We start from the raw sequence: 55149 nt of genomic DNA, 5'->3' as shown, positions 1-55149 counted from the left end.
CGGAGGGTGAGATGAGCGGACACGGGGGCGGCGGGGCGGGCGGGCTCCGCTGGAACGACGAGGCGCAGCGCTGGGAAACGGGGCACGGCCCCGGCGCCCCGGCGGCCGGAGGCGGCGGGGGGAGCGGTCCGGTCGTCCCTCCGCAGCCGCCACCGCCGGAGTACCCGGCCGTGCACGGGCCGGCGTACGGGCCCGAACACGTCCCCGCGCACGGGCCGGAGCACGTTCCGGCGCACGGGCCGGAGCACGGCCCCGGTGCGGGCGGCCCGCCGTACCCCGCCGCCCCCCTGGTCCCGCCCGCGCCGCCGGTCCCGCCCCCGGTCGCGGCCGGGCCCTCCCGGCCCCGCCCGGGGGCCGCGGTCGCGGCCGGGGTGGCCGTGGCCGTCCTGGCGGCGGGCTCCGCCGGCGTCTGGTTCGTCCGGGGCGGGGACGGGGGGAAGCCCCCGGTGGCGGGCCCGGAGGTCTCCGTCTCCGTCACCCCGGAGACGGAGGACGTCCCGTCCGGGCCGGCGCCGTCGGCCTCCGCCCCCGCCACGGCCACGGCCGGGGACGACGTGCCCCCGCCCGGCTACCGGGCCGTGAAGGACCTCAAGAGCTTCACGATCGGCGTGCCCGAGGGCTGGAACCGCACCGAGTCCGACCAGGGCGTCTTCTACAACGCGCCGGACGGCCGGAGCCTGCTCCAGGTCTTCGTCGTCACCGAGCGGGGCCTGACGCCGTACGACGCCCTGCGCGCGGTCTCCGAGAACAGCAGGACGGCCAAGCCCGGCTACGAGGAGATCAGCCTCGAACGGGTCACCGGCGACCCGGACGCCCCGGCCGACGCCGCCGAACTGGTGTACGCGTACTCCCGCGAGGGAGGGCGCCGCAAGGTGGTCGACCGGGCGTTCACGGCGGAGGACGGCAACCACTACGCGATCCTGGCCGCCGGCCCGGAGGGGGACTGGCCGAAGCAGCGCGAAGTGCTCCGCGTGGCCCTGGACTTCTTCCGGCCCGGCCCGTACTGATCCCGGCCCCCTCCGGAGTCCCCGCGCGGGCCGCCGGCCCGCGCGGGGGGCTCACGAGGAGCGCGGGGCGTAGTGGCCGGGCGTCATCCGGGTGGTGACGCCGATCCGGTTCCAGGCGTTGATGGTGACGACGGCGGCGATGACCCGGGCCAGTTCGGTCTCGTCGAAATGGGCGGCGGCCCGCGCGTACACCTCGTCGGGGACGAAGCCGTCGGTGAGGACGGTGACGGCCTCGGTCAGGGCGAGCGCCGCCAGCTCCCGGTCGGTGTAGAAGTGCCGCGACTCCTCCCAGGCGGAGAGCTGCACGATCCTCTCCACGCTCTCGCCCTCCGCCAGCGCGTCCTTGCTGTGCATGTCGACGCAGAACGCGCAGTGGTTGATCTGCGAGGCCCGGATCTTGATCAGGTGGTACAGGACGGGGTCGATGTCCTTCGCGGCCGCCGCCTCCAGCCGGGTCATCGCCCGGTAGAAGTCGGGGACCCGCTCGGCGAGGAGGAGCCGGGGCGCGTGGGCGTGGGCGTACCCGGCCCGCCCGTCCGGCGCGGCGGACTGTCTCGTGGTCGTCATGACGTCACGGTAGGAGCCGTTTGGCGCAGGAGTATGGTCCATTTCCATGGCGAACGACTGGTCCACTTTCGGGGCCGACCTCCATCTGGAGCCGCGCGGGCCGCGCCTGCGCGCGGGCCTCACGGAAGCCCTGCGGGAAGCGGTGCGCGGCGGGCGCCTGGAGGCGGGCACCCGGCTGCCGTCCTCCCGTTCGCTCGCCGCCGACCTCGGCATCGCCCGCAACACCGTCGCCGACGCGTACGCGGAGCTGGTCGCCGAGGGCTGGCTGACCGCCCGGCAGGGCTCCGGCACCCGGGTCGCCCGCCGCGCCGCCCCGCGCGCCCCGGCGCCCCGGTCCCGGGCGCACGCCCCCCGGCCCGCCGCCCCCGCCCACAACCTCAAGGCCGGCACCCCCGACCTCGCCTCCTTCCCCCGCGCCGACTGGCTCAAGGCGTACCGGCGCGCCCTCGCCGCCGCCCCCCACGAGGCCTTCGGGTACGGGGACCCGCGCGGCCGGACCGAACTGCGCACCGCGCTCGCCGAGTACCTCGCCCGCGCGCGCGGCGTGCACGCCCGGCCCGAACGGATCGTGGTCTGCGCCGGGTTCACGCACGGCCTGTCGCTGCTCGGGCAGGTGCTGCGGGCCCGGGGCGCACGGGCCGCGGCGGTGGAGTCGTACGGGCTCGGGCTCCACGCCGACGCCCTCGGCCGGGCGGGGCTCGACACCCCCGTCCTGCCCTTCGACGCGGAGGGCACGAGCGTCCGGGAGGCGGACCTCGACGGCTGCGGGGCGGTCCTCATGACGGCGGCCCACCAGTTCCCGCTCGGCGGCGCCCTGCCGCCGGACCGGCGGGCGGCCGTGGTCGACTGGGCGCGGGGATCGGGCGGCTTCGTCCTGGAGGACGACTACGACGGGGAGTTCCGCTACGACCGGCAGCCGGTGGGCGCCCTCCAGGGCCTCGATCCCGGACGGGTCGTGTACCTCGGCACCGCCAGCAAGTCCCTCGCGCCCGCCCTCCGCCTCGCCTGGATGGTCCTGCCGGAGGACCTGGTGGACGAGGTGGTGGAGGTGAAGAGGGCCGCGGACCAGGTGTCCGGGACGCCGGACCAGCTGGCGCTCGCGGAGTTCCTGGGCTCGGGGGCGTACGACCGGCACGTGCGGGCGATGCGGCTGCGCTACCGGCGGCGCCGCGACCAGCTCGTGGCGGCGGTGGCCGCCCGCTCCCCGGAGACCCGGGTCGGCGGGATCGCGGCCGGGCTCCACGCCGTCCTCACCCTCCCGCCGGGCACCGAACGGGAGGCCCTGCGCTCCGCCGCCTGGCACGGCCTCGCCGTGCAGGGCCTCGGCGACTACCGCCGTCCCGGCGCGGCCCGGGCCCCGGACGGCCTCGTCGTCGGTTACGCCACCCCGTCGGACAGCGCCTGGCCGGGAGCCCTGGAGGCCCTCCTGCGCACGCTTCCCCTCCGCACCGGGTAGCGGGCGGACCCGCGCCCGCCTCCCGGCACGGGCGGACCCCGGGGACGCGGCGGCCGCGCCGGAACGGACGGCCGGGCGGGGGCGCGCCGCCTTCCGGGAGCGCGGAACGGCTCCGGACGGCGGGGCCGGGAGGCGCCCGCCTACACTGTGCGGTCGCGAGCGGCGTGAGCGCGCCGGTCGCGATCGCGAAGGGGAGGGCGTCGGAACATGCGGAGGCTGAGGTCGAGCACGGTCGTGCTCGGAGGGATGGGCGTGCTGGCGGCGGCGATCACCTCGTGCGGCAGCGAACCGGACAAGCGGTGCGTGGACCCGCTGTCCCGGGAGGAGCTGCCCACCTACCGGTGCGACGGCGGCGGGAGGGACGACGACGACGGCGGCACCCGCGGCTCGTACTACTACGGCGGCTCCGTCCGCGACAAGAAGGTCAGCGGCGGCAGCTTCGACAAGACCGCCGTCGACAGGGGCGGCTTCGGCTGCTCCGGTTCGAGCGGCGGCTGAGGCGGCCCGGACCATGCGACGCCACACCATCGAGCCCCGCCCCGGCTGGCAGCGGACCGTCGAGGAGCAGGGGCTCGTCTATCCCCTGACCCGCTACCCGGACGGTTCGCTGCGCCCGTACTGGGACGAGAGCGCGTACTACTCCTTCAGCCTGCCCGAGGTCGAGGCCCTGGAGGAGACCGTCGAGGAGCTGCACGGGATGTGCCTCGCGGCCGCCGCGCACATCGTCGAGCGGGAACGTTTCTCCGATCTGGGCATCACCGACCCCGCACTGGCCGCGCTGGTCGCCGAGTCCTGGCACCGCCGCGCCGAACTTCCCACGATCTACGGCCGGTTCGACCTGCACTACGACGGCACGGGCCCGGCCAGGATGCTGGAGTACAACGCGGACACCCCCACCTCGCTCGTCGAGGCCGCCAGCCCGCAGTGGTTCTGGATGGAGGAGCGGTTCCCCGGCGCCGACCAGTGGAACTCCCTCCACGAACGGCTGGTGGACGCCTGGAAGCAGCAGGCCCACCTCCTGCCGCCCGGCCCCGTCCACTTCGTCCACTCGGACGGCGACGAGCTGGGCGAGGACCTGATGACGGTCGCCTACCTGCGCGAGACCGCCCAGCAGGCCGGCCTGGAGACCGAGGCGCTCTCCGTCGAGCGGATCGGCTGGGACCGGCTCTCGCGCCGCTTCGTGGACGACCGGCTCCGCTTCCTCCGCAGCTGCTTCAAGCTCTACCCGTGGGAGTGGCTGACCACCGACCGCTTCGGCCGGCACGTCCTGGACACCCTCGACAACGGCGGCGGCACCGGCACCACCTGCTGGATCGAGCCCGCCTGGAAGATGCTGCTCTCCAACAAGGCGCTCCTCGCGATCCTGTGGGAGCTGTACCCGGGCCACCCCAACCTGCTGCCCTCCTACCTCGACGGCCCGCGCGAACTCGCCGCCACCACGGGCTGGGCCGCCAAACCGCTGCTCGGCCGCGAGGGCGCGGGCGTCACCCTCCACGAGGCCGGCACGGAACCCTTCGTGCGGGACGGGGAGGCCTGCTGCTACCAGGCCCTGGCCCCGCTCCCCGACTTCGACGGCAACCGGGTGGTGCTCGGCGCCTGGGTCGTCCGGGACGAGGCGGCGGGCCTCGGCATCCGCGAGTCGGCGGGCCCCGTCACCGACGAGTACGCCCGCTTCCTGCCGCACGTGATCCTGTGACGGGGCCGGCCGGCCCCGCCACGGGTCCGGTCAGGCCGACAGCACCGCCCGGAGCTGTTCGAGCCCCCAGTCCAGGTCCTCCTTCGAGACGACCAGCGGCGGGGCGATCCGGATCGTGGAACCGTGGGTGTCCTTCACCAGGACCCCGCGCTCCATCAGCCGCTCCGAGATCTCCCGGCCCGTCCCCTTCGACGGATCGACGTCCACCCCGGCCCACAGGCCCCGCCCGCGCACCGCCCGCACCGCGCCGCCGCCCACGAGCAGTCCCAGCTCGGCGTGGAGGTGCTCGCCGAGCTCCGCCGCCCGCTCCTGGTACTCGCCCGTCCGCAGCATCGCGATCACCTCCAGGGCCACCGCGCAGGCCAGCGGGTTCCCGCCGAAGGTCGAACCGTGCTCGCCCGGCCGGAAGACCCCGAGCACGTCGCGGTCCGCGACCACCGCCGACACCGGCACCACCCCGCCCCCCAGCGCCTTCCCGAGCAGGTACACGTCCGGGACCACGCCCTCGTGCTCGCACGCGAACGTCCTCCCCGTGCGGCCGAGGCCCGACTGGATCTCGTCCGCCACGAACAGCACGTTCCTCCGGCGCGTCAGCTCCCGCACCCCCGGCAGATAACCGGCCGGCGGGACCAGGACCCCCGCCTCGCCCTGGATCGGCTCGAGGAGCACCGCCACCGTGTTCTCGGTGACCGCCGCCTCCAGGGCCGTCAGGTCCCCGTACGGCACGATCTCGAACCCCGGCGTGTACGGCCCGTAGTGGTCCCGCGCCTCGTGGTCCGTCGAGAAGCTCACGATCGTCGTCGTCCGGCCGTGGAAGTTGTTCGCCGCCACCACGATCTTCGCGTGCCCGTCCGGCACGCCCTTCACCTCGTACCCCCACTTCCGGGCCGTCTTCACCGCCGTCTCCACCGCCTCCGCGCCGGTGTTCATCGGCAGCACCGCCTCCTTGCCGCACAGCTCCGCGAGCCGCGCGCAGAAGTCGGCGAACCGGTCGTGGTGGAAGGCGCGCGAGGTCAGCGTCACCCGCTCCAGCTGGGCCTTCGCCGCGTCGATCAGACGCCGGTTGGCGTGCCCGAAGTTGAGCGCCGAGTACCCGGCGAGCAGGTCGAGGTACCGGCGGCCCTCGACATCGGTCATCCAGGCGCCGTCCGCCGAGGCGACGACGACCGGGAGGGGGTGGTAGTTGTGGGCGCTGTGCGCCTCCGCCGAAGCGATCGCGTCTGCTGTCCTCGACACGGGGTCTCCGTTCGTCCTGCGGCCCGGGGCGGGCGCGGTCCCTTTTTCTATCGTCGCTCGGATGCCGGACGGGGAAACCTCGCCCGCGGCGCGCCCGTTACCCTGTCGGCACGCGCGGCGACTGGCGTACGGGGAAACGACCCCGGGGGAGCCGCGCGCGGCAGACCGCACGAGACGCCGCCCGCCTGGGCGTCCCGGGACCGACGTCCCGGACGGCGCCGCGCCCCGCGTGGTGTCCCGGGACCCCGAACACGCCCGGAGAACACCACCGTGACCGTCACCACCACAGCCGTCCCCACCGGGACCACCGCCGCCGAGGGCGCCGCGGCCCACCCCGCCCTCACCGCCGCCGACCCCGAACTCGCCGCCCTCGTCGGCGCCGAGGAGCGGCTCCAGGCCGAGACCCTGCGCCTCATCCCCAGCGAGAACTACGTCTCCGCCGCCGTCCTCGAAGCCTCCGGCACCGTCCTCCAGAACAAGTACAGCGAGGGCTACCCCGGCCGCCGCTACTACGAGGGCCAGCAGAACGTCGACAAGGTCGAGACCCTCGCCGTCGAACGCGCCAAGGCCCTCTTCGGCACCGACCACGCCAACGTCCAGCCCTACTCCGGCTCCCCGGCCAACCTCGCCGTGTACCTGGCCTTCGCCGAGCCCGGCGACACCGTCATGGGCATGGCCCTGCCCATGGGCGGCCACCTCACCCACGGCTGGGGCGTCTCCGCGACCGGCTCGTGGTTCCGGGGCGTCCAGTACGGCGTGCGCCGCGACAACGGGCTCGTCGACCTCGACGAGGTCCGCGAGACCGCCCTCAGGGAGCGCCCGAAGGTGATCTTCTGCGGCGGCACCGCGCTGCCCCGGACCATCGACTTCGCCGCCTTCGGCGAGATCGCCCGCGAGGCCGGCGCCGTCCTCGTCGCCGACGTCGCCCACATCGCCGGCCTGATCGCGGGCGGCGCCCACCCGTCCCCGGCCGGGCACGCGGACGTGATCTCCACGACCACCCACAAGACCCTGCGCGGCCCGCGCGGCGCCATGCTCCTGTCCCGCGAGGAACACGCCAGGGCCCTCGACCGGGCCGTCTTCCCCGGCCTCCAGGGCGGCCCGCACAACCAGACCACCGCCGCCATCGCCGTGGCCCTGCGCGAGGCCTCCCTGCCCTCCTTCCGCACCTACGCCCACGCCGTCGTCGCCAACGCGCGGGCCCTCGCCGACGCCCTCCTCGCCCACGGCTTCGACCTGGTCTCCGGCGGCACCGACAACCACCTGATCCTGATGGACCTCACCTCCAGGGGCGTCCCGGGCAAGACCGCCGCCAAGGCCCTCGACCGGGCCGGCATCGTCGTCAACCACAACACCGTCCCCTACGACCCCCGGAAGCCCTTCGACCCCTCCGGCATCCGCGTCGGCACCCCCGCCCTCACCTCCCGGGGCCTCGGCACGGAGCACATGCCGCTGGTCGCGGACTGGATCGACCGGGGCGTCACGGCCGCCGGCCGGGGCGACGAGGAGGCCCTCGCCGTGATCCGCGACGAGGTCGCCGGCCTGATGGCCGGCTTCCCGGCGCCGGGCCTCCCGGTCTGACCCCCGGCGCGGGGCGCGCGGTCCGCCGCGCGCCCCGCGGTCCCGGTCCCGCGGGCCGGGGGCGTCCGCGGGGGGCCCGGGCGTCGAGCCGAACGGGGCCCGCCCGGTCCCGCGGGCCGGGGGCGTCCGCGCCTCCCGGCGGTCGGGACCGGGACGGCCGGGGCCGGAGCACCGCGCCCCGGAGCCCGGGGACGGGCCGCGCCCCCGCCCCGCCCGGGGCACCGGCAGTCCGGGACGCCCCGCGCACCTGAGAGAATGATGTGCATGGCCTTTGACAGCCCGCCCGTCGCCCACCACCACCCCCAGGGGGATGGCTCCGCCATGCAGCAGCGTCCGCGCGTCCTCTCCGGAATCCAGCCCACCGCGGGCTCGTTCCACCTCGGCAACTACCTCGGCGCCGTACGCCAGTGGGTCGCCCTGCAGGAGACGCACGACGCCTTCTACATGGTCGTCGACCTGCACGCGATCACGGTCCCGCAGGACCCCGCCGAGCTGCGCGCCAACACCCGGCTCGCCGCCGCCCAGCTCCTCGCCGCCGGCCTCGACCCGGAGCGCTGCACCCTCTTCGTCCAGAGCCACGTGCCCGAGCACGCCCAGCTCGGCTGGGTCATGAACTGCCTCACCGGCTTCGGCGAGGCCTCCCGCATGACCCAGTTCAAGGACAAGTCCGCCAAGCAGGGCGCCGACCGCGCCACCGTCGGCCTCTTCACGTACCCGGTCCTCCAGGTCGCGGACATCCTGCTCTACCAGGCGAACGAGGTCCCGGTCGGCGAGGACCAGCGCCAGCACATCGAGCTGACCCGCGACCTCGCGGAGCGGTTCAACGGGCGCTTCGGCGACACCTTCACGATCCCCTCGCCGTACATCCTCAAGGAGACGGCGAAGATCTACGACCTCCAGGACCCCTCGGTCAAGATGAGCAAGTCGGCCTCCACGCCGAAGGGCCTCATCAACCTCCTGGACGACCCGAAGGCCACCGCCAAGAAGGTGAAGAGCGCCGTCACCGACACCGACACGGTGATCCGCTTCGACCCGGAGAACAAGGCCGGCGTCTCCAACCTCCTCACCATCATGTCCACCCTCACCGGGAAGGGCGTCCCGGAGCTGGAGGAGGACTACGAGGGCAAGATGTACGGCGCGCTCAAGACGGACCTCGCCGAGGTGATGGTGGAGTTCGTCACGCCGTTCCGGACCCGCACCCAGGAATACCTGGACGACCCGGAGACGCTGGACTCGGTCCTGGCCAAGGGCGCGGAGAAGGCCCGCGCGGTCGCCGCCGAGACGCTCGCGCAGACGTACGAGCGCATCGGCTTCCTGCCCGCCAAGCACTGAGTCCGAAGACCCTGGCCACGAGGGCGGTGCAGGCCGCACACTGGCGGCTGCACCACCGCACACGAGTCGCACCAAGGCGACGGACGACGGAGGAGAACGACGTGGGGACCGTAACGCTCGGCGTTTCGATCGCGGTCCCGGAGCCCTACGGCAGCCTGCTCCAGGAGCGGCGCGCCGGCTTCGGGGACCGGGCCGCGCACGGCATCCCCACCCACGTCACCCTCGTCCCGCCGACCGGGGTCCCGGGGGAGCGGCTGCCGGAGATCGAGGCGCACCTCGCGCGCGTGGCCGCCGGCTACCAGCCCTTCCCGGTCCGCCTGAAGGGCACCGGGACCTTCCGGCCGCTCTCGCCGGTGGTCTTCGTGAAGCTGGAGGAGGGCGCCGCCCCCTGCGACCGGCTCCAGCGGCGGATCAGGGACGAGTCGGGGCCGCTCGTGCGCGAGCTCCAGTTCCCGTACCACCCGCACGTCACCGTGGCGCACGGCATCTCCGAGGAGGGGATGGACCGGGCGTTCGAGGAGCTGGCCGGGTACGAGGCGGCCTGGACCTGCCGCTCCTTCGCGCTGTACGAACAGGGCGCGGACGGCGTGTGGCGGAAGCTGTACGACTACGAGTTCGGCAGCGGCCACTCCATCCGGGCCGTCCCGGCGCAGGGCGGCAGCCCGGTGGACGCCCCGACGACGACCCCGGCGGGCGGCTGAGCGGTCCCCGCGCCCCGGGGCCGGATCGCGCGCCCCGTACGGGCCGGGCCTGCGCCCCCGAGGGACTCCGCCCGGCTCCGTAGGGGAACCCACTCCCGTACGGGAAGCCACCCCCGTAGGGAATGCCCCTCCCGTAGGGGAAGCCGTCCCCGTACGGGATGCCGCCCCCCCGTAGAGGGAAGCCGTCCCCGCCCCGGCAGTCGTCCCCTCACACCGGCAGCCGCCGGAACAGCGGCCTCGGCACGTGCCGGACCGCCGCCATCACCGGCCGCAGCACGCCCGGCACCCACACCGTCTCCGAGCGCCGCCGCAGCCCCAGCTCGATCGCGGTCGCGACCTCCTCCGGGGTGCTCGCGAACGGCACCTCCGGGCGCCCCTCCGCCGGCCCCGGCCGCACGGGCCCGGGCCGCACCACCATCACGTGCACACCGGTGCCGTGCAGCGCGTCCCCGAGGCCCTGGGCGAAGGCGTCGAGCCCCGCCTTCGAGGAGCCGTAGATGAAGTCGGCGCGGCGGGCCCGCTCGGCCGCCACCGAGGAGAGCACCACGAGCGAGCCGTGCCCCTGCGCCTGGAGCGCGCCCGCGCACACCAGGCCGGCCGAGACGGCGCCGGTGTAGTTGGTTCCGGCGACCCGGGCGGCGGCGACCGGGTCGGTCTCGTCGCGGGCCTGGTCGCCCGGGACGCCGAAGGCGAGGAGCACCATGTCGACGGGGCCCTCGGCGAAGACCGCGCCGAGCCGTTCCCCGTGCGACGCGGGGTCGAGCGCGTCGAAGGGGACCGTGCGCACCTCGGCGCCGAGCGCCCGCAGCGAGTCGGCGGCGGCCGTGAGCGCGGGGGAGGGACGGCCGGCCAGCCGGACCGTACGGGTGCGCCGGGCGATCAGCCGGCGGGCGGTGGCGAGCCCGATCCCGGAGGTGCCGCCGAGGACGAGCAGGGACTGCGGCGCGCGGAAGACGTCCTTCACGGTGAACTCCTCCTGGGGACCGGGACGGCGGGAAGGGCCCGGACGGAGCGGCCCCGGCAGGCGACCGCGACGCGATCGCCGGCCCGGACGCGGGTCCCGACAGCCATGAAGGCGACCGTATATCCGCTTGTGCGGCTTATGCCGGTATTGCCCGGCGGTTCGGCGAAACGGGTGATGAACCGATCGGACGACCGTCGGGAAATAATCACCGCACCCCCGCCATGTCGGTCGCGCATACACGGACCGGGGCGGGGGATTCTCGTACTGCGGTCGACCCGCGGCGCACGGAGCGAGGGGAACACGCACGACATGGACTGGCTGACCAAGCTCCCCGTCATCGGCCCCTGGCTCGCCCGCCTCACGCGCACCCACGCCTGGCGCTCCTACGAGACCCTCGACCGGGCCCACTGGACCCGGCTCGCGGCCGCCCTCACCTTCCTCTCCTTCCTCGCCCTCTTCCCGCTCATCACCGTCGGCGCCGCGGTCGGCGCCGCGCTCCTGAGCGACCGGCAGCTCGACCGGATCGAGGAGAAGCTCGGCGAGCAGGTGCCCGGCATCTCCGACCAGCTCGACATCGGCGGACTGGTCGCCAACGCCGGCACCGTCGGGATCGTCGCCGGCGCCGTCCTCCTCTTCACCGGCATCAGCTGGATCGGCTCCATGCGGGAGTGCCTGCGCGCGGTGTGGGGCCTCGACGACATCGAGGGCAACCCGATCCTGCTCAAGGGCAAGGACGCCGTCGTCCTCGTCGGCCTGGGCGGCGTCGCCCTCGGTTCGCTCGCCGCCTCCTGGCTCGGCTCCACCGCGGTCGGCTGGAGCGCCGAACGGCTCGGCATCTCCGACGGCGGGGCGGGCGGCGTCCTCCTCCAGGTCGCCGCCCTCCTCGTCGCCGTCGTCGCCGACGTCCTGATCCTGCTGTACGTCCTGACGCTGCTGCCCGGCGTGGAACCGCCCCGCAAGGCCCTCGTGGTGGCCGCGCTCATGGGGGCGGTCGGCTTCGAACTGCTCAAACTGCTGCTCGGCGGCTACATGAAGGGGGTCGCGGCGAAGTCGATGTACGGGGCGTTCGGCGTCCCGGTGGCCCTGATGGTGTGGATCAACCTGACCGCCAAGCTGCTGCTGTTCTGCGCCGCCTGGACGGCCACGGGGACGCCCCGGAAGGACGCGGACCCCGACCACCCGGACCGGGACGCCCCGGACGCCCAGGACGGCGGCGGGAGCGCCGCGCCCGCCGAGCCCCCGGCCCCGGAGGGGGCCCCGCGCCCGCCGGCGCCCCCGGGCCGGCCGGACGGCTCCCGCCCGGCGCGGACGGCGGCCCGGGGGTTCTCCGGCGGCGCCCTCCTCGCGACCCTCCTGGGCCGTTCGGGGACCTCCGGCCCCCTGGGGTTCTGACCGGGCCCGGAGGCCCCGGCCTACGGGGTCTTCCGGCCGCCCGGGGCGTCCCCGTCCGCCGGGTTCCCGTCCATCGGGCCCCCGGCCGCTTCCGGGCCGTCCCCGGCGCGGCGGCGCAGCACCCCCGACGCGGCCGACGGCCAGCGCCGGTTGACCAGGAAGACGCCGCCCGCGAGCAGGACGAGGGCCCCGCCCGTCACGGCCAGCGCGACCCCGATCCCGCCGGACCCGCCGGCGACGGTCGCGTGGGCGGGCCGCGCCGCGGTGCCCTTGCCGGAAGCCGGTTCCGGCGCGCCGGAGGGACCGGTCGTCGCCGTGCGGACCGAACGCGGCGGCACCAGCTCGCCCACCGGCTCCACCTTCCCGATCGCCGCGAAGCCCCAGTCGAACAGCCGGGCGGTCTCCCGGTAGACGGCGTGCTGCTCCTTCGAGGACGGGTTCATCACGGTGACCAGCAGGACCTTGCCGTTCCGCTCCGCGACCCCGGTGAAGGTGGCGCCCGCGTGCGTGGTGTTGCCGTTCTTCACCCCGGCCACCCCCTGGTACGGGGGGACGCCGAAGTCGCCCGTGAGCAGCCGGTTGGTGTTCTGGATCTCGAAGGTCTCGCGCTTCTTCTCGCCCGGCTTCTGTATGCCGGGGAAGGCGGCGCGGGGCGTGGCGGCGTACTCGCGGAAGTCCGCCTTCGTCATGCCGTTGCGGGCGATGAGCGTGAGGTCGTAGGCGGAGGAGACCTGGCCCGGGGCGTCGTAGCCGTCCGGGGTGACCACGTGCGTGTCGAGCGCCTGGAGCTCGACCGCGTGGTCGTTCATCTCCTTCACCGTCTGGGCGAGGCCCTTGTTCATGTTCGTCAGGACGTGCACGGCGTCGTTGCCGGAACGGAGGAAGACGCCGAGCCACAGGTCGTGGACGCTGTACGTCTGCTTCTCCTTGACGCCGACCAGACTGGAGCCCGCCCCGAGTCCCGCCAGGTCCCGGTCGGTGACCAGGTGCTGCTCCTTCTTGTCGAACTTCGGCAGCAGGGTGTCGGCGAAGAGCATCTTGAGGGTGGACGCCGGGGCGAGCGGCCAGTGCGCGTTGTGCGCGGCCAGAACCTCCCCCTTCTCCGCGTCCGCGACGATCCAGGAGCGGGCCGACAGCTCCTTCGGGAGCACGGGGACGCCGGGGGCGAGCCGCACCTGCGTACCCGGCAGGCCGAGCAGGGCACCGCCGACCCTGGACATGGAGGCGGGGGGCCTGGGCTGCTTGTCCTGGGAGTCCTTCCCGTCGGCGTGGGCCGCGGGCGCGGCGAGGACGAGCGGGAGGAACACGGCGGCGGCGACCGCCCGGGCGGTCATCTTCGAAGCGGACACCCTCGTGAAATTACAGGTACGGAACAGATATCCGAACCCGGGTAGCCCGTTCGATCCGCTCCGGCCACCCGGACGCGGGTTCCGTGGGACCCGCGGCGATACTGGGGGTATGAAGCTCAGCCGTCGCGTCTCCTGGTTCCTGCTCGCGTTCGGGGTGTGGAGCTGGCTCATTTGGGTCACCTTCGTCAAAAACCTGTGGAAGGACGGGAGCGGTCTCGCCTTCGACGACGCGGGCGATCCGACGGCCTACTTCTGGGTTCATCTGCTGCTCGCCGTCACGTCCTTTGTTCTGGGGACGGTCATCGGTGTCCTCGGGTTGCGCGGAGTGCGCGCCGCCCGTCGCGCGGACGTCTAGAAGAGACGTCTGGAAGAAGGGGTTCCGGGACGTGGTCGTCCTCCTGCTGGTCGTGGTCCTCGCGCTGCTCGGCGCCGTCCACCGGTACGTGTGGCAGCGCCTGGTGCGCGACGTGACGGCCCCCGGCGGCCTGCCGCGCCGGCTGGGCACGGCCGCCTTGGTGGTCCTGCCGCTGTGCTCGCTCGCGGCCCTGGTCTCCTCCCGGGCGGGCGTGCCCTTCCGGCTTCAGCAGGTCCTCGCCTGGCCGGGCTTCCTGTGGCTCGCCGTGCTGCTGTACCTGGTCCTGGCCCTGGTGGCGGGCGAGGCCGTCCGCCCCGTCCTGCGCGCCTGGCTCGCCCGCCGCGCGCCCGCGCCCGCTCCGGCGGCCCCCGCCCCGGCTTCCGCGCCGGTGCCGGTGTCGGCGGGGACGGGGACGGAGATCCCCACCGGACCCGTCGCGGAAGCTCCCGCCCCCGCCGAGGTCCCCGCCGGCTCCGCCGCCGAAGCTCCCGCCGGACCCGCCCCCGCCGGCTCCGCCGCCGAAGCCCCCGCCGAGGTCCCCGCCGGCTCCGCCGCCGAAGCTCCCGCCGGACCCGCCCCCGCCGGCTCCGCCGCCGAAGCCCCCACCGGCCCCCTCGCCACCGAAGCTTCCCCCGGGGCCTCCTCCGACGTCTCCCGCCGTCTCTTCGTCTCCCGTGCCGTCGGCGGCGCCGCAGCCGCCGTCGCCCTCGGGACCGTGGGGTACGGCACGTACGGCGTCCTGCGCGGGCCCCGGGTCAAGCGGGTCACCGTGCCGCTCGCCAAGGTGCCGCGCGCCGCGCACGGTTACCGGATCGCGGTCGTCTCCGACATCCACCTGGGGCCGATCCTGGGCCGCGCCCACACCCGGCGCGTCGTGGACGCGATCAACGCCACCCAGCCCGACCTGATCGCGGTCGTCGGCGACCTGGTGGACGGCAGCGTGGCGGACCTCGGCTCCGCCGCCGAGCCGCTCGCCCGGCTCCGCGCCCGTCACGGTTCCTTCTTCGTGACCGGCAACCACGAGTACTTCTCGGGCGCCGACGCCTGGGTCGACCACGTCCGCGAACTCGGCCTGCGCCCGCTGCGCAACGAGCGCGTGGAGATCGCGGCCGGCTTCGACCTCGCGGGCGTGGACGACGTGGCGGGGGAGCGCGAGGGCGGGGGGCCGGACTTCGGGCGCGCCCTCGGCGACCGCGACCGGGCCCGCGCGGCCGTCCTCCTCGCCCACCAGCCGGTCGTCATCCACGACGCGGTGCGCCACGGCGTGGACCTCCAGCTCTCCGGCCACACCCACGGCGGGCAGCTCTGGCCCGGCGGCCTCCTCGCCGGGCTCGCCAACCCGACCGTCGCCGGCCTCGAACGGTACGGCGACACCCAGTTGTACGTGTCGCGGGGCGCGGGCGCCTGGGGTCCTCCGGTCCGGGTCGGCGCGCCCTCCGACATCACCCTCGTCGAAATCGCCTCGAAACAGGCCTGATCCGGCACCGTGACTCACCGCACCGAGAGCGATACGTGCTGCTCATCGACTTAAAGTCTCATATCCCGGACATATACCTGTGATATGAAATTTTTCTCTTCCGCTTGCGAAAACGGTGTGATGGGATGACGCCATCGCGACGGTTTTCGGGGGATGTCGTCGCAACTGGGGTGGTACCAAAAAAAGGAAGCACGGCAATGCGGTCGACGGTCCGTCTGCGGATCCTCATCACTTGTGGAGTACTGGTGGCGGCCGGAGTGGGGGGCTGGCAACTCCTGCCCTCCAGCGGCGTCAAGGAAGATCCGATCACCGTCGGCACGACCGACGCGGTCACTTCACTCGACCCGGCCGGCGCGTACGACGCCGGTTCCTGGGCCATGTACAGCAACGTCTACCAGTCGTTGCTGACGTTCAAGCCGGGCTTCACCACGCCGGTTCCGGACGCCGCCGAGAGCTGCAGGTTCGTGGGCACCACGCTCACCACGTACGAATGCACGCTCCGCGACGACCTGACCTTCGCCGGCGGGCGCAAGATGACCGCCGAGGACGTCAAGTACTCGTTCGACCGGATGATGCGGATCAAGACGGACGTCGGTCCGCAGCCGCTCTTCCCGATGCTGAAGAGCGTCGACGCGCGGGGCGACACCGTCACCTTCCACCTCAGCGGCAAGGACGTCACCTTCCCGCTGAAGCTGGCCACCGGCGCCGGCTCGATCGTGGACCGCGAGCAGTACCCGGACAAGAAGCTGCGCGAGGGCGGCACGGTCGAGGGGTCGGGACCGTACCTCCTCAAGGAGTACAAGCCGGGCGAGTCCGCGCTCCTGGTGCCCAATCCGAGGTACCGGGGCGCCGTCACCAAGACCGGCCGGCCGATCCTCGTGAAGTACTACGCCAAGTCCGAGGACCTCGCCAACGCCTGGAAGGCGAAGGAGGTCGCGGTGACGCACCGCGAACTCCCGCCGGCCTTCCTCTCCACCCTGGAGAGCACGGACAGCGTCCGGGTCACCGAGGCGGAGAGCGCCGAGATCCGCAACATCAACTTCAACGTCCGGCCCGGCTCGCCCGCGGCGGACAAGGCCGTCCGGCAGGCCGTCGCGGCGGTCATCGACCGTCCGGCGATCACCACCGGGGCCTACAAGGGCACGGTCGAGCCGCTCTACTCCCTCATCCCGCAGGGCTTCGTCGGCCACAGCACCGCGTTCTACGACCTCTACCCGGAGCCGAGCGCGAAGAAGGCGAAGGAGATCCTGAAGGACGCCGGGATCAAGACGCCGGTGAAGCTCACCTTCGGCTTCCGCAAGGGCGACACCTACGCGACCGAGACCACCGAGATCAAGCGGCAGCTCGAGGAGACCGGCCTCTTCAGGATCGAGACCGTCGAGGTCAAGTGGGAGGACTTCCAGAAGCAGTACGCGAAGGGCGCCTTCGACGTCTACACCGTCGGCTGGCTCCCCGACTTCCCCGACTCCGACAGCTTCACCGCGCCGCTGGTCGGCAGTGACAACACCCTGCACAACGGGTACTCGAACAAGAAGATCGACACGCTGATCGCCTCGACGCAGCAGTTCAGCGACCGGGCCCGGGCGACCTCCGACTTCAGGACGATCCAGAGCGAGGTCGCGGCCGAGGTCCCGCTCGTGCCGCTGTGGCAGAAGAAGGACTACGTCCTCGCCACGGACGCGGTCGCCGGTTCCCAGTACCTGACGGACGGCACCGGCATCTGGCGCCTGTGGGAACTCAGCTGGATCTGAGGGGCGTCGCGGCCTTCCGCGGCACGCCGTGCACGGCGCGGGGGCGGGACCCGGAGGGAATCCGGGTCCCGCCCCCGTCCGTGTTCCCGGCTACTTCGCGGAGCTCCGGCCGGGCCTGCCCGAGGCCGCCATGCCGGCCGCCGTCGGCATGAAGTCGGCGAGGAGTTCGTGCGTCTCCTTGACCAGCGGGCGCAGGACGCGGAAGCGGGAGAGCGAGATCGCGCGGGCGGTGACCGGTGCCAGCCGCTCCACGAGCCGCCGGCTGTTGGCGGCCCCCTCCGAACGGTCGTACACCCAGAACAGCACCAGGCCCATCTGCTGGAGCCACAGCAACCGGGGCAGGGCGTCGGACAGTTCGGGGTCGATCTTCACCGAGGCGCCGGAGAGGACGCGCCGGTGCACCTCGATCGCCGCCTCGCGCGGGCCCTCCGACTCGGGCGAGAAGGGGCTGAGCGGGCTGTCCGGGTCGGCGGCGTTCTTGAAGAACTGCGCCGCGAACTCGTGGTACGGCTCGGCGGTGTCGAGCCAGCCCAGGTAGACCCCGCGGATACGGGCCGTCAGGTCCTTCTCGCCACCGGACAGGACGGGTTCGACGGCGGCCCGGTGCTCCTCGGCGAGCCGGTCGTAGAAGCCCTGGACCAGGTGCTCCTTGGACGAGAAGTAGTAGTAGGCGTTGCCGACGGAGACTCCGGCCTCCTGGGCGATGGCCCGCATCGTCGTCTTGTCGTAACCGCGCTCCTTGAACAGCCGGAGCGCGGTCTCGAGGATGAGCGTGCGGGTCTGCTCGCTCTTGGGGGCCTTCTTCTCTTCCTTCGCGTCCTTCACGGAGCCGAGCCTAACCGGGCGGGGCGGGCACGTCGCAGTGCCCGTCCCGGCAGCCGTCCCCTCCGGGCCCCTTGAGGGCCTCGCGCCACTTCGCGGCGGCCGGGACGGTCACCCGGGCGAAGGGCTGTCCGGCGGGGGTGGCCGGCCGGTGTGCCCGGGGCCGGTGTTCGGCCAGGGCCCAGAGGCAGACGATCCAGGCGGAGGCCGCCCGGCCGGCGCGAGGTCGAGCGGGACGAGCCGGCGCTGCCGCAGCAGCCAGTGCCGCAGGGGTGCGCGGAGCGGGCGGCCGGCGTCGTGGAGCACGGTCGGGTGCTTCACGGGCGTCCGTACGGGCGGGGCACGGGGGCCGGTGGCGCGGGGCCGGGAGTGCCGGGCGCCGGCACGGGGTCGTCACGGCGGGTCAGCCCTGGGGCGCGGGCGGACTGTGGGCCCCTTCTTGAACAAGTTCAACCCGTGGGTGCGGAAGACCGTCCGGCGGCCCCCGGGGCGCGCGACGCGCCCCGGGGGCCGTCAGGTGAACTTCCGCACGCCGGGCACGAACGCCGTCGCCAGGCAGCAGCCGCCCACCGCCACCGCGGCGGCGGCCAGCGGCACTCCGGGCCCCCAGGCGGAGGCGGCGAGCGGGGCCAGGGCGTAGCCGAGGGGCATCGCGGCCAGCGAGAGCAGCCAGTCGTACGAGGTGACGCGGGCCAGCGCGTGGGCGGGCACCGCGCGCTGGACGGCGGTCTCCCAGACGGGGGAGAGGAAGCCGAGCCCCGCCTGCGCGAGCCCGTACGCCGCGATCGTCACCGGCGCGGGCGCGGCGGCGGCCAGCAGGGCCAGCGGCAGCGCGTACGTGGCGAGTCCGAGGTTGGCCGCCAGGACCGGGCGCCGGGGGCGGACCCGGTCCGCGAGCAGCGCGCCGAGGAGGAAGCCGACGGCGCCGGTCTGGAGGAGGGCGACCCAGGTGGCCTCCCCGCCCGGCCGCCGCACGGCGATGGCGGGTCCCAGGGTCATCAGGACGGCGGCGGCGCCGTTCCAGGCGCTGTGGCCGATCAGGCTGGTCCAGTACCAGTCCCGGGAGCGGACCTCCCGCCACCCCTCCGCGAGGTCGGCGCGGAGCGAACGGCGGGGGGCCGGCACCCGCTTCACCCGTACGGCGGTCAGGAGCAGGGCGCCGGCGCCGAAGGTGGCCGCGTCCAGGACGAACACCCAGCCCGCGCCCGCGGTCAGCACCAGCGCGCCCGCGAGCGCCGGGCCCGCGAGGCGGGTGGCGCTCTGGGCGATCCCCATGGCGGCGTTGGCCCGGTGCAGCGCCTCCGCCGCCACCGTGCCCTTCACCAGGGGCGCCCCGGTCGGCACGGCGAAGGCCCCGGCGGCCCCGCCGAGGGCCTCCGCGACCGCGAGCACGGCCAGGCTCGGGGTGCCGCCGAGGAGCTGGACGCCGACGAGGAGCTGGGTGGCGCAGCGCACGAGGTCGGTGGTGAGCGCGACCGTCCGCGCGTCGAAGCGGTCGCCGACGACCCCGCCCACCGGCAGCAGGAGCAGCTTGGGGACCATGGCGCAGCCGAGGACCAGGGCGAGCGCCGAGGTGGAGCCGGTGGCCTCCAGGACGGCGAGGGCGAGGGCGGCGGGGACGGCGGCGTCGCCCAGGAGCGAGAGGGTCCGGCCGGTGAGGAGGAGCCGGAAGGGGCGGGTGCGCAGGGGGTGCGGGACGGGGGCCGTGACGGCGGGCGCGGCGGACATGGCCCGAAGAGTATTTCGGCACCGAATGATTCGTCAACGAAATATTCGACACCGAAATACTTGGGGGGAGTGGCGTCCCCCGCTCCGGCGTACGATCTGACCATGGACCCGACCGAAGCGGCCGGCCCCCCGGACGCGCCCCCCGCCCGCTCCGGGCAGAGCGACTGGACCGACGCGCACGTGGCCCGCTGGCAGCCCGTCCTCCCCGGCCTCGACCCCGTGGTCGAGGGCGCCGTCACCCGGATGAAGAAGCTCTCCGTCCACCTGCGCCGGGTCAGGGAGCAGTCGCTCGTCGACTTCGACCTGGAGCGCCACGAGTTCGACACGCTCCACAAACTGGCCGGCCGCGGCGGCAGCGCCGCCCCCTCCGAACTGGCGCAGGACCTCGACCTGGCCCCCGCCTCCGTCTCCGGGCGCCTCGACGCCCTGGAGAAGCGCGGTTTCGTCCGCCGCACCCAGTCGACCGCCGACCGGCGCCGGGTCGTCGTCGAACTCACCGGCCCCGGCCGCGAGACCTGGCTCGGCGCCATGGACGTCCTCGGTCACGAGGAGGAGCGGCTCCTCGGCGTCCTCGACCCCGCGGAACGCTCCCTGCTCAACGACATGCTGCGGCGGATCATGGTCGCGGCCGAGGCGGGGGAGACCCCGGCGGGGAACCCGGCCCTCCGGCACGGCTGACCCCCGCCGCCCGGCCCCCGGCGGCCCCGGTCGGTCCCGCCCCGGAGCGTCACACGCTCAGCGTGCGCGCGAAGTTGATCTGGCCCATCACCCAGTGGAAGGTGTCCGGGGTCGTCGCCGGGACCATCGTCACGTGGTGCCGTCCCCCGCTGGTCACCGTGATCTGGACGAAGCCCGTCGTCTGCTTCTCCTTCATCAGGAGGAACAGCAGGCCCACCAGGCACAGCAGCGCGAAGACGATCGCGAGCACGATGGCGACCGCCGGGATCTTCTCCTCGACCCGCGACATGTCCGTCGCGTTCCACACCGCGCCCTTCAGGGGCATCGTCCCGGCCGGCGTGATGATCCGGTCCCCCACGACGGCGATGTCGCCGAGCGCGAGCAGCGGCACGGCCCCGGGCACCCCCGGCGGGTACTGCGGGAACTGCGGCGGCACGGCCACGCCCCCGGGCAGCGTCGGCTGGTAGGCCGGCCCGGCCTGCGGGTGGCCGTACCCCGGGACCGCGTCCTGCGGGTAGCCGTACCCCGGAGCCCCGGACGGGCTCCCGTGCCCGGGCCCCCACGTGTACTCACCGTCCGCGTAAGGGTTCGGCTCGCTCATCAGTCCCCGCTCTCCACGACGTCACGTGCGAAAGGAAAAACCCGCTCCCGCACGCCGCAGCGTACAGAAGCGGGCCTCCCGCCGTGTCCGGGCTCAGAAACGACGCGTGATCAGCGCGCGCTTCACTTCCTGGATCGCCTTCGTGACCTCGATGCCACGCGGGCAGGCGTCCGTGCAGTTGAACGTCGTGCGGCAGCGCCACACGCCGTCCTTGTCGTTCAGGATCTCCAGGCGCTGCTCGCCCGCCTCGTCGCGCGAGTCGAAGATGAAGCGGTGCGCGTTGACGATCGCGGCCGGGCCGAAGTACTGGCCGTCGTTCCAGAAGACCGGGCAGGACGACGTGCACGCGGCGCACAGGATGCACTTGGTGGTGTCGTCGAAGCGCTCGCGGTCCTCGGCGGACTGCAGGCGCTCGCGGGTCGGCTCGTTCCCCTTGGTCACCAGGAACGGCATGACGTCCCGGTAGGCCTGGAAGAACGGCTCCATGTCCACGACCAGGTCCTTGAGGACCGTCAGGCCCTTGATGGCCTCGACCGTGATCGGCTTCTCGGGGTTGATGTCCTTGATCAGCGTCTTGCAGGCGAGCCTGTTCTTGCCGTTGATCCGCATCGCGTCCGAGCCGCAGATGCCGTGGGCGCACGAGCGGCGGAAGGTCAGCGTGCCGTCGACGTCCCACTTGATCTTGTGGAGGGCGTCGAGCACGCGCTCCTTGGGATCGATCTCGATCTGGAAGTCCTCCCAGACCGCCGCGTCCGAGATCTCGGGGTTGAAGCGGCGGATCCGCATCGTGACCGTGATGTACGGCGAGGCGGCGGAGTCCTTCTCCACCTTGTCCAGTACGGGGGTAGCCATCAGTACTTACGCTCCATCGGCTGGTAGCGGGTCTGGACGACCGGCTTGTAGTCGAGACGCACGGTCTCGGAGCCGTCCTCGCCGACCTCGCGGTACGCCATCGTGTGGCGCATGAAGTTGACGTCGTCGCGGGTGGGGTAGTCCTCGCGGTAGTGACCGCCGCGGGACTCCTTGCGCGCCAGGGCCGAGACGGCCATGACCTCGGCCAGGTCGAGCAGGTTGCCCAGCTCGATGGCCTCCAGGAGGTCCGTGTTGAAGCGCTTGCCCTTGTCCTGGACGGACACGTTCTGGTAGCGCTCGCGCAGCTCGGCGATCTTCTCGACGGCCGTCTTGATGGTCTGCTCCGTACGGAAGACCATCACGTTGGCGTCCATCGTCTCCTGGAGCTCGCGGCGCAGGTCGGCGACCCGCTCGTTGCCCGTGGAGTTGCGGAGCTTCTCGATCTGCCCGACGACGAAGGCCTCGGGGTTCTCCGGGAGCTCGACGAAGTCGGTCGTGGCGGAGTACTCGGCCGCGGCGATGCCGGACCGCTTGCCGAAGACGTTGATGTCGAGCAGCGAGTTGGTGCCGAGGCGGTTGGCGCCGTGGACCGACACGCAGGCGACCTCGCCGGCCGCGTACAGGCCCGGGACGACGGTGGTGTTGTCCGACAGGACCTCGCCCTGGACGTTGGTCGGGATGCCGCCCATGGCGTAGTGCGCGGTGGGCTGGATCGGGATCGGGTCCGTGTACGGCTCGATGCCGAGGTACGTACGGGCGAACTCGGTGATGTCCGGCAGCTTGGCGTCGAGCTGCTCCGGCGGGAGGTGCGTCAGGTCCAGGTAGACGTGGTCGCCCTCGGGACCGCAGCCGCGGCCCTCGCGGATCTCCGTGTAGATGGAGCGGGAGACGACGTCACGGGACGCGAGGTCCTTCATGACCGGCGCGTACTTCTCCATGAAGCGCTCGCCGTCCTTGTTGCGCAGGATGCCGCCCTCGCCGCGGGCGCCCTCCGTGAGCAGGATGCCCATGCGCCAGATGCCCGTCGGGTGGAACTGGAAGAACTCCATGTCCTCCAGCGGGATGCCCCGGCGGTAGCAGGCGGCCTGGCCGTCACCGGTCAGGGTGTGCGCGTTGGAGGTCACCTTGAAGAACTTGCCGGTGCCGCCGGACGCGTAGATCACGGCCTTGGCCTGGAAGACGTGGATCTCGCCGGTGGCCAGCTCGTAGGCGACGACGCCCGCGGAGTGCTTGACCCCGTCGACCTCGGTGATCAGCTGGTCCAGGACGTAGAACTCGTTGAAGAACTCCACGCCCTCCTTGACGCAGTTCTGGTACAGCGTCTGGAGGATCATGTGGCCGGTGCGGTCCGCGGCGTAGCAGGACCGGCGGACCGGGGCCTCGCCGTGGTTGCGGGAGTGGCCGCCGAAGCGGCGCTGGTCGATGGTGCCGTCCGGGGTCCGGTTGAACGGCAGGCCCATCTTCTCCAGGTCGAGGACGGCGTCGATGGCCTCCTTCGCCAGGATCTCGGCGGCGTCCTGGTCGACCAGGTAGTCACCGCCCTTGACCGTGTCGAAGGTGTGCCACTCCCAGTTGTCCTCCTCCACGTTGGCCAGCGCGGCGGCCATGCCGCCCTGCGCGGCGCCCGTGTGGGAGCGGGTGGGGTAGAGCTTCGTGAGCACGGCGGTGCGGCTGCGCTTCGTCGCCTCGATGGCGGCGCGCATGCCGGCGCCGCCGGCGCCGACGATGACGGTGTCGTACTTGTGGATCTTCATGACGTGGATTACCTCAGCCCCGTGCCTAGCGGATGTTCGGGTCGAAGGTGAAGATCACCAGCGTGCCCAGAAGGATGGTGAACACCGTGGCGGTGTACAGCAGGCCCTTGAGCCACAGGCGCGTGTTGGCCCGCTCCGCGTAGTCGTTGATGACCGTGCGGAGGCCGTTGGCGCCGTGCAGCATGGCGAGCCAGAGCATCAGCAGGTCCCAGACCTGCCAGAACGGGGACGCCCAGCGGCCGGCCACGAAGGCGAAGCCGATCTTGGAGACGCCGCCGTCCAGGAAGAGCTGGATCAGCAGGTGGCCGAGGACCAGGACGACGAGGACCACGCCGGAGAGGCGCATGAAGAGCCACGCGGCCATCTCGAAGTTGCCGCGGGTCGCGCGCGGGGTCCTGCCCGTGCGCTTGCGGGGGGCCTCGATGTACGGAGCGGGGTTGTCCACGTCGTAGGGGGCGCCGCCTTCGACGGGCCCGATCGCGGAGGTGGTGTCAGTCGACATGTCTGGCGTCAGCTCCCGAACAGTTCACGTGCGGCGTGCCCGAGCACGGGGTACAGCGAGCCCGCCATCAGGACGACCCAGATGCCCACGACGGTCCAGAGCATCTGCTTCTGGTAGCGCGGGCCCTTGGACCAGAAGTCCACGGCGATGACCCGGAGGCCGTTCAGCGCGTGGAAGAGGATGGCGGCGACGAGGCCGTACTCCAGCAGAGCGACGATCGGCGTCTTGTAGGTCGCGACGACCTCGTCGTACGCCTCGGGGGAGACACGGACGAGAGCGGTGTCAAGGACGTGTACGAACAGGAAGAAGAAGATGAGGACGCCGGTGACTCGGTGAGCCACCCAGGACCACATTCCTTCCCGGCCGCGGTACAGCGTTCCAGCCGGCACGGAAAAACCCTCCGGGAGCGGGGATCAGGGTCGGCCGGCTTCTCTGTCGGTCTGACCCGGCCGGGTACGGTCCACCGGCCCCGGTCATCGTAGCGACGAGTCGTCGGTTCGCTCGCGCGGGGTCCACAGGTGTGATCAAACAGGCACGGACGGGCTATCGCGCGGGCCGGAATCGTCCCGTTCCGGGCGTCGTCACAGCTCGGAGCGGCCGGAGGCGGCCCCGCCGGCCATCCGGAAGGCCAGCCGGGCGCGGGCGAGCCGGCGCAGTTCCTCGGCCGCGACCACCCGTTCCTCCTCCGCTTCGTTGCCGAGACGTGACCGGATGCCGGTCAGGACCCGGTCCAGCCGCTCTCCGGGACGCACCCCGTCGAGGCTGATCACGAACGCGTGCCCGAAGCTGCTCTCGTACGCGGCGTGCGCGGCCCGCAGCGCGGTCCGGGCCGCGGGCGGGGCGCCGGGGTGCGGCGGCGCCGGGCACTCGGCCGCCAGGGCCCCGTCGAGGTCGGCGCGGGACAGGTCGTAACCGGCCTCGTCGGCCGCGGCGAGCAGCGCGTCCACGGTGGGGTACGGGCGGTGCGCCGCCACCCGTTCGGCCCAGCGGAGGCTGTGGCAGCAGGAGAGCAGCAGCTCCACGGCCTCGGCGGGGGCGGCCGCGTTGAATCCGGCGAGGCCGTCCGGGGGCGGCGGGAGGGTGCCCCGGGCGGATATGGCGGGGGTGTCCCGGGGGCCCGGTTTCCGGCAGGGGGCTTCGGTGTCGCTGGTCAGCGTGGGCTCCGGTGCTCCGGGAGGAAGGGGGTGGACGTGACGCAACGTTACCGACGGGACGGGGGACGTGTCCGACGGATGCGCGATTTTCACCCGGAAGGGAGAGTTTCGGAACGGGTGATGGACGCCGGGGTCCCGGCGGGCCCCCTCCCGCGCGGACGGTGGTCCTCCGGTGGGCCGGGCCCTCCCCGGAGGGCGGGCTTCCGGTCGGTCGCGCCATCCTCGGACGAAGGACTTCCGGTCGCTCCCTCCCCCGGCGGAGGATGGGCTTCCGGCAGCTCCTCCGTTCCGCCCCCCGAGGGGCCGGACCGCTCGCCCTACGGAAGGATTCCCATGATGCGGCACTCCATACGGGGGCCCCGGCGGGGCCCCGCGCTCCTGGCGACCGCCGTGGCACTGGCCACCGCGGCGGCCTGCTCCGGCGGCGGTCCGTCGGGCCCGGCCGGTTCCCCCTCCGCCGCCCCGCCGCCCGGCGCGGGCACCGGCGCGACGCCCACGGACGCGCCCCCCTCCCCGACCCCGACGCCCACCCCGACCCGTACGTACCCCCTCTCCGCGGCGCCCCGCACGGTCCCGGCCGTCCGCGCCCACGAGCCCGCCCGGGGCCCCGGCTGGAAGCCCGCGGGCGCGGGCGGGGTCGTCGTCGCCGCGAACAGCGGGGGTCTCGCCGACGAGGGGAAGCTGCTGGCCGGGGAGCTGGGCGTCCCCTACCGGGGCGCCGTCGCCGCCGGCCCCGGGGACGTCGAGCTGGCCCTCGGCGGGAAGGGCGCCCCCGAGTCGTACACCCTCACCGTCCGGGACGGCCGGGTCCGGATCAGCGGCCCGGACGAGGCCGGGGTCTTCTACGGCACCCGCACCCTCAAGCAGTCGGTGCGGGCGACCGGCGCGATGCCCGAGGGGACGGTCACCGACCGGCCCGCCAAGCCGCAGCGCGGCCTCAACCTGGACATCGCCCGCAAGCACTTCACGGCCGCCTGGATCGAGGACCGCATCCGCGAGATGGGCGACCTCAAGCTCAACCAGCTCGGTCTGCACCTCTCCGACGACCAGGGCTTCCGGATCGAGTCCGAGAGCCACCCCGAGGTGGTCTCCGCGCAGCACCTCACCCGGGCCGAGGTGCGCCGCATCCTGGCCCTCGCCGCCGAACGGCACGTCACCGTCGTCCCCGAGATCGACTCCCCGGGGCACCTCGGCGCCGTCATCCGCGCCCATCCCGGCCTCCAGCTCCGCAGCGCGAGCGGCCGGGCGCCGCGCGGCGCCGTCGACATCGCGGACCCGGAGTCGGCGAAGATCGTCGACGACCTGCTGCGCGAGTACTCCCGCCTCTTCCCCGGCGCGTACTGGCACCTCGGCGCCGACGAGTACGTGGCCCTGATGGCGAAGGACCCCGAGGCCACCTACCCGGACCTGGCGCGCGCCGCGAAGGCGAGGTACGGGCCCTCCGCCCGCGTCCAGGACCTGGCCACCGGCTGGCTCAACGACCGCGCCGCCGTCGTCCGCCCCACCGGCAAGACCCTCAAGGCGTGGAACGACGGCTTCTTCACGGGCGGGGTGGTGGACGCGGCCCCGGACCTGGAGGTCGAGTACTGGACGGGCAAGGAGATCGGCGCCCGGCAGCCCGTCTCGTACCTGAGCCGGGGCCGGAAGATGGTCAACCTCAACGACGAGTACCTGTACTACGTCCTCGGGCAGCCGAACGACTTCACGTACCCCACCGGCCGCCGGATCTACGAGCAGTGGACCCCGCTCGTCGTGCGCGGCACGAGCCCCGTGCCGGCGAAGTACGACGCCCAGATCCTGGGCGCGCGGTTCGCCGTCTGGTGCGACCTGTCGAAGGCCCAGACCCCGGCACAGGTGGCGAACGGCATCCGGCTGCCCCTCGCGGCGCTGTCCCAGAAGGTGTGGAACCCGTCGAAACCGACGACGAGCTGGGCCCGGTTCCAGGAGCTGGCGGCGAAGGTACGGGGCTGAGCAGGACTTTTGGCGTGGACGTACCGACTTCGCGTCGCGTACGTTCCCCCGGCGGCGGTCGTCCGGCCGCCCGGCGCCCCGGGGAGGGGCGCCGTCTCGTTCCTGGGGGGAACAGCTTCCGTGCTCCGCAATCCGAACGGCCTCTCGTACGCCGTCGTCATGCTGCTCGGCATGACCGCCTTCGTCGACCTGCTCGGTCTCTACGCCACCTTCGGGCTCCGGACGGCGGTCCCGGACGCCTCCGGGGGCGACGTGGCCCCGCTGGACGACGCGGTCGTCTTCCTGGGCGTGGTGGGAGTGCTCCAGTTCCTCGCGCTCCTCGTGACCGGCATCCTCTTCATCGTCTGGTTCCACCGGCTGCGGCGGAACGCCGAGGTGTGGGCCGGGGACCTGCAGGAACGGAAGCCGGGCTGGGCCATCGGCGGCTGGTTCGTCCCGATCGCCAACCTCTGGATTCCGCGCGGGGTCGCCGCGGACATCTGGCGGGCGAGCCGCGCCGAGCCCTCGGCGGCGGACCGGCCGGGCGAGTTCAGGCTGCTCAACTGCTGGTGGGCGCTCTTCGTGGTCAGCACGTTCGTGACGCAAGCGGCGAGCAGGACGTACGAGCGGGCCGAGACGTTCGAGGCGTACGCGTCCGCCGCGAACTGGCTCCTCGCCAGTGACGCCCTCGACATCGCCGCGGCCGTCTCCGCGATCCTCGTCGTCCGGCGCCTCACCGCCCTGCAGCACGCGAAGGCCACGGGCGCGGTCCCGGTCGCGCAGTAAGGGAGGAACGCCCGGGGCGGGGCCGCCGCCGGGGCCCGGGTCCGGACCGGGGTCCGGACCCGGGCCCCGGGCGCGGACTTCCGGCTAGGACTCCGCTCCGGTCTCCGTCTCCGTCTTCGGTGCCGGGACCGCGAGCGACGCGACCGCCTCCGAGATCTCCCGCTCCGCCCGCTCCTTGTCGAGACCGAGCCCGCTCAGGACGCCCTGCCCGTCCTCGTGCTCCAGGAGCGCGAGCAGGACGTGCTCGGTGCCGACGTAGGGGTGGCCGAGGCGCAGGGACTCGCGGAGCGTCAGCTCCAGGACCTTCTTCGCCGCCGCGTCGTACGGGACGAGGGCGGGCGGCTCCTCCACGGCGGGCGGCAGGGTCGCCGTGACGGCCTCGCGGAGCCGGTCGGGGGACACGCCCCGCGAGGCGATCCAGTGTGCCGCGAGCCCCTCGGGCTCGGCGAGCAGGCCGAGCGCCAGGTGGGCGGGGGTGATCTCGGCGTTGCGGGCGGCCGTGGCCTCGTTCTGGGAGGCCATGACCACGTTCCGCGCCCGGGGGGTGAAGCGGGCGAACCCGGCGTTCGGGTCCGCCTTCTCCGCGTCGGGCTCCTTGGGCACGAACCGCTTCTGGGCCGCCTGGCGGGTCACGCCCATGCTGCGGCCGATGTCGGTCCAGGAGGCGCCGGAGCGCCGGGCCTGGTCCACGAAGTGGCCGATGAGGTGGTCGGCGATGTCGCCGAGGTGGTCCGCCGCGACGACCGCGTCGGAGAGCTGGTCCAGCGCGTCGGAGTGGACCTTCTTGATGGCCTCGATGAGTTCGTCGAGGCGGACGGGGATCTTCGGACGTACGGGCTGCGTCATGAGGCAACCGTAGGTTGACGCTGTGGGGGTGTCAACCGTTGGTTGTCAGTTGCCGGGGCATGCGTCGGCCCCGGAGGCCCGAAGCCCACGGCAAAGGGGAGGGAGAGGGGGAAAAGAGAAGACGACCGGGGCCGCCACCCCCCACAGGAGAGGCCCCGGTCGTCGTCGACGGAGCCGCAGCACGGTTCCGTATTCCTTTCAGCGCCGGGGGAGGGCTTTCTGTCACACCGCCCGTCACACCGTCCGTCGCACGGCACGTCACACCGTCCGTCGCACGGCACGTCACGCCGCCCGTCACACCGTCCGCCGCACGGCCCGTCACACCGTCCGTCGCACGGCCGTCGCACCGCCGGTCCCCTCGCCCGTCGCACCGCGCCCGGTCACCGGAAGGTTGCGAGTTGGCCAGGGGAGCCGGGCCGCGTGGACGCGGCGCCGGGGCACGACGTAGCGTGCAGGTGCGCCGGGACCGCGCGGCCGTGAGGTGCCGGACGGCCCCCGGGCGGCGTGACGGCGACGACCGGCCGTGACGACGCGACCGACGAACAGGGTTTGGGGAGTGCTGGGGGACGACGCGGAGCTGACGGCCGCGGTGCTCGCCGCACAGCAGGGGGACGAGGACGCCTTCCGCGCTGTGTACCGCGCCGTGCACCCCCGGCTGCTCGGCTACATACGGACACTGGTCGGCGAGACCGACGCCGAGGACGTGGCCTCCGAGGCCTGGCTCCAGATCACCCGCGACCTCGACCGCTTCGGCGGCGACGCGGACCGCTTCCGGGGCTGGGCGGCCCGGATCGCCCGCAACCGCGCCCTCGACCACATCAGGATGCGCGGCCGGCGCCCCGCCGTGGGGGGCGACGAGACCGAACTCGCCGACAGGCCCGCCGAGTCCGACACGGCGGACGAAGCGCTCGCGGCCCTCGCCACCGGACACACCATGGACCTGATCGCCAGGCTCCCGCAGGACCAGGCCGAGGCCGTCGTGCTCCGCGTGGTCGTCGGGCTGGACGCCAAGAGCGCCGCCGACACCCTGGGGAAGCGCCCCGGCGCCGTGCGCACCGCCGCGCACCGGGGCCTCAAGAAGCTCGCCGAACTCCTCGGGGCCGACGGCGGGACCGCGACCCCGCTGGACGGCGTGCCTCCGCAACGCGGCCGGAGGCCGGGGCCGATCGCCCCCGACGGTGTGACGCGAACACGGCCGTGTACGCAGAAGGACATGTGATGGCCGACGACCGGTACCAGTGGCTCGACCAGGAGACCGCGGAGCGACTGCTCCGCGGCGACCCGGCCGGACCCGCCGCACCCGCCGGCGACCCCGCGCGCTCCCCGGCGGCCCGCCTCGCCGAAGCGCTCGACGCGGTCCGCGCCCCCGCCGCCGGGGACGGCGCCGAACTGCCGGGAGAGGCGGCGGCGCTCGCCGCCTTCCGCGAGGCCGCGGCCGCCCGCGCCGCCGCCCCCGGGAAGACGGCCCCCGCCGGCCCGGGCCGGGCGCGCCCCGCCCGCGCCGCCTTCCCGCCCCGCCGCTGGGGCCGCTCCGCCCGGTACGGCCTGGCCGCCGCGGTCGCCGCCGTCGCCGTCGGCGGGGTCGCCGTCGCCGCCGGCACCGGCATCCTGCCCCTGACCGACCCCGCGCCCGCCACCTCCGCCACGGCGCGGGACACCGCGCGGCCCCCCGTCCCCCCGGGGCCCGGGACGCTCCGGGACCCCGGCACTCCCGGAGGACGGCCGCGCGGCGGCGACCCCGCGCCCGGCGCGTCCCCCTCCGCGGACGCCGGCGCGGGCGGCGCGGACACGGACGCCGGCGGCACCGCGTCGCCGGGCACCCTGTCCCCGGGCGGAAACGGCACCGGCGGCCCGGGGCGGAACGGCACCCGGGGGCCGGGCGGCGGAGCGGACCCGGACGAGGAGGACGGGCCCGGCCGTACGGGCGGCCAGGAGGGGTCCGGCGGCGCGGACGCCCGGGAGAAGGCCGTCAAGGCCTGCCGGGCCTTCCGCGCGGGGAAGCTCGACGGCAGCGGACGGCGGCAGCTCGCGAACGCCCTGCGCGACGGCGAGACCCTGCGCCGCTACTGCGACCGCGTCCTCGCGGGTCCCGCCGGGAACGTCCCCGGCAGCACGTCCCCGGCCGGCCCCCGGGACGACGCGGGGGACGACGCGCGGGACCACTCCGGGGACGCCCCGGAGGACGGCGGCGGGCGCGGCGGCAAGCAGGAGCCCCCGGCCCCCGGGACCGCGGGCGGGAACAAGGGCGGCAACGGAAGCGGCCGCGCGGGAGCCCGGCTCCCGGCGGGGTCCTCCGCCGGGCGGTCCTCCGCGGCCTCCCCGGCGCCGGTGGACGCCGCGCGGGCCGGAGGAGCGGAACAGAGCGGGAAGGCCGGGAAGCGCCAGGAGACCGGGAAGGCCGGGAAGCGCGAGGACACCGGGAAGGCCGGGAAGAACGCCGTTCCGGCGCGCGTGCCGCTGCCGGTGTAACACTTCCCGGCCCGGCGGCGCAGTAAGGGATGCCGACTGGTCATCGGCCGCGCAACGAGCCGGGGTTCCCCCCGTACCTGCGGCTCGGCGCACACGGCGCGGGTGGGACACGTTCCCCCGGTCCCACCCGCGCCCCTTCCCTCCCCGGTGCCGCTACCAGTGGACGACCACCTTGTCCCCGACCCTCACCCGGTCGAAGAGAGCCGCCAGCTTGGCCCGGTCCCGGACGTTGACGCAGCCGTGCGAGGCGCCGTTGTAGCCGCGGGCCGCGAAGTCCGACGAGTAGTGCACGGCCTGGCCGCCGCTGAAGAACATCGCGTACGGCATGGGCGTGTGGTAGATCGTCGACGTCCACTCGCGGGCCTTCCAGCCCACGCTGAACGTGCCCTCCCGGGTCGGGGTGTTCTCCGAGCCGAAACGGACGTCCATGGAGGAGACGACCTTGCCGTCGATCATCCAGGCGAGGGTCCGGCTCTCCTTGCTGATGCACAGGACCCGTCCGGTCAGGCACGCCGGGGCCGGGGCGTCCAGGGCGTTGGTGGTCGACGGCTTCAGCTCGCCGGCGGTCGGCTTCCGGCTCGCCGCGAGCAGCCGCTGCCAGGTCGTCCCGTCCACCGAGCCGGTGCCGGGCAGCCCCCGCTTCTTCTGGAAGCCCTTGACCGAGGCCGCCGTCATGGTCCCGTAGAAACCGGTGGGGGCGCGGTCGAAGAGGCCGAGCTGCCGCAGCCGGGCCTGGAGCTCGCGCACCCTCTCGTTCTCGTCCCCGTCGTCCATCAGGACCCGGGCCGCCGGCCCGCCGCCGGCCCCCGGGGAAGCGGCGGAACCGGACGGCGCGGGAGACGGAACGCGGGACGGGGCGCGGGAGGGGGCGGCGCCGGGAGCGGCGGGCGCCGACGCCTTCGCCGGGGGCCGCGCGGAGCCTGCCCCCGTGCCCCCGGCGCTCACCGCGCTCCCCGTGCCGGCCGCCTGGGCCGTGCACCCCGCGGCGAGCGCCACCGAGACCCCCACCAGTACCACTCTGCGCACGACGCCTCCGCGTGCGACGGCCCTGGACCACTTCATCATCGTCCCCCCCCGGGAAAAGCTTCTGTACGGAGGGGGATGCTTCCCGCGCGCGTACGGTTGCGCACCCGGGCCGCGAGCCGTCCGCCGCGCGGGAGGGACGGACGCGCCCCCCCCGCCGTCCCCGGCCCTCCGCCCGCAGCCGCCCCCGGCCTTCCGCCGTCCCCGGCCCTCCGCCGTCTCCGGCCCTCCGCCGTCTCCGGCCCTCCGCCGTCCCCGCCCTCGCGGAACACGGCGGCGCGGGACCGCGCGCGCGTGCGACACTCCGCGCATGCTGGGTGTCACCGATCTGCCGACCTATCTCGCCGGCCTCGTCCTCATCATCCTCCTGCCGGGGCCGAACTCCCTGTACGTCCTGTCCGTCGCCGCCCGCAGGGGCGCCCGGACCGGGTACAGGGCCGCCGCCGGGGTCTTCACCGGCGACGCGGTCCTCATGACCCTGGCCGCACTCGGCGCGGCCTCCCTGCTCCGGACCACCCCGCTGCTCTTCATGATCGTGAAGTGGGCGGGCGCCGGGTACCTGGCCTGGATGGCGTACGGGATGCTGCGGACGGCCCGGTCGACGTGGCGCTCGCGCGCGGAGACGGTCACGGAGGAGCCCGCGGGCGCCCCGGCGTCCCCCGCCGAGCGCCCGTACCGGCGCGCGCTGGTCATCAGCCTCCTCAACCCGAAGGCGATCCTCTTCCTGCTCTCCTTCTTCGTGCAGTTCGTGGACCCCTCCTACGCCCACCCGGCGCTCTCCTTCCTGCTCCTCGGCGCCCTGCTCCAGCTCGGCAGCTTCCTCTACCTCACGGCCCTGATCCTCGGCGGCACCCGTCTCGCCGCCGCCTTCCGCCGCCGTCGCCGGCTCTCCGCCGGGGCGACCTCGGCGGCCGGCGTCCTCTTCCTCGGCTTCGCCGCGAAGCTCTCGCTCGGCAGCGCCGTTTGACCCTCACACCGTGTGAGGCCGTTCCGTGGGGGCCGTCATGTTCACCATCGGAGACTTCGCCCGGCACGGGCGGGTGTCGGTCCGGATGCTGCGTCACTACGACGCCGTCGGACTGCTGCGCCCGGCCCGGGTCGACCCGCACACGGGCTACCGCTTCTACACGGCGGACCAGCTCGCCCGGCTCAACCGCGTCATCGCGCTCAAGGACCTCGGCTTCACCCTCGAACAGGTGGGGGCCGTCCTCGACGAGCGGGTCGGCGCGCACGAGCTGCGGGGCATGCTGCGCCTGCGCCAGGCCGAGCTGGAGACGGCCCTGGCGGAGGCGCGCGCCCGGCTCGTCCGGGTCGGCGCGAGGCTCCGGGCCATCGAGAGCGAGGGACGCATGCCCACCCAGGAAGTCGTCGTCAAGAAGATCCCCGCCGTGCGGATCGCCGAACTGAGCGCGGTCGCCGCGAGCTTCGGCCCGCAGGACGTCTCCCCCGTCGTCGGGCCGCTGTACGGGGAGCTGTGCGGCCGGCTCGACGCCGCGGGCGTCACCGGCTTCGGCCCGGCCGTCGCGTACTACGAGGACGCGGGGCGGGGCGACGGCTCGGTCGTCGTCCACGCCGGCACGGCCGTCCCGGAGGGCACGGCCGTGGAGGGCGTCCTCGTGCACGTGCTCCCCGGCATCGAGGAGGCGGCGACCGTCGTCCACCACGGCGCGATGGACGACGTGCTGCCGACCGCGCAGACCCTGGCGACCTGGATCGACGCCAACGGCTACGCCTCCGCCGGGTACGCCCGCGAGCTGTACCTGGAGTGCCCGGAGGACCCGGCGCTGTGGGTGACCGAGTTGCAGGAGCCGGTCGTCCGCGCCTGACCGGCCGTGCGGGCCGCGCGCCCCCGGCCCCCGTACGGGTTTCGGGACCCCGTACGGGCTCCGGGACCCCGTACGGGCTCCGGAACCCCGTACGGGCCCGGGACCCCCGTACGGGACCCGGAGCCGCCCCCGGGTCACCGCTTCAGCGCCCTGCGCAGCCGCAGCGCACGCCGGGCCAGGCGGCGGACCTTCGGGTGCCGGGGGAGGGGGAGGCCGCCCGGGAGGTTCAGGACGGTGAGGCGGCGGAGGCCGAAGTGGTGCCGGGTGCGCTCGGCGAGCGGCCCCGACAGGTGCCGCACCGCCGCCTCCCGCAGCTCCGGCCGGATCTTCGGCTGCATCGCGAAGCCGACCGCCGCGACCAGGTCGTTCAGCTCCTCCGTACCGAGTTCGCCGCCCCGCTCCGTACCGTCGCCGGACAGCGGCGGGACCACCGCGTCCACGACCGTCAGCGGGACGCGGTTGCTGTTCTGGAACGGGGTGAGCCGTTCCAGCAGGGCGCGCGTGCCGACCCGGGCGACCGGGAGCCCGTAGAAGGTGCGGGCCGTGAGCAGCGCCGTCGAGAAGCAGCCGACGACGAGGGCGGGCCGCAGCTCGCGGTAGAGCACCTCCGCGAGGACGGGCCGGTCCTCGACCGTCAGCTCCGCGCCCAGCTCCTCCGCCGCGCGCACCAGCGCCCGCGACCGGGCGTCCGGGGCCGTCGGGTGCGGCTTGAAGACGAGCCGCCGGTGGCCCCGGGCGACCGCGCCCCTGACCATCCGCAGGTGCAGCTCCTCCTCCTCGGCGGCGGTCAGCAGGTTCAGGGCCGCCAGGTACTGGCCGAGGAGCAGCGCCGGGCCCTCCTCCGGGACCGCCCCGGGGGCGGCGGGGCCCGCCAGTTCCCCGACGCACCGGGTGAACGCCTCCGTCGGCACGGTCTCCGGCACCGCCCCGAACTCCCCGAGCAGCAGCGGCGTGAGCCCGGGCACGAGGTCCAGGTGCAGCAGCCGCGTCACGCGCCCGCCGACGAGCGGGTCGATCTTGTTGCGGGTGGGCCCGTAGCTCATCAGGCCGTCCGCGTACACCGTGATCGGCGCCTCGGGGAACAGCTGGGCGACGGCGAGCGCGGGCGTCACCTGGATCGACTCCAGGGCCAGCTCGACCCGGTCGTCGCCGAGGTCCCAGAGCGTGCGCAGATGGCGCTGGAGGAGCGGCAGGTCGCTCGCGCGGGGGGTCCAGCCGCCCGGGTGGAGCGGGGAGATCGTCTCGTTCCAGGAGAGGACCGAGTCGAAGCGGCCGCGCAGCCGCGCGAAGCCCTCGGCCTCGTCCGGGGCGGGCGTCGTCTCCGGCACGGGCGCGTTGTTGGTGACCAGGAGGAGGCGCCGGCCGGCGGGGCCGAAGCGGCCGCTGTCGATGGCGGCGGCGAGCGTCACCACCCCGTAGAGGGTGGAGGCGCAGAAGATCTGGGTGGTGCGGCGGGGGCTCACGCGGCGGCCTCCGACGGCGCGGCGGCCGGCGGGCCGGCCGGTCCCGCCCCGGGTCCGGACGGGTCCGGTCCCGCCGGCGGGGGCGCCGGCCTGCGGCGGCGCAGACGGCGCAGCAGGGCCGCGCGGTCGCCGCCCATCGCCGTCAGGACCTCGTCGAGGACGTCCTGCGGCATCCGCCGCAGCGCCCCCGCGCTCGTCGCCCTCAGCCGGCGCGCCACCTCCGGCTCGAACCGCTCGACCGAGCCGTTGTGGTGGGCGATCACCGCGCAGTAGGTGCGCACGGCCTTCGGCAGGAGCCGGTCCGCCTCCGGGTCCCGCGCCGTCTCCTCGATCACCTGGTCGAAGGCGCGGATGAAGTCCAGCTGCCGGACGTCACCGATCTGGGTGAGGGAGGTCGCCACGCCGCGCCGGTAGAAGACGCCGAGTTCGCCGACGGCCGCGAAGGACTCCGCCTCGCGGTGCAGCCGCCAGATCCACGGCCGGTCCTCGGCCGTCCGCAGACCGGGCGGGAAGTGCAGCAGCCCCCGTTCGAGGAGCCGCCGGTGGTAGATCCCGGCCCAGGCGTACGGGTAGTCGACCGAGGTCGTCCGGTGCGACGGCAGGATCGCGTCCCGGGGGCGCAGCACCTCGCCGCGCCGGGGGACCGGCACCCGGCGGACCGCGCGGGCGCGGCCGGTGACGGAGACGTGGTCGGTGCGCAGGAAGTCGCAGCCCAGTTCCTCGGCCGCCGCCACGAGCCGCCCGTAGTGGCCGGGGGAGAGCCAGTCGTCCCCGTCGAGGAAGGCGACGTATTCGCCCCGGGCCGCGTCGAGGCCGGTGTTCCGGGCCGTGGCGAGGCCCTCGTTGCGCGCGTGCCGGATCAGGACGGCACCCGGGACCTCGCGCGCGGCCCGTTCGAGGAGCTCCGGGGTCCCGTCCGACGAACAGTCGTCGACCAGCAGGAACTCGAAGTCCTCGCGGGCGTTGGCACGCAGGCTCGTGAGGGTGTCGGGAGCGTATGTCTGCACGTTGAAGAACGGCACGACGACGGAGAGCTTGACCACGCGGCCGACGCTAGGGGCCGCCCCGGCACACCCCCCGACCGGCGGAGGGATGTCCGGTGAACACCGGGCGGCGGGCTGATTAACCGCCTTTCCCGGGGGCGCGAACCGGCCCCCGGACGACCGGAACCCGACCCGCTTCAGCTCGCGGCGGCGGCCTGTTCACCGTCTGTTGAAGCCGAGTTGGGCCGCGCAGCGGAATGCCCTTCTAGCGTCCTCGGCGTGCCAGCAAGTACCAGAGAAGCGGTACGGATCGCCGTATTGGCCGACTCCGACACCCGGTGGAAGTGGGGCGCCCTCACCGCGCGCCGCATCACGGCGCCGAGCGCCGAGCCCACCGGTTTCGTCCTGCGCGGACGGGCCACCCCCACCGCCCGCCAGCTCGCCGAGACCGGGGCGTCCACGACCGCACCGCGCGAGGTGACGGGCGCGGAGTTCCTGCGCGAGGTCCGGGACGCGGAGGCGCGCGGCGAGGGGTACGACGTCCTCGTCCTCGCCCTCGTCGGCGGCACCGTCCGGGCGGTCCTCCAGGGGCTGGCCGACCTGCGCCCGAAACGGCGCCCGGTGGTCGTCACCGGCTACGTCGGCGTGGTCTACGAGAAGCTGACCGACGGCCTCCTGCTGCGCCACGGCGCCGACGTCGTCCTGGCCAACTCCCGTCACGACGCGGAACGTTTCCGTGCCGTGTACGAGGGCGTGGGCGCCGGGGCCGACGCGGTGGTGGAGGCCGCGCTGCCCTTCCTCGGCGGCGCCCCGTACGCCCCCCTGGCCGGCCGCGACACCCTGGTCTTCGCCGCCCAGCCCTCCGTCCCCGCCACCCGCGCCGAACGCGCCTACGTCCTGCGGCGGCTGGCCGGACACGCCCGCCTCCACCCGGACCGCGAGGTCCTCCTCAAACTCCGCTCCAAACCGGGCGAACACACCACGCACCTGGAGGAGTTCCCGTTCCAGAAGCTGGTCCGCGAACTCTCCCCGCCCCCCAACTTCCGCCTGGTGTACGGGCACATGGGGGAGGTCCTCGACCGCACCGACCTGCTGGTCACCGTCTCCTCGACGGCCGCCCTCGAAGCCCTCCACCGGCGCGTCCCCACCGCGATCCTCACCGACCTGGGCGTCCGCGAGGCGCTCGGCAACCACCACTTCGTCGGCTCCGGCCTGCTGACCTCCTTCGACCGGCTCGACCGGGGGGCCGTCCCGGAGCCCGACGAGACCTGGCTCGCCCGCCAGGGCGTCGCGTCCGACAGCCCGTACGAGAAGGCCTTCGACGCGGTCCGCGACCGGGTCGCGGAACTCCTGGCGCTCCCCGCGCTGCCCCCGATCAGCCCCTACTACACCGCGGAGACGGCCCCCGGCTACCTGCCCGGCATCCTCGCCCGCCACCGCCTGGACGTCACCGCGCCCGCGCCCCGCGAGAGCGGGCTGCGCCGGGTCGTCCGGGAGGCCGCGCGGGGCGCGTACCGCCACGGCGTGCAGCGCGTCGCCCCCGTCGTCCGCCGCCTGGGAGACCTCTGATGTCCTCGACCGCGCAACCGGCCACCGCGCCGACCGCGCAACCGGCCACCGCGCCGGCCGTGCAACCGATCACCGCGCCGGCCGTGCAACCGATCACCGCGCCGGCCGCGGAGCCCGTCGCGGTCCCGGTCCCGGCCCCGCAGACCGCGGCCGCCCCCGGGGCCGTCCCCACCGTGCTCGCCGTCGTGCCCGCCCGGGGCGGTTCGAAGGGCGTGCCCGCCAAGAACCTCGCCCCGGTGGCCGGGGTCCCCCTGGTCGGCCGCGCCGTCCGCGCCTGCCTCGGCGCCCGCTCCGTCACCCACGTCGTGGTCTCCACCGACGACGACGCCATCGCGGCGGCGGCCCGCGCCGCCGGCGCCGGGACCGTGCGGCGCCCCGCCGGGATCGCGGGCGACACCGCCACCAGCGAGGCCGCCGTCCTGCACGCCCTGGACGCCTTCGAGGCCGCCCACGGCCGCCCGGCCGACGTGGTCCTCCTCGTCCAGTGCACGAGCCCCTTCCTCACCTCCGCCGAGATCGACGGGACCGCCGGCCGCGTCCTGTCGGGCGCCGCCGACACGGCCTTCACGGCCGCCCCGTCGCACGGCTTCCTCTGGCGCGAGACCGAACGGGGCGCCGAGGGCGTCAACCACGACAGGGCGCGCCGCCCCCGCCGCCAGGACCGGGAGCCCGAGTACCTGGAGACCGGCGCCGTCTACGCCATGGCCGCGCCCGGCTTCCGCACCCACGGGCACCGCTTCTTCGGCCGCACCGCGCTCGTCGTCACCGACCCCGCCCGGGTCCTGGAGATCGACGACCCCCACGACCTGGCCCGCGCCCGCGCCCTCGCGCCGCTCCTCGACGCGCCCGTCACCCCCGGCCTCGCCGACGTCGACGCGGTGGTCCTGGACTTCGACGGCACCCAGACCGACGACCGGGTCCACCTCGACGCCGAGGGACGCGAGTTCGTCTCCGCGCACCGCGGCGACGGCCTCGGCATCGCCGCCCTGCGCCGCGCCGGCCTCCCGGTCCTCATCCTCTCCACCGAACGCAACGCGGTCGTCGCCGCCCGCGCCCGCAAGCTGAACGTGCCCGTCCTGCACGGCGTCGACCGCAAGGACCGCGCCCTCAAGGAGTGGTGCGAGACCGAGGGCGTCGACCCGCAGCGCGTCCTCTACGCCGGCAACGACGTCAACGACCTGCCCTGTTTCCACCTCGTCGGCTGGCCCGTCGCGGTGAGCAGCGCCCACGACTCCGTACGGTCCGCCGCCCGCGCGGTCACCGTCGCCGCCGGCGGCGCCGGGGCGATCCGCGAGATCGCCGCCTGGCTCCTCGGCCCCGAACTCGACACCCCCGCACGCCCCGCCCCGCACCCTGAGGAGATCCCGTCATGAGCACCCGTCTGCGCACCCTCGGCACCAGGACCGCCGGCCCCGGCCGGCCCGTCTACGTCACCGGCGAGATCGGCATCAACCACAACGGCGAGCTGGAGAACGCGCTCGCCCTCATCGACGTCGCCGCCGACGCCGGCTGCGACGCGGTCAAGTTCCAGAAGCGCACGCCCGAGATCTGCACCCCCCGCGACCAGTGGGACATCGAGCGGGACACCCCGTGGGGCCGGATGACCTACATCGACTACCGCCACCGCGTGGAGTTCGGCGAGGACGAGTACCGCGCCATCGACGAGCACTGCCGCGCACGCGGCATCGACTGGTTCGCCTCCCCGTGGGACACCGAGGCCGTCGCCTTCCTGGAGAAGTTCGACGTCCCCGCCCACAAGGTCGCCTCCGCCTCCCTCACCGACGACGAGCTGCTGCGCGAGCTGCGCGCCACCGGCCGCACGGTCATCCTCTCCACCGGCATGTCGACGCCGAAGCAGATCCGGCACGCCGTCGAGGTCCTCGGCAGCGACAACATCCTGCTCTGCCACGCCACCTCGACCTACCCGGCCAGGGCCGAGGAGCTGAACCTGCGCGTCATCCAGACGCTCCGGGAGGAGTACCCGAACGTCCCGATCGGCTACTCCGGCCACGAGACCGGCCTCCAGACGACCCTGGCCGCCGTCGCCCTCGGCGCCGCCTTCGTCGAGCGCCACATCACCCTCGACCGCGCCATGTGGGGTTCCGACCAGGCCGCCTCCGTCGAGCCCCAGGGCCTCCAGCGCCTGGTCCGCGACATCCGCACCATCGAGACGGCCCTCGGAGACGGCGTCAAGAAGGTCTACGAGTCCGAGCTCGGCCCGATGAAGAAGCTCCGCCGGGTCCAGGGCGCCGTCGCCGCATGACCGGGCAGCTGGCGTTCGTCGAGAGCCCGGTCCAGCTCCTCAACGTCCTGGAATGGGCGCACGTCCGGGCCCAGAGCACCGGAGCGCCCGCCGCCCCCGGCACGGCGCCCGCCACTGCCCCCCTCACGGTCGTCGTCCTCTCGCCGACCGACCCCATGTCGCGGGGCCAGCTGCGCCGGATGGCCCGGCTGGCCCGCGACGAGGGCCTCACCGTCCACTGGCAGGAGGCCCGCGGCGGCCGGGGCGCCCTGGTCCGCACCCTGCGGCGGCTCGCCGGGCCGCTGCGCTCGGCGGAGCGGGTCGTCGTCGGGGACCCGTTCTCCCGGTACGTCCAGCTCCTCCTGACCCTCTTCGCGCCCCGGCACGTGACCGTGGTCGACGACGGCACCGCGACCATGGAGTTCGCCGCCCGGCTCGGCAGCGGCGAACGCCTGGTCCGCTGGCACCGCGCCGGCGTCCTCGGCCCGCGCGAACTGGTGCTCGCCCCCGTGACCGCGCTCGCCCGGCGGCGGCTCGCCCCGGCCGGGAGCCGCACCGTCGAGGTCTTCACCTCGCTGCCCGTGGAGGCCCCGGAGGGCGTCGCGGTCACCGGGAACGGCTACGCCTGGACCCGGAGCCGCTTCGGTCCGCCGCTGCTGACCGGCGGCGCGGACCTGGTGGGCACCTCGCTGGTGGAGACGGGGGTGGTCGACGCCGACCACTACGTCCGCGTGGTGGGCGGGCTCGCCCGCGCCCACGGCGCCACCCGCTACTTCGCCCACCGCAGGGAGGGCGCGGGGAAGCTGCACCGGATCGCGGTGGAGACGGGCCTCCAGGTGGTCCGGCCCGAACTCCCCCTGGAACTGGTCGCCCGGCGGGGACCGGTCGGACGCACGATCGTCAGCTTCCCGTCCACCGTCGTGCACACCCTGCCCCTCGCCCTGGCGGGGACGGGCGTGAAGGTCGCCGTCTGCGAGGTCGCGCCCGCGTGGCTGCGGGCGACCGCGTCGCCAAGGGCGCGGGGCTTCCTCTCCGGCGTGACGGGCACGGCGGCCCACGAGGTGGACCGGCTCGAATACGGATGAGCGGCCGGCCCGGACCGGGGCGGCCGGCGGAAGGCGCCCGGGGACCGGCGAGGACCGGCACACACCGGCGAGGACCGACACGCGCCGATACGCACCGGCAGGACCGCTCCGAAAGCGGGTGAGCTTACCCACAGGAAGGACCCCTCAAGCCCCGAAAACAAGGGATCTTTCCCCTAACGGGTTGAACTTTTCGTGATCAACGGGCAGTTGACCGCCCCGAAGGCCTACCCTTCAAAAGGTGAACCAGTCCAAGTCCCGTGAGCCAGGCTCCGCCACTCTGCCCGGAAAGCTGTCCGACTCCCTGCGCGCCGAACTGATCGCGTTCCGCAGAGACCTGCACATGCACCCCGAGCTGGGAAAGCAGGAGTTCCGTACGACCGCCGCGCTCAAGGCCCGCCTGGAGGCGGCCGGACTCGCGCCGCGGGTCCTCCCGGCCGGGACCGGACTCGTCTGCGACATCGGCACCCCGGACCCGGCCCGGCCCGTGCTGGCCCTCCGCGCCGACCTCGACGCGCTCCCCATCCCCGACGTCAAGACCGTCGCCTACCGCTCCACCGTGGCCAACCGCGCCCACGCCTGCGGACACGACGTCCACACCACCACCGTCCTCGGCGCCGGCCTCGTCCTCGCCGGCCTCGACCGGCAGGGGCTCCTCCCGAACGCCGTGCGGCTGATCTTCCAGCCCGCCGAGGAGGTCCTCCCCGGCGGTGCCGCCGACGCGGTCGAGGCGGGCGTCCTGGACGGCGTCGGCCGGATCATCGCCGTCCACTGCGACCCCAGGGTCGACGCGGGGAAGATCGGCCTCCGCGCCGGTCCCATCACCTCCGCCTGCGACCGGCTCGAAGTGACCCTCGACGGCCCCGGCGGCCACACCGCCCGGCCGCACCTCACCACCGACCTGGTCACCGCCGCCGCCCGCGTCGCCACCGACGTCCCCGCCGTCCTGGCCCGCCGCGTCGACGCCCGCTCGGGCCTCTCGGTCACCTGGGGCCGCATCGAGTCCGGCCACGCCCCCAACGTCATCCCGCAGCACGCCGAACTCTCCGGCACCGTCCGCTGCCTCGACCTGCCGGCCTGGCGCGACGCGCCCGACCTGGTGCACGCGGCCATCGACGAGATCGCCGCCCTGCACCGCGCCAAGTCGACCGTCACCTACGTCCGGGGCGTCCCCCCGGTCGTCAACGACACGGCCGTCGCCGAACTGCTCCGCGACGCCATGACCGTCCGGCGCGGGGCGCAGGCGATCGAGGACACCGAGCAGAGCCTCGGCGGCGAGGACTTCTCCTGGTACCTGGAGCACGTCCCCGGCGCCATGGCGCGCCTCGGCGTCCGCGTCCCCGGCGACACCCGGGTCCGCGACCTCCACGCCGGCGACTTCGACGTGGACGAGAGCTGCATCGAGACCGCCGTGGAGCTCTTCACGGCGGCGGCCCTGATCGACGGCCTGCCGCAGCCCTGACCCCGGCCGCCCGGACGCGGCTCCGGGCCCCGGGCCGTCACCGTCCGGGCGGGTGGGCCGGCGTCCGGGCGAGAAGGCCCGCGTCCGGGCGGGTGAGCCGGAGTCCGGCCCCCGCCCGTCCGCCCGTTCGGGCCCCGCCCGTCCCTCGCCCGTCCGCCCGTCCGGCCCCCGCCCGTCCGGCCCCCGCCCGTCCGAACCCCGCGCACCCGGCCCTTGCCCGTATGGACCCCGCCCACCCGGACGCCGCGCACCCGGACCCCGCCCGCGCACCCGGCCCCACCCGTCCGGCCCTCATCCGTCCGGCCCACCCCGCACACCCGGTCGGCCGAGCGCCCGGCGTGTCGGCCGTACGCCCCCGGAAGCGCCCCCGTCCCCGCCGGTATAACCGGCGGTACCGGCCCGAACGCCCTCGGTGGCCCGGCAGGAGCCGGTTCGCGACGATCCGATAACGACTCATGAACGGGTCTTTAACTGACATCTACGCGCGTTACGATCGCCGCGAAACCAGCGCCGGAAGAGGCGCTTTCGGTCAGTCTTGAAGGGACCCTCCTCTTGCGCCGGATCACCAGGATCACGACCGTGGGCATCGCCTCCGCGGCGCTCGCCCTCTCCGCCACCGCGTGTGGCAAGTCCTCGTCGGGCTCCGGCTCCAGCTCCAGCTCGGACACGAAGTCGGTCACCGCCGCCATCGCGTACGACATCGGCGGCCGCGGCGACCAGTCCTTCAACGACGCCGCCTACGCGGGCCTCCAGAAGGCCGAGAAGGAGCTGGGCGTCAAGGGCAAGGAGGCCGAGCCCTCGGCCGGTGAGGGCGACGCCGACAAGGTGCAGCGCCTCACCGCCCTCGCCCGCTCCGGGAACAACCCGGTCATCGGCGTCGGCTTCGCCTACGCCCCGGCCATCGAGAAGGTCGCCAAGGCCTACCCGAAGACCACCTTCGGCCTCATCGACGACACCTCGGTGACCGCTCCGAACATCGCCAACCTCGTCTTCAACGAGGAGCAGGGCTCCTACCTGGCCGGCGTCGCCGCCGCCAAGGCGTCCAAGACCGGCACCGTCGGCTTCATCGGCGGCGTCGAGGTCCCGCTGATCAAGAAGTTCGAGGCGGGCTTCGCGCAGGGCGTCAAGGACACCAACCCCAAGGCGAAGGTGCTCGTCCAGTACCTGACCCAGCCGCCGAACTTCGACGGCTTCTCCAAGCCCGACCTCGGCAAGGCCGCCGCGCAGGGCCAGCTCGACAAGGGCGCCGACGTGATCTACGCCGCCGCCGGTCTCGCCGGTTCCGGCTCGATCGAGGCCGCCGCGACTGCGGGCAAGTGGGCCATCGGCGTCGACTCCGACCAGTACAGCCAGGCGGGTCTGGCCAAGTACAAGGACCACATCCTGACCTCGGTCACCAAGGACGTCTCGGACTCCGTCTTCAACCTGATCAAGTCGGTCAAGGACGGCAAGCCGCAGACCGGTGAGGTCCGCTACGGCCTCGCCCAGGACGGTGTCGGCCTGGCCGACTCCAACCCGGCGTACAAGAAGATGACCGACGTCACCGCCGCCGTCGAGAAGGCGAAGAAGGACATCGTCGACGGCAAGATCACGGTCAAGACCGCTCCGTAGGGAACCGCAGGTCAGCGACCGCTGGGCCCGGTCACGGTGGGACCTCCACCGGGGCCGGGCCCCGTTCCCGTACGGATTTTCATTCTCCGGCAGTGCTACGCGTGTAGATGTCTCCTCGGCACGATAGCTTCGCCCCGCCCTGCCCTCCCGCTCCCGCTCCTTCCGGCCAAGGAGAGTGCGTCATCAACGCGTCCAGCCCCCCCGCCGTAGAACTGCACGGCATCACCAAGCGATTCCCCGGCGTCGTCGCCAACAAGGACATCGCCATCACGGTCCGCAAGGGCACCGTGCACGCCCTCATCGGCGAGAACGGTGCCGGCAAGTCGACCCTCATGAAGATCCTCTACGGCATGCAGAAGCCGGACGAGGGCACCATCGCCGTCGACGGCGAGCAGGTCGCCTTCTCCAGCCCCGGTGACGCCATCGCGCGCGGCATCGGCATGGTGCACCAGCACTTCATGCTCGCCGACAACCTCACCGTCCTGGAGAACGTCGTCCTCGGCGGCGAGAAGCTCCACGGCATCGGCGCCGGGGCCCGGAAGAAGATCCGGGAGATCTCCGACCAGTACGGCCTCGGGGTCCGCCCGGACGCCCTCGTCGAGGACCTCGGCGTCGCCGACCGGCAGCGCGTGGAGATCCTCAAGGTCCTCTACCGCGGCGCCCGCATCCTCATCCTCGACGAGCCGACCGCCGTGCTCGTCCCGCAGGAGGTCGACGCGCTCTTCGACAACCTGCGCGAGCTCAAGTCCGAGGGCCTGACCGTCATCTTCATCTCGCACAAGCTGGGCGAGGTCCTGAAGGTCGCCGACGACATCACCGTCATCCGCCGGGGCACCACGGTCGGCACCGCCGACCCGAAGACCGCCACCACCAAGCAGCTCGCCGAGCTGATGGTCGGCAGCGAGCTGCCCTCCCCGGAGACCCGCGAGTCGACCGTCACCGACGTGCCGATGCTCCGGGTCGAGGGCCTGACGCTGTCCGAGGCCGCCGCCGGGACGCCGCTGACCAGCGCCGCCCCGCCGGACCCCGCCGGGGCCGTCACCCTGCACGAGGAGGCCGCCGGGGGCCGCAAGCTCCTCGACGACGTCTCCCTCACCATCCACAAGGGCGAGATCCTCGGCATCGCGGGCGTCGAGGGCAACGGCCAGACCGAGCTGATCGAGGCCCTGATGGGCATGTCCGTCCCCGACGCGGGCGTCATCACCCTCGACGGCACGGACATCACCAGGGTCTCGGTGCGCAAGCGCCGCGAGGGCGGCATCGGCTACATCCCCGAGGACCGGCACCGCCACGGCCTGCTCCTGGAGTCCCCCCTCTGGGAGAACCGCATCCTCGGCCACGTCACCGAGGCCCCCAACTCCCGGCGGGGCGTCCTCGACCCGAAGGCCGCCCGCAAGGACACCGAGCGGATCGTGCGCGAGTACGACGTGCGCACCCCCGGCATCGACGTCACCGCGGCCTCCCTCTCCGGCGGCAACCAGCAGAAGCTGATCGTCGGCCGCGAGATGAGCCACGCCCCCAAGTTCCTGATCGCCGCCCACCCCACCCGGGGCGTGGACGTCGGCGCGCAGGCGCAGATCTGGGACGCGATCCGGGACGCCCGCCGCGAGGGCCTGGCGGTCCTGCTGATCTCCGCCGACCTCGACGAGCTGATCGGTCTCTCCGACACCCTCAAGGTCATGTACCGCGGCCGGCTCGTCGCCGACGCCGACCCCGCCACCATCACGCCCGAGGAGCTGGGCTCCGCCATGACCGGCGCGGCCACCGGACGCCTCGAAGGCACTGAAGAGCACCCCGGAGACGGTGACGCCCGATGATGAAATTCGACAAGGACAAGCTGATCATCGGGGCCGCCGGCCCGGTGCTCGCGCTTGTCTCCTCCTTCGTGCTCACCATGCTGGTGCTGCTCGCGACGGGCCTCGACCCGATCGAGCCGATCACGCTGATGATCGACAACGCCGCGTACTCCGACATCCAGGTGCTGATCGTCAACCAGGCGGGGATCTACTACCTGGCGGCCCTGGCCGTGGCCATCGGCTTCCGGATGAACCTGTTCAACATCGGCGTCGACGGCCAGTACCGGCTCGCCGCGATGGTGTCGGCCCTGGTCGGCGCCTCGATCGAGCTGCCCGGCCCGCTGCACATCCTGGTGATCGTGCTCGTCGCCATGCTCACCGGCGCCTTCTGGTCCGGCATCGCCGGCATCCTGAAGACCACCCGCGGCGTCTCCGAGGTCGTCTCGACGATCATGCTGAACGCCATCGCGACCTCCCTGGTCGCCTGGCTGATCCTGCCGAAGAACTTCGGCGTCCAGCCCGCGGGCTCCAACAACCTCACCACCGGCAAGATCGCGGAGTCCGGCTGGTTCCCCGGCATCGACATGGGCGAGGGCAACGGCGTCGTCTACGGCTTCACCTTCGTCGCCCTGGCCCTCGGCGTCGTCTACTGGTTCGTCCTCAACCGCACCCGGTTCGGCTTCGACCTGCGCGCCACCGGCGCCAGCGAGTCCGCCGCCCAGGCCAGCGGCGTCGACGCCAAGAAGATGATCCTCACCTCGATGCTGATCTCGGGCGCGCTGGCCGGCCTCTCCGGCATGCCGACGCTGCTCGGCGAGTCCCACACGTACAGCCTCGACTTCCCGACCGGTGTCGGCTTCACCGCCATCACCATCGCCCTGCTCGGCCGCAACCACCCGGTCGGCATCCTCTTCGCGGCCCTGCTCTTCGCGTTCCTCGACAAGGCGTCCTCGACGCTGGACACCGAGGGCTACCCGAAGGAGATCACCCAGATCATGCAGGGCATCATCGTGATCGCCGTGGTCGTCTCCTACGAGCTCGTCCGCCGTTACGGCCTCCGCCGCCAGCAGCAGAAGGTCGGCGAGGAACTCGCCGCCGGCGGCGCCCTCAAGACCGACAAGGAGGTCTCGGCATGAGCACCGCCGCCGCCACCAAGCCGAGCGCCGCGCCCAAGGGCGGCGGGCGCCGCAAGCTCACCCTGCCGTGGATCCTGCTGATCGTCGCGGCCGGACTCGTCCTCTTCTCCCTGGTCCGGGTCGTCTCCGGGGCCGACGACCTCACCTCCGTGGGCCAGGTCTCCGGCGCGCTCCAGCTCGCCGTCCCGATCGGCCTCGCCGGTCTCGGCGGCCTGTGGGCCGAACGCGCGGGCGTCGTCAACATCGGCCTCGAAGGCATGATGGTGCTCGGCACCTGGTTCGGCGCCTGGGCCGGCTACCAGTGGGGCCCCTGGACGGGCGTCCTCCTCGGACTCGTCGGCGGCGCGCTCGGCGGCCTGCTCCACGCGGTCATCACCGTCACGTTCAACGTGAACCACATCGTCTCCGGCGTGGCGATCAACATCCTCGCGGTCGGCTTCACCCAGTACCTGTCGAACTTCACGTTCGCCGAGGCCGAGGGCGGCTCCTCCAAGCAGTCCCCGCGCATCGAGGAGATCACCAAGATCACCATCCCGGGGCTCTCCGACTGGCTCCAGGACCTCCAGGCCAAGCACTGGTTCCTGGTCTCCGACCTCGCCGGCATCCTCGGCGGCCTGGTCACCAACCTGTCGCTGCTCACCGTCGTCGCGATCCTGCTGATCCCGGCCACCTGGTGGGTGCTGTGGCGCACGGCCTTCGGCCTGCGGCTGCGCTCCTGCGGCGAGAACCCGGTCGCCGCCGAGTCCCTGGGCGTCAACGTCTACAAGTACAAGTACATCGCCGTCACGATCTCCGGCGCCCTCGCCGGCCTCGGCGGCGCCTTCCTCGCGATCGTCGCCACCGGCATCTACCAGGAGGGCCAGACCGGCGGCCGCGGCTACATCGGTCTCGCCGCGATGATCTTCGGCAACTGGATGCCCGGCGGCATGGCGCTCGGCGCCGGGCTCTTCGGCTTCACCGACAGCCTCAAGCTGCGCGGCGGCGCCGAGAACGTCCACGCGCTGCTGCTCCTGGTCGCGCTGCTCCTGGTGATCGCCGCCCTCTGGCAGCTGTACAGGAAGAAGTACGTGGCCGCGGTGGTCGCCGCCGTCTTCTCCGCCGGGTTCTTCCTCTGGTACGGGCTGACCGACGAGGTCCCGAGCCAGTTCGTCGACGCCGCCCCGTACATCACCACGCTGCTCGTGCTCGCCCTGTCGGCGCAGCGCCTGCGGATGCCGAAGGCGGACGGCCTGCCGTACCGGAAGGGACAGGGCAAGTGACCGCGGACCCCTCCGGAACCGGCCTTCCCGAGACCGCCTGGGAGGCCCTGCGGGTCGCGGCGCGCGAGGCGATGTCCCGAGCGTACGCCCCCTACTCGGGCTACCCGGTCGGCGCGGCGGCCCTCGTGGACGACGGGCGGACGGTCTCCGGCTGCAACGTGGAGAACGCCTCCTTCGGCGTCGGCCTGTGCGCCGAGTGCGGGCTCGTCTCGCAGCTCCGGGCGACCGGCGGCGGCCGGCTCACCCACTTCGTCTGCGTGGACGGCCGGGGCGAGTCCCTGGTCCCGTGCGGCCGCTGCCGGCAGCTCCTGTACGAGTTCGGGGGGCCCGAACTCGTCCTGGAGACCCCGGCCGGGTTCCTGACCCTGGCCGAGATGCTGCCGCAGGCCTTCGGCCCGGACCACCTCAACACGTAGCACTTCGGAGCGGCCCTTCCGGCACGATGGGGAGGGCCGCTCCCCCTTTCCCCTTCTATGCGCGTAGAAAGAGGCACCACCCCATGGACGTCATCTCCGTCATCCGCACCAAGCGGGACAGGGGCGAGCTGAGCCCCGAGCAGATCGACTGGGTCATCGACGCCTACACCCGCGGCACGGTCGCCGACGAGCAGATGTCCGCCCTGGCCATGGCGATCCTGCTGAACGGCATGAACCGCGACGAGATCGCCCGCTGGACCGCGGCCATGATCGCCTCCGGCGAGCGCATGGACTTCTCCTCCCTCTCCCGCCCCACCGCCGACAAGCACTCCACCGGCGGCGTCGGCGACAAGATCACCCTCCCGCTCGCCCCGCTCGTCGCCGCCTGCGGCGCGGCCGTGCCGCAGCTCTCCGGCCGGGGCCTCGGCCACACCGGCGGCACCCTCGACAAGCTGGAGTCGATCCCCGGCTGGCGCGCGCTCCTCTCCAACGAGGAGATGCTGCACGTCCTCGACACCACCGGCGCCGTCATCTGCGCGGCGGGCGACGGCCTGGCCCCGGCGGACAAGAAGCTCTACGCGCTCCGCGACGTCACCGGCACGGTCGAGGCGATCCCGCTGATCGCCTCCTCGATCATGTCCAAGAAGATCGCCGAGGGCACCGGCTCGCTCGTCCTGGACGTCAAGGTCGGCACCGGCGCCTTCATGAAGACCGTCGAGGACGCCCGCGAACTGGCCTCCACCATGGTCGCCCTCGGCACCGACAGCGGCGTGAGGACCGTCGCCCTCCTCACCGACATGTCGACCCCGCTCGGCCTGACCGCCGGCAACGCGCTGGAGGTCCGCGAGTCGGTCGAGGTCCTGGCGGGCGGCGGCCCGGCGGACGTCGTCGAGCTGACGATCGCCCTCGCCCGGGAGATGCTCGACGCGGCCGGGATCAAGGACGCCGACCCGGCGAAGGCCCTCGCCGACGGCTCCGCGATGGACGTCTGGCGCCGGATGATCGCGGCCCAGGGCGGCGACCCGGACGCGGCCCTCCCGGTCGCCCGCGAGCAGCACGTCGTGACGGCCCCGTCGTCCGGCGTCCTGACCCGCCTGGACGCGTACGGCGTCGGCATCGCCGCCTGGCGCCTGGGCGCGGGCCGCGCCCGCAAGGAGGACCCGGTGCAGGCGGGCGCGGGCGTCGAGCTGCACGCCAAGCCGGGCGACACGGTCACGGCGGGACAGCCCCTGATGACCCTGCACACGGACACCCCGGAGAAGTTCGACTACGCCCTGGGCTCCCTGGAGGGCGCCTGGGACATCGCCCCGGCGGGCACGGACTTCACGGCGGCGCCGATCGTCCTGGACCGCATCGCGTAACGGCCTCGGCATGTGCCGATGACACCTTCGGGCGAACGGGACCGGTGGACCCCCACCGGTCCCGTTCGGCGTACCGGGCGCGTCACGGGGAGATCCCGGCCTCTGACCCCGTCGGGCCCGGCCCGTACGGCGGCCCGTCACCGCTGTTCCGCCGGCTGCGCGCGTTGGCCTCGGCGACGAGGGCGCTCAGCAGCTCCGCGCCGGTGAGGCGATGCAGATCCGCCGGTACGACCTCCCACGCGGGGCCGCCGCAGAGGGGGCGGAGCCGGAGGTACGCGCCCCCGGCCCCCGTGACGCGGCCCACGACGTTGCGGGCGGTGTCGAGGACGACCGCGCCGACGCGCGGGACGCCGTCGCCTTCGCGGGTCACCGCGCGAGCCCGCTCGTGATCACGGCGGCGAGGGCGTGGGCGACGGGCGCGGAGCAGACGCCGAGGTGGACGAGGGCGTACCGGGCCTCCTCCTCGCGCTCGTCCGGCCAGGGGGTGCGGACGTCCAGGGCGGGGAGCTGGACGCCGGCCCGGGAGAGGGCGGCGGCGAGGGCGTCCCGCGCGTCCAGGGCCTCCCGGATCTTGGGCGTGGTGGTGACCGGCTCGTGCGGGGCGGGGGTCATGGGGCTCACTCCTCGTGGGTCGGTTCAGTCGTTTCCCGGACCCGATGACATGCGGTGGATTACGCTGCGTAGCCCAGGTGTGACGAGGATGTGCTTGGAGGTGGGCGGGCCGGCTGTGGACGGGGGTGTGCTTCCCCGCCGTGCCGCGCGGGTTCCACACCTTCCACAGCCGGTCGTACGGTCAGCCCGCGTGAGCGACCCGGAGGGAAGAGCGTCATGCCGCAGCGACGAGTGGTCAGCGGCCGCAGCCAGGAGCCGCGCCAGCGGTTCGCCGAGGAGCTGCGGATACTCCGGACCGGTCGCAAGCTGAGCCTGCGGCAGCTCGGGGAACGGGTGGGCTGGGACTGGTCCCTGTTCGGGAAGATGGAGAAGGGCGAGACGCTCGGCAGCCCGGACGTGGTCCGGGCCCTGGACACGTTCTACGGGACGCCGGAGCTGCTGCTCGCCCTGTGGGAACTGGCGGCGGGGGACAAGTCGCAGTTCAAGGAGCGGTACCGGCGGTACATGACGCTGGAGGCCGAGGCGGTGAGCCTGTGGCACTTCGCGGTGAGCGTGCTGCCGGGCTTGTTGCAGACGGCGGAGTACGCGCGGGAACTGCTGGCGGCGGGCGGATACAAAGGAAAGGAGTTGGACCAGCAGGTCGAAGCCCGGATGGACCGGAAGGCGCTGCTGGAGGGGGAGGACGCACCGCCGTTCAGGACGATCCTGGCGGAGGCGGTTCTGCGGACACCGCTGCGAGACGCGGGGGAGTGGCGCACGCAGCTCGAACACCTGCTGGAGGTGGCGGAGCGCCCAGACGTGACGTTGCAGATCCTCCCTCTGCGCACCGGTGTGCACGGTCTGAACAGCACCGCCGTGATGTTCCTGCGATTGCACAGCGGGCGTACCGTTGCGTACACGGAGAACGCCCACCATGGCGAGCTGATCGAGGAGAGCACTTCGGTCGAGCCCTTGCAGCGTGCGTACGATGCGATGCGTGACCTGGCGCTTTCTCCGGCCGAGTCGCAGAAGTTCGTTCTGGCCTTGTTGGAGGAAGTACCGTGCGACGCATCGACCTGAGTGCTGCTTCTTGGCGCAAGAGTTCCTACAGCAACTCCGACGGCGGCGAATGCGTCGAGGTCTCCGACGACTTCGCCCCCCTCGTCGTCCCCGTACGGGACAGCAAGGCCCCGCGCGGCCCGGTCCTCGTGTTCCCGGCGGGTGGCTGGTCCTCCTTCGTCGCGGCGGTCAAGGGCGGGTGCCTGAACGGCTGAGTGTGTGGCGACGGCCCCGCGAACCTTCCGGTTCGCGGGGCCGTCGTCGTCGGGCCGTGCCGCCCCGCTCCACCCGCCGGCCGCCCCGACCGGAGGCGCCTCCGATGAGTTCCCGCCCCCGGGCCGGTCACATCGGGCGTGGACACCAGCCAGCCGGGCGCCGGCGAACCGGACACCGGCCGCCCCCTCGTCGTGACCCTGACCGCCCGGCCCGGGCGGGAGGAGGTCGCCCGCCTCTGCGCGCGGCTCGCCGCCGCCCCGCCCGCCGGGGTGGTCTGCGAGGCCGGCGCGCTCGTACGGGCCGACCTCGCCGCCGTCGACGCCCTCGCCCGGCTCGGGCTCGCGGCGGCCCGGCACGGCCACCGCATCCGCTTCCGCGGAGTGGGGCCCGACCTGCGGTCCCTGCTCCGGCTCGCCGGGCTGGAGGAGACGCTAGGCCTCTAGCCGCTCCGGCAGGTCGAAGAGCGGGAACCAGCGCGGGGTGTCCAGGAAGAAGTCCATCCCGGCCACCTTGCCGTCCCGCAGCTCCAGGACGATCAGCGCCCACGGGCTGTAACCGCCCTCCGGGTCCGGGTGGTAGTGCGCGAAGGCCGGGGAGCCGTTGGCCACCGTCGGGACCAGCTTCGAGCCGCGGCACACGTCGCCGACGCCCAGCATCCAGCCCACGATGTCGTCGTGGCCCCGGAGCCACAGGTCGTACGGCGGCATGGACATCGTCGCGTCCTCGTGGAGGAGCGCGGTCAGCGCCTTCATGTCGTAGCCCTCGAAGGCGGCCACGTACCGCTCCAGGAGGGCCCGCTGCTCCTCGTCCAGCGGGTCCGCCGCGTCCGAGGCGGCCGGCGCCCGTTCGGCCAGGGTCGCGCGGGCCCGCTGGAGCGCGCTGTTGACCGAGGCGACGGAGGTGCCGAGCAGCTCCGCGACCTCGCTCGCCCGCCAGGCCAGCACCTCGCGCAGGATGAGGACCGCCCGCTGCTTGGGCGGCAGGTGCTGGAGCGCGGCCACGAACGCGAGCCGCACGGTCTCCCGGGCGACGGCCGCCTCCGCCGGGTCGGCCACCGAGGGCAGCACCCGCCCGTCCGGCACCGGCTCCAGCCAGGTGATCTCCGGCTGCTTCACGAGCTGTGCCCGCGCCACCGGCGTCGGGCCGGTCAGGTCCATCGGCCGCGCCCGCCGGTTGCCCGCGTTCAGCGCGTCCAGGCAGACGTTGGTGGCGATCCGGTACAGCCAGGACCGCAGCGAGGAGCGGCCCTCGAAGGAGTCGACTGCCTTCCAGGCGCGGACCATGGTGTCCTGCACCGCGTCCTCCGCCTCGAAGGACGAGCCGAGCATCCGGTAGCAGTAACCGGTCAGTTCACGGCGGTACTTGTCGAGTTCCTCGGTCGTCACGACCGCGGCGTCGTTCATCGGGTCACACCCCACTCACCCCTCGCCGGCACCCGTCCGGTGCCGGTGAGAGGGAAGTTACCGGGTCCGGCCCTCCGGCCGCACGGGTTCACCGGACGGGCCCCGGTTCAGCGCCGGACGGTGACGACCATCCGCGGCAGCACCCTGCCGGCGAGGGAGCCCGACGGGACGTCCCCCGTGCGGACGGCGCCCATCGCACGGTAGAAGGGCTCGGCGTTCGGGTCCGCGTCGATCGTGAGCCGGGTGAACCCCAGGTCCCGCCCGGCGGCGACGGTGTGCTCGAACAGCAGGCGGCCGATCCCCCGGCCGATGGCCTGCGGATCGACGAACATCATGCCCAGGACACCCGTGGGCGGCTCTCCCTCAAGGGTCGTGAAGCCCAGCACGCGGCCCTCCCGTTCGGCCACCACGGCCCGTCGGCGCGCGACCTCGTCCGCGGCGACGGTGAGCTCCTCCCGGCACGCTTCCAGGAACTCGGCGCCGTATCCCCAATGCGCCTTGGACCGCAGCGCCAGGTCGGTGAGCACACCGGCCTCCGTCGCCCGCGCGGGCCTGATCCACACGTCCATCTGTGCCCCCGATCAGCTGTGGGTCCTTCGATCTTCGCACCCGGCGGTCGCGCGGAGTCCGCTCCGGCCGGACGAAGACGTGCTCTGCCGGAATCCGGTCGGAACGGGCCCGGGAGTCCGGGTAGCCTCGCCCCGTGACGGATCAGGAGCAGTACGTCCGGTACCGGGAGGACTCCACGGTGCTGGCGGCCGTCGGGAGACACGTCGACGCCCGGGTCGGCCGCGTCACCGTGCGCCTGCCCAGGGCCGTGGCCGAGGCCGCGGTGGCCGCCTGGGAGCGTGACGAGTCGGACGACGTCGGCGAGGAGACCCACGAGCAGTACGAGCTGCGGAGCCGGGCCGGTGACCTGGCGCTGATCGGCCTGGCGATCCCGGAGCGCGGGCGCCCGGAGGGCGAGGAGGTCGTCGTCGACCTGCACGTCCACTCCGCGGGGGCGGCCTGGCTGGCGGCGCAGTAGTCGGGCCGGGGCGGGCACCGGCCCGTAGAACGGGGCCGGGGCGGGTACGCATACCCGCCCCGGCCCCGCGGAGCGGGAACCGGCCGGGGTCAGGTTCCCGGCTTGCGTCCGTAGACGAAGACGTCGTCGCCGTTCCGCAGCAGGTTCCAGTACGCCTTCGCGTCGGCCGGCCGCATGTTCACGCAGCCGCCCGAACCCGGCGGGTTCCACATGGACTTGGTGGTCGAGTGGAAGGCCTGGCCGCCGTCGAAGAACTGCGAGTACGGCATGGAGACGTGGTAGATCGTGGACCAGTGGTTGATGTTCCGCCAGTAGATCTTCTTCAGTCCGGTACGGGTCTCGGTCCCGTCCTTGCCCGTGCGCACCGGCACCGGACCGTACTTCAGCCTGGCGCCGTCCTGGATCCACGTGAGCTGCCGCGTCAGGTCGACGCAGGCGATCCGGCCCTTGTTGGTCGGGCACGCGCGGTTCTTGTTGGGGTTCGTCCCGGCCGCCCTCTGCTGGAGCATCGTGTTCATGGTGCGCCAGGTGATCGTGCCCGCGTACCCCGCGGCCGGCGTGATGCCGTGCGTCCTCTGGAAGGCCTGGACGGCCTTGCAGTCGGCGGCCGACTGGCGC

Annotated in this window: 55 protein-coding genes and 1 riboswitch (2 of these 56 cut by a window edge); of the genes, 34 read left to right on the top strand and 21 right to left on the bottom strand. The window is 73.7% G+C overall.

Going from position 1 to position 55149, the window contains the following annotated elements; translation table 11 throughout:
- Both ACZ3IL_RS03820 and ACZ3IL_RS03815 read left to right on the top strand, forming a co-directional pair.
- Window positions 1-10, top strand: partial view of a hypothetical protein gene (locus ACZ3IL_RS03820; RefSeq protein ID WP_467386232.1) — the final stretch only. Its footprint begins 371 nt before the window's first position; the window shows 10 of its 381 coding nt (coding positions 372-381); its start codon lies beyond the left edge, outside the window; the stop codon is at window positions 8-10.
- Between the two features lies 1 nt (window position 11).
- Window positions 12-1007 carry a serine/arginine repetitive matrix protein 2 gene (locus tag ACZ3IL_RS03815; RefSeq protein ID WP_467386230.1) on the top strand — a complete coding sequence of 332 codons (996 nt, stop codon included), beginning with the start codon at window positions 12-14 and terminating at the stop codon, window positions 1005-1007.
- Window positions 1008-1058: 51 nt separating this feature from the next.
- On the opposite strand, the gene ACZ3IL_RS03810 is transcribed toward ACZ3IL_RS03815, so the two are convergent.
- Window positions 1059-1574: a carboxymuconolactone decarboxylase family protein gene (locus ACZ3IL_RS03810; protein ID WP_467386228.1), complete on the bottom strand. Its 516-nt coding sequence runs from the start codon at window positions 1572-1574 to the stop codon at window positions 1059-1061.
- A 46-nt stretch (window positions 1575-1620) separates the two neighbouring features.
- On the opposite strand from ACZ3IL_RS03810, the gene pdxR reads away from it, so the two are divergent.
- From pdxR to ACZ3IL_RS03795, 3 genes are all read left to right on the top strand, one after another.
- Complete coding sequence (gene pdxR, locus ACZ3IL_RS03805) at window positions 1621-3030, top strand: MocR-like pyridoxine biosynthesis transcription factor PdxR (RefSeq protein ID WP_467386226.1); 1410 nt, start codon at window positions 1621-1623, stop codon at window positions 3028-3030.
- A 207-nt stretch (window positions 3031-3237) separates the two neighbouring features.
- On the top strand, window positions 3238-3528 hold the full coding sequence (locus ACZ3IL_RS03800) for a hypothetical protein (RefSeq protein ID WP_467386225.1): 291 nt from the start codon (window positions 3238-3240) through the stop codon (window positions 3526-3528).
- A gap of 13 nt (window positions 3529-3541) precedes the next feature.
- Window positions 3542-4726, top strand: coding sequence for a glutathionylspermidine synthase family protein (locus ACZ3IL_RS03795; protein WP_467386224.1), 1185 nt, complete (start codon window positions 3542-3544; stop codon window positions 4724-4726).
- 30 nt (window positions 4727-4756) lie between these two features.
- Here the strand turns inward: ACZ3IL_RS03795 and rocD are convergent, their stop codons facing one another.
- A complete protein-coding gene (gene rocD / locus ACZ3IL_RS03790) occupies window positions 4757-5962 on the bottom strand; it encodes an ornithine--oxo-acid transaminase (protein ID WP_467386223.1) in 1206 nt (401 codons plus the stop codon).
- 107 nt (window positions 5963-6069) lie between these two features.
- A riboswitch (ZMP/ZTP riboswitch) is annotated at window positions 6070-6160 on the top strand.
- Between the two features lie 72 nt (window positions 6161-6232).
- On the opposite strand from rocD, the gene ACZ3IL_RS03785 reads away from it, so the two are divergent.
- From ACZ3IL_RS03785 to ACZ3IL_RS03775, 3 genes are all read left to right on the top strand, one after another.
- Window positions 6233-7543, top strand: coding sequence for a serine hydroxymethyltransferase (locus ACZ3IL_RS03785; RefSeq protein ID WP_467386221.1), 1311 nt, complete (start codon window positions 6233-6235; stop codon window positions 7541-7543).
- A 321-nt stretch (window positions 7544-7864) separates the two neighbouring features.
- Window positions 7865-8875 (top strand): tryptophan--tRNA ligase, encoded by a 1011-nt coding sequence (gene trpS / locus ACZ3IL_RS03780; protein ID WP_467386799.1) that lies wholly within the window; start codon window positions 7865-7867, stop codon window positions 8873-8875.
- Between the two features lie 101 nt (window positions 8876-8976).
- Entirely contained in the window at window positions 8977-9576 is a 600-nt protein-coding gene (locus tag ACZ3IL_RS03775) for a 2'-5' RNA ligase family protein (protein ID WP_467386219.1), read from the top strand.
- A gap of 208 nt (window positions 9577-9784) precedes the next feature.
- Here ACZ3IL_RS03775 and ACZ3IL_RS03770 read toward each other — a convergent pair whose 3' ends face one another.
- Entirely contained in the window at window positions 9785-10540 is a 756-nt protein-coding gene (locus ACZ3IL_RS03770; RefSeq protein ID WP_467386217.1) for an SDR family NAD(P)-dependent oxidoreductase, read from the bottom strand.
- 309 nt (window positions 10541-10849) lie between these two features.
- On the opposite strand from ACZ3IL_RS03770, the gene ACZ3IL_RS03765 reads away from it, so the two are divergent.
- Entirely contained in the window at window positions 10850-11932 is a 1083-nt protein-coding gene (locus ACZ3IL_RS03765; RefSeq protein WP_467386215.1) for a YihY/virulence factor BrkB family protein, read from the top strand.
- A gap of 20 nt (window positions 11933-11952) precedes the next feature.
- Here the strand turns inward: ACZ3IL_RS03765 and ACZ3IL_RS03760 are convergent, their stop codons facing one another.
- Window positions 11953-13281, bottom strand: coding sequence for a D-alanyl-D-alanine carboxypeptidase family protein (locus tag ACZ3IL_RS03760; RefSeq protein WP_467386213.1), 1329 nt, complete (start codon window positions 13279-13281; stop codon window positions 11953-11955).
- A gap of 109 nt (window positions 13282-13390) precedes the next feature.
- Here ACZ3IL_RS03760 and ACZ3IL_RS03755 point away from each other — a divergent pair, with 109 nt between their 5' ends.
- The 3 genes from ACZ3IL_RS03755 to ACZ3IL_RS03745 all read left to right on the top strand — a co-directional run bounded on the left by ACZ3IL_RS03755 (window position 13391) and on the right by ACZ3IL_RS03745 (window position 16864).
- A complete protein-coding gene (locus ACZ3IL_RS03755; RefSeq protein ID WP_467386211.1) occupies window positions 13391-13636 on the top strand; it encodes an SCO4848 family membrane protein in 246 nt (81 codons plus the stop codon).
- 31 nt (window positions 13637-13667) lie between these two features.
- Window positions 13668-15113 carry a metallophosphoesterase gene (locus ACZ3IL_RS03750; protein WP_467386210.1) on the top strand — a complete coding sequence of 482 codons (1446 nt, stop codon included), beginning with the start codon at window positions 13668-13670 and terminating at the stop codon, window positions 15111-15113.
- A 197-nt stretch (window positions 15114-15310) separates the two neighbouring features.
- Entirely contained in the window at window positions 15311-16864 is a 1554-nt protein-coding gene (locus tag ACZ3IL_RS03745) for an ABC transporter substrate-binding protein (RefSeq protein WP_467386208.1), read from the top strand.
- Window positions 16865-16954: 90 nt separating this feature from the next.
- On the opposite strand, the gene ACZ3IL_RS03740 is transcribed toward ACZ3IL_RS03745, so the two are convergent.
- Both ACZ3IL_RS03740 and ACZ3IL_RS03735 read right to left on the bottom strand, forming a co-directional pair.
- A complete protein-coding gene (locus ACZ3IL_RS03740) occupies window positions 16955-17689 on the bottom strand; it encodes a TetR family transcriptional regulator (protein WP_467386207.1) in 735 nt (244 codons plus the stop codon).
- A gap of 510 nt (window positions 17690-18199) precedes the next feature.
- On the bottom strand, window positions 18200-19414 hold the full coding sequence (locus ACZ3IL_RS03735) for an MFS transporter (protein WP_467386206.1): 1215 nt from the start codon (window positions 19412-19414) through the stop codon (window positions 18200-18202).
- Window positions 19415-19516: 102 nt separating this feature from the next.
- On the opposite strand from ACZ3IL_RS03735, the gene ACZ3IL_RS03730 reads away from it, so the two are divergent.
- Entirely contained in the window at window positions 19517-20092 is a 576-nt protein-coding gene (locus ACZ3IL_RS03730) for a MarR family winged helix-turn-helix transcriptional regulator (protein WP_467386204.1), read from the top strand.
- A gap of 49 nt (window positions 20093-20141) precedes the next feature.
- On the opposite strand, the gene ACZ3IL_RS03725 is transcribed toward ACZ3IL_RS03730, so the two are convergent.
- The 6 genes from ACZ3IL_RS03725 to ACZ3IL_RS03700 all read right to left on the bottom strand — a co-directional run bounded on the left by ACZ3IL_RS03725 (window position 20142) and on the right by ACZ3IL_RS03700 (window position 25000).
- Window positions 20142-20693, bottom strand: a complete 552-nt coding sequence (locus tag ACZ3IL_RS03725) for a hypothetical protein (RefSeq protein WP_467386202.1) — start codon at window positions 20691-20693, stop codon at window positions 20142-20144.
- 93 nt (window positions 20694-20786) lie between these two features.
- The gene (locus ACZ3IL_RS03720) at window positions 20787-21545 is read right to left on the bottom strand and encodes a succinate dehydrogenase iron-sulfur subunit (protein WP_062752578.1); all 759 of its coding nucleotides are present in this window, start codon (window positions 21543-21545) and stop codon (window positions 20787-20789) included.
- Window positions 21545-23299: a succinate dehydrogenase flavoprotein subunit gene (gene sdhA / locus ACZ3IL_RS03715; protein WP_467386199.1), complete on the bottom strand. Its 1755-nt coding sequence runs from the start codon at window positions 23297-23299 to the stop codon at window positions 21545-21547. Before sdhA ends, ACZ3IL_RS03720 begins: the two co-directional genes overlap by 1 nt.
- 25 nt (window positions 23300-23324) lie before the next feature.
- Window positions 23325-23801: a succinate dehydrogenase hydrophobic membrane anchor subunit gene (locus ACZ3IL_RS03710; protein ID WP_467386197.1), complete on the bottom strand. Its 477-nt coding sequence runs from the start codon at window positions 23799-23801 to the stop codon at window positions 23325-23327.
- A gap of 8 nt (window positions 23802-23809) precedes the next feature.
- A complete protein-coding gene (gene sdhC, locus ACZ3IL_RS03705; protein WP_015035721.1) occupies window positions 23810-24190 on the bottom strand; it encodes a succinate dehydrogenase, cytochrome b556 subunit in 381 nt (126 codons plus the stop codon).
- A 192-nt stretch (window positions 24191-24382) separates the two neighbouring features.
- Complete coding sequence (locus ACZ3IL_RS03700; RefSeq protein ID WP_467386195.1) at window positions 24383-25000, bottom strand: 2-oxo-4-hydroxy-4-carboxy-5-ureidoimidazoline decarboxylase; 618 nt, start codon at window positions 24998-25000, stop codon at window positions 24383-24385.
- A gap of 288 nt (window positions 25001-25288) precedes the next feature.
- Between ACZ3IL_RS03700 and ACZ3IL_RS03695 the strand changes: the two genes are divergently transcribed.
- Together ACZ3IL_RS03695 and ACZ3IL_RS03690 are read left to right on the top strand one after the other, a co-directional pair.
- The gene (locus tag ACZ3IL_RS03695) at window positions 25289-26926 is read left to right on the top strand and encodes a beta-N-acetylhexosaminidase (RefSeq protein ID WP_467386193.1); all 1638 of its coding nucleotides are present in this window, start codon (window positions 25289-25291) and stop codon (window positions 26924-26926) included.
- Between the two features lie 120 nt (window positions 26927-27046).
- Entirely contained in the window at window positions 27047-27691 is a 645-nt protein-coding gene (locus tag ACZ3IL_RS03690) for a DUF4328 domain-containing protein (RefSeq protein WP_467386191.1), read from the top strand.
- Window positions 27692-27775: 84 nt separating this feature from the next.
- Here the strand turns inward: ACZ3IL_RS03690 and ACZ3IL_RS03685 are convergent, their stop codons facing one another.
- On the bottom strand, window positions 27776-28537 hold the full coding sequence (locus ACZ3IL_RS03685) for a Clp protease N-terminal domain-containing protein (protein WP_467386189.1): 762 nt from the start codon (window positions 28535-28537) through the stop codon (window positions 27776-27778).
- A 556-nt stretch (window positions 28538-29093) separates the two neighbouring features.
- Between ACZ3IL_RS03685 and ACZ3IL_RS03680 the strand changes: the two genes are divergently transcribed.
- Both ACZ3IL_RS03680 and ACZ3IL_RS03675 read left to right on the top strand, forming a co-directional pair.
- A complete protein-coding gene (locus ACZ3IL_RS03680; RefSeq protein WP_467386187.1) occupies window positions 29094-29756 on the top strand; it encodes an RNA polymerase sigma factor in 663 nt (220 codons plus the stop codon).
- On the top strand, window positions 29756-31006 hold the full coding sequence (locus ACZ3IL_RS03675; RefSeq protein WP_467386185.1) for a hypothetical protein: 1251 nt from the start codon (window positions 29756-29758) through the stop codon (window positions 31004-31006). Before ACZ3IL_RS03680 ends, ACZ3IL_RS03675 begins: the two co-directional genes overlap by 1 nt.
- 153 nt (window positions 31007-31159) lie before the next feature.
- On the opposite strand, the gene ACZ3IL_RS03670 is transcribed toward ACZ3IL_RS03675, so the two are convergent.
- Window positions 31160-32068 carry a L,D-transpeptidase family protein gene (locus ACZ3IL_RS03670; RefSeq protein ID WP_467386183.1) on the bottom strand — a complete coding sequence of 303 codons (909 nt, stop codon included), beginning with the start codon at window positions 32066-32068 and terminating at the stop codon, window positions 31160-31162.
- 271 nt (window positions 32069-32339) lie between these two features.
- Here ACZ3IL_RS03670 and leuE point away from each other — a divergent pair, with 271 nt between their 5' ends.
- Together leuE and ACZ3IL_RS03660 are read left to right on the top strand one after the other, a co-directional pair.
- Entirely contained in the window at window positions 32340-32996 is a 657-nt protein-coding gene (gene leuE, locus ACZ3IL_RS03665; RefSeq protein WP_467386181.1) for a leucine efflux protein LeuE, read from the top strand.
- A 37-nt stretch (window positions 32997-33033) separates the two neighbouring features.
- Entirely contained in the window at window positions 33034-33855 is an 822-nt protein-coding gene (locus ACZ3IL_RS03660; protein WP_467386179.1) for a MerR family transcriptional regulator, read from the top strand.
- A gap of 134 nt (window positions 33856-33989) precedes the next feature.
- Here the strand turns inward: ACZ3IL_RS03660 and ACZ3IL_RS03655 are convergent, their stop codons facing one another.
- Together ACZ3IL_RS03655 and ACZ3IL_RS03650 are read right to left on the bottom strand one after the other, a co-directional pair.
- The gene (locus ACZ3IL_RS03655) at window positions 33990-35318 is read right to left on the bottom strand and encodes a polysialyltransferase family glycosyltransferase (RefSeq protein ID WP_467386177.1); all 1329 of its coding nucleotides are present in this window, start codon (window positions 35316-35318) and stop codon (window positions 33990-33992) included.
- Entirely contained in the window at window positions 35315-36361 is a 1047-nt protein-coding gene (locus tag ACZ3IL_RS03650; RefSeq protein WP_467386175.1) for a glycosyltransferase family 2 protein, read from the bottom strand. The genes ACZ3IL_RS03655 and ACZ3IL_RS03650 overlap by 4 nt, the downstream gene beginning before the upstream one ends.
- 219 nt (window positions 36362-36580) lie before the next feature.
- Here ACZ3IL_RS03650 and ACZ3IL_RS03645 point away from each other — a divergent pair, with 219 nt between their 5' ends.
- The 11 genes from ACZ3IL_RS03645 to ACZ3IL_RS03595 all read left to right on the top strand — a co-directional run bounded on the left by ACZ3IL_RS03645 (window position 36581) and on the right by ACZ3IL_RS03595 (window position 50235).
- Window positions 36581-37870, top strand: coding sequence for a DUF6716 putative glycosyltransferase (locus tag ACZ3IL_RS03645; RefSeq protein ID WP_467386173.1), 1290 nt, complete (start codon window positions 36581-36583; stop codon window positions 37868-37870).
- A gap of 92 nt (window positions 37871-37962) precedes the next feature.
- Window positions 37963-39243 (top strand): cytidylyltransferase domain-containing protein, encoded by a 1281-nt coding sequence (locus ACZ3IL_RS03640; protein ID WP_467386797.1) that lies wholly within the window; start codon window positions 37963-37965, stop codon window positions 39241-39243.
- Window positions 39240-40133, top strand: coding sequence for an N-acetylneuraminate synthase family protein (locus tag ACZ3IL_RS03635; protein ID WP_467386171.1), 894 nt, complete (start codon window positions 39240-39242; stop codon window positions 40131-40133). The genes ACZ3IL_RS03640 and ACZ3IL_RS03635 overlap by 4 nt, the downstream gene beginning before the upstream one ends.
- The gene (locus ACZ3IL_RS03630) at window positions 40130-41197 is read left to right on the top strand and encodes a hypothetical protein (protein ID WP_467386169.1); all 1068 of its coding nucleotides are present in this window, start codon (window positions 40130-40132) and stop codon (window positions 41195-41197) included. Before ACZ3IL_RS03635 ends, ACZ3IL_RS03630 begins: the two co-directional genes overlap by 4 nt.
- Before the next feature lie 238 nt (window positions 41198-41435).
- Window positions 41436-42656 (top strand): amidohydrolase, encoded by a 1221-nt coding sequence (locus ACZ3IL_RS03625; protein WP_467386167.1) that lies wholly within the window; start codon window positions 41436-41438, stop codon window positions 42654-42656.
- A gap of 552 nt (window positions 42657-43208) precedes the next feature.
- Window positions 43209-44267 (top strand): BMP family lipoprotein, encoded by a 1059-nt coding sequence (locus ACZ3IL_RS03620; protein WP_467386165.1) that lies wholly within the window; start codon window positions 43209-43211, stop codon window positions 44265-44267.
- 107 nt (window positions 44268-44374) lie between these two features.
- Entirely contained in the window at window positions 44375-46084 is a 1710-nt protein-coding gene (locus ACZ3IL_RS03615; protein WP_467386163.1) for an ABC transporter ATP-binding protein, read from the top strand.
- Window positions 46081-47199 carry an ABC transporter permease gene (locus ACZ3IL_RS03610; RefSeq protein ID WP_467386161.1) on the top strand — a complete coding sequence of 373 codons (1119 nt, stop codon included), beginning with the start codon at window positions 46081-46083 and terminating at the stop codon, window positions 47197-47199. The genes ACZ3IL_RS03615 and ACZ3IL_RS03610 overlap by 4 nt, the downstream gene beginning before the upstream one ends.
- Window positions 47196-48458 (top strand): ABC transporter permease, encoded by a 1263-nt coding sequence (locus ACZ3IL_RS03605; protein ID WP_467386159.1) that lies wholly within the window; start codon window positions 47196-47198, stop codon window positions 48456-48458. The genes ACZ3IL_RS03610 and ACZ3IL_RS03605 overlap by 4 nt, the downstream gene beginning before the upstream one ends.
- Window positions 48455-48874, top strand: coding sequence for a cytidine deaminase (locus ACZ3IL_RS03600; protein ID WP_467386157.1), 420 nt, complete (start codon window positions 48455-48457; stop codon window positions 48872-48874). Before ACZ3IL_RS03605 ends, ACZ3IL_RS03600 begins: the two co-directional genes overlap by 4 nt.
- A gap of 83 nt (window positions 48875-48957) precedes the next feature.
- Complete coding sequence (locus ACZ3IL_RS03595; RefSeq protein WP_467386155.1) at window positions 48958-50235, top strand: thymidine phosphorylase; 1278 nt, start codon at window positions 48958-48960, stop codon at window positions 50233-50235.
- Between the two features lie 82 nt (window positions 50236-50317).
- Here the strand turns inward: ACZ3IL_RS03595 and ACZ3IL_RS03590 are convergent, their stop codons facing one another.
- On the bottom strand, window positions 50318-50605 hold the full coding sequence (locus ACZ3IL_RS03590) for a hypothetical protein (protein WP_467386153.1): 288 nt from the start codon (window positions 50603-50605) through the stop codon (window positions 50318-50320).
- The gene (locus tag ACZ3IL_RS03585; protein WP_467386151.1) at window positions 50602-50847 is read right to left on the bottom strand and encodes a hypothetical protein; all 246 of its coding nucleotides are present in this window, start codon (window positions 50845-50847) and stop codon (window positions 50602-50604) included. The genes ACZ3IL_RS03590 and ACZ3IL_RS03585 overlap by 4 nt, the downstream gene beginning before the upstream one ends.
- 216 nt (window positions 50848-51063) lie before the next feature.
- Between ACZ3IL_RS03585 and ACZ3IL_RS03580 the strand changes: the two genes are divergently transcribed.
- From ACZ3IL_RS03580 to ACZ3IL_RS03570, 3 genes are all read left to right on the top strand, one after another.
- Window positions 51064-51906, top strand: a complete 843-nt coding sequence (locus ACZ3IL_RS03580) for a helix-turn-helix domain-containing protein (RefSeq protein ID WP_467386149.1) — start codon at window positions 51064-51066, stop codon at window positions 51904-51906.
- Window positions 51888-52100 carry a DUF397 domain-containing protein gene (locus ACZ3IL_RS03575; RefSeq protein WP_467386147.1) on the top strand — a complete coding sequence of 71 codons (213 nt, stop codon included), beginning with the start codon at window positions 51888-51890 and terminating at the stop codon, window positions 52098-52100. The genes ACZ3IL_RS03580 and ACZ3IL_RS03575 overlap by 19 nt, the downstream gene beginning before the upstream one ends.
- A gap of 138 nt (window positions 52101-52238) precedes the next feature.
- The gene (locus tag ACZ3IL_RS03570) at window positions 52239-52544 is read left to right on the top strand and encodes an STAS domain-containing protein (RefSeq protein ID WP_467386145.1); all 306 of its coding nucleotides are present in this window, start codon (window positions 52239-52241) and stop codon (window positions 52542-52544) included.
- Here the strand turns inward: ACZ3IL_RS03570 and ACZ3IL_RS03565 are convergent.
- Window positions 52533-53504 carry a sigma-70 family RNA polymerase sigma factor gene (locus ACZ3IL_RS03565; RefSeq protein ID WP_467386143.1) on the bottom strand — a complete coding sequence of 324 codons (972 nt, stop codon included), beginning with the start codon at window positions 53502-53504 and terminating at the stop codon, window positions 52533-52535. The genes ACZ3IL_RS03570 and ACZ3IL_RS03565 overlap by 12 nt on opposite strands.
- Window positions 53505-53611: 107 nt before the next feature.
- Window positions 53612-54073: a GNAT family N-acetyltransferase gene (locus ACZ3IL_RS03560; protein ID WP_467386141.1), complete on the bottom strand. Its 462-nt coding sequence runs from the start codon at window positions 54071-54073 to the stop codon at window positions 53612-53614.
- A gap of 134 nt (window positions 54074-54207) precedes the next feature.
- Here ACZ3IL_RS03560 and ACZ3IL_RS03555 point away from each other — a divergent pair, with 134 nt between their 5' ends.
- On the top strand, window positions 54208-54531 hold the full coding sequence (locus ACZ3IL_RS03555; RefSeq protein ID WP_467386139.1) for a hypothetical protein: 324 nt from the start codon (window positions 54208-54210) through the stop codon (window positions 54529-54531).
- Between the two features lie 89 nt (window positions 54532-54620).
- On the opposite strand, the gene ACZ3IL_RS03550 is transcribed toward ACZ3IL_RS03555, so the two are convergent.
- Window positions 54621-55149, bottom strand: partial view of a L,D-transpeptidase family protein gene (locus ACZ3IL_RS03550; RefSeq protein ID WP_467386138.1) — the 3' portion only. It continues 179 nt past the right edge of the window; the window shows 529 of its 708 coding nt (coding positions 180-708); its start codon lies beyond the right edge, outside the window; it ends in the stop codon at window positions 54621-54623.

This window comes from Streptomyces sp. NPDC014907, from assembly GCF_055562975.1.
The sequence above is the reverse complement of the archived record's forward strand: the minus strand, read 5'-3'. Positions and strand labels throughout refer to the sequence as shown.

Excerpts from the sequence above, each read along its gene's own strand:
- ACZ3IL_RS03730 (WP_467386204.1), top strand. The coding sequence starts at position 19,517 with ATGGACCCGACCGAAGCGGCCGGCCCCCCGGACGCGCCCCCCGCCCGC.
- ACZ3IL_RS03615 (WP_467386163.1), top strand. The coding sequence starts at position 44,375 with ATGTCTCCTCGGCACGATAGCTTCGCCCCGCCCTGCCCTCCCGCTCCC.
- ACZ3IL_RS03630 (WP_467386169.1), top strand. The coding sequence starts at position 40,130 with ATGACCGGGCAGCTGGCGTTCGTCGAGAGCCCGGTCCAGCTCCTCAAC.
- ACZ3IL_RS03765 (WP_467386215.1), top strand. The coding sequence starts at position 10,850 with ATGGACTGGCTGACCAAGCTCCCCGTCATCGGCCCCTGGCTCGCCCGC.
- ACZ3IL_RS03660 (WP_467386179.1), top strand. The coding sequence starts at position 33,034 with ATGTTCACCATCGGAGACTTCGCCCGGCACGGGCGGGTGTCGGTCCGG.
- ACZ3IL_RS03725 (WP_467386202.1), bottom strand. The coding sequence starts at position 20,693 with ATGAGCGAGCCGAACCCTTACGCGGACGGTGAGTACACGTGGGGGCCC.
- ACZ3IL_RS03745 (WP_467386208.1), top strand. The coding sequence starts at position 15,311 with ATGCGGTCGACGGTCCGTCTGCGGATCCTCATCACTTGTGGAGTACTG.
- ACZ3IL_RS03585 (WP_467386151.1), bottom strand. The coding sequence starts at position 50,847 with ATGACCCCCGCCCCGCACGAGCCGGTCACCACCACGCCCAAGATCCGG.
- trpS (WP_467386799.1), top strand. The coding sequence starts at position 7,865 with ATGCAGCAGCGTCCGCGCGTCCTCTCCGGAATCCAGCCCACCGCGGGC.
- ACZ3IL_RS03560 (WP_467386141.1), bottom strand. The coding sequence starts at position 54,073 with ATGGACGTGTGGATCAGGCCCGCGCGGGCGACGGAGGCCGGTGTGCTC.
- ACZ3IL_RS03605 (WP_467386159.1), top strand. The coding sequence starts at position 47,196 with ATGAGCACCGCCGCCGCCACCAAGCCGAGCGCCGCGCCCAAGGGCGGC.
- ACZ3IL_RS03695 (WP_467386193.1), top strand. The coding sequence starts at position 25,289 with ATGATGCGGCACTCCATACGGGGGCCCCGGCGGGGCCCCGCGCTCCTG.
- ACZ3IL_RS03710 (WP_467386197.1), bottom strand. The coding sequence starts at position 23,801 with ATGTCGACTGACACCACCTCCGCGATCGGGCCCGTCGAAGGCGGCGCC.
- ACZ3IL_RS03810 (WP_467386228.1), bottom strand. The coding sequence starts at position 1,574 with ATGACGACCACGAGACAGTCCGCCGCGCCGGACGGGCGGGCCGGGTAC.
- ACZ3IL_RS03675 (WP_467386185.1), top strand. The coding sequence starts at position 29,756 with ATGGCCGACGACCGGTACCAGTGGCTCGACCAGGAGACCGCGGAGCGA.
- ACZ3IL_RS03635 (WP_467386171.1), top strand. The coding sequence starts at position 39,240 with ATGAGCACCCGTCTGCGCACCCTCGGCACCAGGACCGCCGGCCCCGGC.
- ACZ3IL_RS03595 (WP_467386155.1), top strand. The coding sequence starts at position 48,958 with ATGGACGTCATCTCCGTCATCCGCACCAAGCGGGACAGGGGCGAGCTG.
- pdxR (WP_467386226.1), top strand. The coding sequence starts at position 1,621 with ATGGCGAACGACTGGTCCACTTTCGGGGCCGACCTCCATCTGGAGCCG.
- ACZ3IL_RS03800 (WP_467386225.1), top strand. The coding sequence starts at position 3,238 with ATGCGGAGGCTGAGGTCGAGCACGGTCGTGCTCGGAGGGATGGGCGTG.
- ACZ3IL_RS03755 (WP_467386211.1), top strand. The coding sequence starts at position 13,391 with ATGAAGCTCAGCCGTCGCGTCTCCTGGTTCCTGCTCGCGTTCGGGGTG.
- ACZ3IL_RS03685 (WP_467386189.1), bottom strand. The coding sequence starts at position 28,537 with ATGACGCAGCCCGTACGTCCGAAGATCCCCGTCCGCCTCGACGAACTC.
- ACZ3IL_RS03610 (WP_467386161.1), top strand. The coding sequence starts at position 46,081 with ATGATGAAATTCGACAAGGACAAGCTGATCATCGGGGCCGCCGGCCCG.
- sdhA (WP_467386199.1), bottom strand. The coding sequence starts at position 23,299 with ATGAAGATCCACAAGTACGACACCGTCATCGTCGGCGCCGGCGGCGCC.
- ACZ3IL_RS03565 (WP_467386143.1), bottom strand. The coding sequence starts at position 53,504 with ATGAACGACGCCGCGGTCGTGACGACCGAGGAACTCGACAAGTACCGC.
- ACZ3IL_RS03580 (WP_467386149.1), top strand. The coding sequence starts at position 51,064 with ATGCCGCAGCGACGAGTGGTCAGCGGCCGCAGCCAGGAGCCGCGCCAG.
- ACZ3IL_RS03720 (WP_062752578.1), bottom strand. The coding sequence starts at position 21,545 with ATGGCTACCCCCGTACTGGACAAGGTGGAGAAGGACTCCGCCGCCTCG.
- ACZ3IL_RS03795 (WP_467386224.1), top strand. The coding sequence starts at position 3,542 with ATGCGACGCCACACCATCGAGCCCCGCCCCGGCTGGCAGCGGACCGTC.
- ACZ3IL_RS03735 (WP_467386206.1), bottom strand. The coding sequence starts at position 19,414 with ATGTCCGCCGCGCCCGCCGTCACGGCCCCCGTCCCGCACCCCCTGCGC.
- leuE (WP_467386181.1), top strand. The coding sequence starts at position 32,340 with ATGCTGGGTGTCACCGATCTGCCGACCTATCTCGCCGGCCTCGTCCTC.
- ACZ3IL_RS03815 (WP_467386230.1), top strand. The coding sequence starts at position 12 with ATGAGCGGACACGGGGGCGGCGGGGCGGGCGGGCTCCGCTGGAACGAC.
- ACZ3IL_RS03670 (WP_467386183.1), bottom strand. The coding sequence starts at position 32,068 with ATGAAGTGGTCCAGGGCCGTCGCACGCGGAGGCGTCGTGCGCAGAGTG.